52 protein-coding genes and 1 pseudogene (1 of these 53 running past the window's edge) are annotated in these 53,773 nt (G+C 69.1%); 21 read left to right on the top strand and 32 right to left on the bottom strand.

What is annotated here, in order from left to right; all coding sequences use genetic code 11:
- The first annotated feature begins 101 nt into the window (after positions 1-101).
- Both E0H50_RS38445 and E0H50_RS38440 read left to right on the top strand, forming a co-directional pair.
- Positions 102-869, top strand: coding sequence for a DeoR/GlpR family DNA-binding transcription regulator (locus E0H50_RS38445; RefSeq protein ID WP_131296077.1), 768 nt, complete (start codon positions 102-104; stop codon positions 867-869).
- A complete protein-coding gene (locus E0H50_RS38440; protein ID WP_131296076.1) occupies positions 866-2,194 on the top strand; it encodes a 6-phospho-beta-glucosidase in 1,329 nt (442 codons plus the stop codon). Before E0H50_RS38445 ends, E0H50_RS38440 begins: the two co-directional genes overlap by 4 nt.
- 67 nt (positions 2,195-2,261) lie before the next feature.
- Here E0H50_RS38440 and E0H50_RS44335 read toward each other — a convergent pair whose 3' ends face one another.
- From E0H50_RS44335 to E0H50_RS38430, 3 genes are all read right to left on the bottom strand, one after another.
- Positions 2,262-2,396 (bottom strand): hypothetical protein, encoded by a 135-nt coding sequence (locus tag E0H50_RS44335; protein ID WP_272948555.1) that lies wholly within the window; start codon positions 2,394-2,396, stop codon positions 2,262-2,264.
- 397 nt (positions 2,397-2,793) lie between these two features.
- Entirely contained in the window at positions 2,794-3,996 is a 1,203-nt protein-coding gene (locus E0H50_RS38435; RefSeq protein WP_131296075.1) for an acyl-CoA dehydrogenase family protein, read from the bottom strand.
- Positions 3,996-5,300, bottom strand: coding sequence for an acyl-CoA dehydrogenase family protein (locus E0H50_RS38430; protein ID WP_131296074.1), 1,305 nt, complete (start codon positions 5,298-5,300; stop codon positions 3,996-3,998). The genes E0H50_RS38435 and E0H50_RS38430 overlap by 1 nt, the downstream gene beginning before the upstream one ends.
- A gap of 183 nt (positions 5,301-5,483) precedes the next feature.
- On the opposite strand from E0H50_RS38430, the gene E0H50_RS38425 reads away from it, so the two are divergent.
- The 5 genes and pseudogenes from E0H50_RS38425 (at position 5,484) to E0H50_RS44415 (ending at position 9,308) form a co-directional block, all read left to right on the top strand.
- A complete protein-coding gene (locus tag E0H50_RS38425) occupies positions 5,484-6,461 on the top strand; it encodes a LacI family DNA-binding transcriptional regulator (RefSeq protein ID WP_131296073.1) in 978 nt (325 codons plus the stop codon).
- 61 nt (positions 6,462-6,522) lie between these two features.
- Entirely contained in the window at positions 6,523-7,530 is a 1,008-nt protein-coding gene (locus E0H50_RS38420; RefSeq protein WP_131296072.1) for an alcohol dehydrogenase catalytic domain-containing protein, read from the top strand.
- Positions 7,527-8,492: a Gfo/Idh/MocA family protein gene (locus tag E0H50_RS38415; protein ID WP_131296071.1), complete on the top strand. Its 966-nt coding sequence runs from the start codon at positions 7,527-7,529 to the stop codon at positions 8,490-8,492. The genes E0H50_RS38420 and E0H50_RS38415 overlap by 4 nt, the downstream gene beginning before the upstream one ends.
- A gap of 19 nt (positions 8,493-8,511) precedes the next feature.
- Positions 8,512-8,784: pseudogene (locus E0H50_RS44420) on the top strand (SAM-dependent methyltransferase); the annotation flags it as partial.
- Positions 8,691-9,308, top strand: coding sequence for a class I SAM-dependent methyltransferase (locus tag E0H50_RS44415; protein WP_131296070.1), 618 nt, complete (start codon positions 8,691-8,693; stop codon positions 9,306-9,308). The pseudogene E0H50_RS44420 and the gene E0H50_RS44415, both read left to right, overlap by 94 nt.
- Here the strand turns inward: E0H50_RS44415 and E0H50_RS38405 are convergent.
- The 8 genes from E0H50_RS38405 to E0H50_RS38370 form a co-directional block, all read right to left on the bottom strand.
- Positions 9,298-10,542, bottom strand: a complete 1,245-nt coding sequence (locus tag E0H50_RS38405) for an RNA polymerase sigma factor (protein WP_131296069.1) — start codon at positions 10,540-10,542, stop codon at positions 9,298-9,300. The genes E0H50_RS44415 and E0H50_RS38405 overlap by 11 nt on opposite strands.
- 124 nt (positions 10,543-10,666) lie before the next feature.
- Entirely contained in the window at positions 10,667-11,074 is a 408-nt protein-coding gene (locus E0H50_RS38400; protein ID WP_131296068.1) for a TIGR03668 family PPOX class F420-dependent oxidoreductase, read from the bottom strand.
- A gap of 613 nt (positions 11,075-11,687) precedes the next feature.
- The gene (locus E0H50_RS38395) at positions 11,688-13,280 is read right to left on the bottom strand and encodes a phytoene desaturase family protein (RefSeq protein ID WP_131296067.1); all 1,593 of its coding nucleotides are present in this window, start codon (positions 13,278-13,280) and stop codon (positions 11,688-11,690) included.
- A gap of 9 nt (positions 13,281-13,289) precedes the next feature.
- Positions 13,290-14,117 carry an HpcH/HpaI aldolase/citrate lyase family protein gene (locus E0H50_RS38390; RefSeq protein ID WP_131296066.1) on the bottom strand — a complete coding sequence of 276 codons (828 nt, stop codon included), beginning with the start codon at positions 14,115-14,117 and terminating at the stop codon, positions 13,290-13,292.
- A gap of 112 nt (positions 14,118-14,229) precedes the next feature.
- Entirely contained in the window at positions 14,230-15,417 is a 1,188-nt protein-coding gene (locus E0H50_RS38385) for a CaiB/BaiF CoA transferase family protein (protein WP_131296065.1), read from the bottom strand.
- A complete protein-coding gene (locus E0H50_RS38380) occupies positions 15,414-17,402 on the bottom strand; it encodes an SUMF1/EgtB/PvdO family nonheme iron enzyme (RefSeq protein ID WP_131296064.1) in 1,989 nt (662 codons plus the stop codon). The genes E0H50_RS38385 and E0H50_RS38380 overlap by 4 nt, the downstream gene beginning before the upstream one ends.
- Positions 17,399-18,280 (bottom strand): ribokinase, encoded by an 882-nt coding sequence (locus E0H50_RS38375; RefSeq protein ID WP_238151637.1) that lies wholly within the window; start codon positions 18,278-18,280, stop codon positions 17,399-17,401. The genes E0H50_RS38380 and E0H50_RS38375 overlap by 4 nt, the downstream gene beginning before the upstream one ends.
- Before the next feature lie 10 nt (positions 18,281-18,290).
- Complete coding sequence (locus E0H50_RS38370; RefSeq protein WP_131296062.1) at positions 18,291-19,589, bottom strand: ADP-ribosylglycohydrolase family protein; 1,299 nt, start codon at positions 19,587-19,589, stop codon at positions 18,291-18,293.
- Positions 19,590-19,669: 80 nt separating this feature from the next.
- On the opposite strand from E0H50_RS38370, the gene E0H50_RS38365 reads away from it, so the two are divergent.
- Together E0H50_RS38365 and E0H50_RS38360 are read left to right on the top strand one after the other, a co-directional pair.
- Positions 19,670-21,235 (top strand): alkaline phosphatase D family protein, encoded by a 1,566-nt coding sequence (locus E0H50_RS38365; RefSeq protein ID WP_131296061.1) that lies wholly within the window; start codon positions 19,670-19,672, stop codon positions 21,233-21,235.
- Between the two features lie 12 nt (positions 21,236-21,247).
- The gene (locus E0H50_RS38360) at positions 21,248-22,066 is read left to right on the top strand and encodes a discoidin domain-containing protein (protein WP_131296060.1); all 819 of its coding nucleotides are present in this window, start codon (positions 21,248-21,250) and stop codon (positions 22,064-22,066) included.
- A 3-nt stretch (positions 22,067-22,069) separates the two neighbouring features.
- Here E0H50_RS38360 and E0H50_RS38355 read toward each other — a convergent pair whose 3' ends face one another.
- From E0H50_RS38355 to E0H50_RS38315, 9 genes are all read right to left on the bottom strand, one after another.
- Complete coding sequence (locus tag E0H50_RS38355; RefSeq protein WP_131296059.1) at positions 22,070-23,203, bottom strand: ADP-ribosylglycohydrolase family protein; 1,134 nt, start codon at positions 23,201-23,203, stop codon at positions 22,070-22,072.
- Positions 23,203-24,480 (bottom strand): ABC transporter substrate-binding protein, encoded by a 1,278-nt coding sequence (locus tag E0H50_RS38350; RefSeq protein ID WP_131296058.1) that lies wholly within the window; start codon positions 24,478-24,480, stop codon positions 23,203-23,205. The genes E0H50_RS38355 and E0H50_RS38350 overlap by 1 nt, the downstream gene beginning before the upstream one ends.
- An 8-nt stretch (positions 24,481-24,488) precedes the next feature.
- The gene (locus E0H50_RS38345; RefSeq protein WP_131296057.1) at positions 24,489-25,322 is read right to left on the bottom strand and encodes a carbohydrate ABC transporter permease; all 834 of its coding nucleotides are present in this window, start codon (positions 25,320-25,322) and stop codon (positions 24,489-24,491) included.
- On the bottom strand, positions 25,319-26,239 hold the full coding sequence (locus E0H50_RS38340) for a carbohydrate ABC transporter permease (protein ID WP_131296056.1): 921 nt from the start codon (positions 26,237-26,239) through the stop codon (positions 25,319-25,321). The genes E0H50_RS38345 and E0H50_RS38340 overlap by 4 nt, the downstream gene beginning before the upstream one ends.
- Positions 26,236-27,276, bottom strand: a complete 1,041-nt coding sequence (locus E0H50_RS38335) for a LacI family DNA-binding transcriptional regulator (RefSeq protein WP_131296055.1) — start codon at positions 27,274-27,276, stop codon at positions 26,236-26,238. The genes E0H50_RS38340 and E0H50_RS38335 overlap by 4 nt, the downstream gene beginning before the upstream one ends.
- A 133-nt stretch (positions 27,277-27,409) precedes the next feature.
- A complete protein-coding gene (locus tag E0H50_RS38330; protein WP_131296054.1) occupies positions 27,410-28,303 on the bottom strand; it encodes a zinc metalloprotease in 894 nt (297 codons plus the stop codon).
- A gap of 70 nt (positions 28,304-28,373) precedes the next feature.
- Positions 28,374-29,324 carry a potassium channel family protein gene (locus E0H50_RS38325; protein ID WP_131296053.1) on the bottom strand — a complete coding sequence of 317 codons (951 nt, stop codon included), beginning with the start codon at positions 29,322-29,324 and terminating at the stop codon, positions 28,374-28,376.
- Complete coding sequence (locus tag E0H50_RS38320; RefSeq protein WP_131296052.1) at positions 29,296-30,408, bottom strand: GNAT family N-acetyltransferase; 1,113 nt, start codon at positions 30,406-30,408, stop codon at positions 29,296-29,298. Before E0H50_RS38320 ends, E0H50_RS38325 begins: the two co-directional genes overlap by 29 nt.
- A gap of 82 nt (positions 30,409-30,490) precedes the next feature.
- Positions 30,491-30,880 (bottom strand): hypothetical protein, encoded by a 390-nt coding sequence (locus tag E0H50_RS38315; protein ID WP_238151636.1) that lies wholly within the window; start codon positions 30,878-30,880, stop codon positions 30,491-30,493.
- Positions 30,881-30,965: 85 nt separating this feature from the next.
- On the opposite strand from E0H50_RS38315, the gene E0H50_RS38310 reads away from it, so the two are divergent.
- From E0H50_RS38310 to E0H50_RS38290, 5 genes are all read left to right on the top strand, one after another.
- On the top strand, positions 30,966-31,571 hold the full coding sequence (locus E0H50_RS38310; protein ID WP_131296051.1) for a hypothetical protein: 606 nt from the start codon (positions 30,966-30,968) through the stop codon (positions 31,569-31,571).
- A gap of 348 nt (positions 31,572-31,919) precedes the next feature.
- Positions 31,920-32,636, top strand: coding sequence for an ABC transporter ATP-binding protein (locus E0H50_RS38305; protein ID WP_238151635.1), 717 nt, complete (start codon positions 31,920-31,922; stop codon positions 32,634-32,636).
- Complete coding sequence (locus E0H50_RS38300; RefSeq protein WP_131296049.1) at positions 32,633-35,290, top strand: ABC transporter permease; 2,658 nt, start codon at positions 32,633-32,635, stop codon at positions 35,288-35,290. Before E0H50_RS38305 ends, E0H50_RS38300 begins: the two co-directional genes overlap by 4 nt.
- A 46-nt stretch (positions 35,291-35,336) precedes the next feature.
- Complete coding sequence (locus E0H50_RS38295) at positions 35,337-36,059, top strand: hypothetical protein (RefSeq protein WP_131296048.1); 723 nt, start codon at positions 35,337-35,339, stop codon at positions 36,057-36,059.
- A gap of 118 nt (positions 36,060-36,177) precedes the next feature.
- The gene (locus E0H50_RS38290; protein WP_131296047.1) at positions 36,178-37,956 is read left to right on the top strand and encodes a glycerophosphodiester phosphodiesterase family protein; all 1,779 of its coding nucleotides are present in this window, start codon (positions 36,178-36,180) and stop codon (positions 37,954-37,956) included.
- 1,124 nt (positions 37,957-39,080) lie between these two features.
- On the opposite strand, the gene E0H50_RS38285 is transcribed toward E0H50_RS38290, so the two are convergent.
- Entirely contained in the window at positions 39,081-40,136 is a 1,056-nt protein-coding gene (locus E0H50_RS38285) for a carboxylate-amine ligase (RefSeq protein WP_131296046.1), read from the bottom strand.
- 41 nt (positions 40,137-40,177) lie between these two features.
- Between E0H50_RS38285 and E0H50_RS38280 the strand changes: the two genes are divergently transcribed.
- Both E0H50_RS38280 and E0H50_RS38275 read left to right on the top strand, forming a co-directional pair.
- Complete coding sequence (locus E0H50_RS38280) at positions 40,178-40,915, top strand: HipA family kinase (protein ID WP_131296045.1); 738 nt, start codon at positions 40,178-40,180, stop codon at positions 40,913-40,915.
- Positions 40,912-41,286 (top strand): DUF3037 domain-containing protein, encoded by a 375-nt coding sequence (locus E0H50_RS38275; protein ID WP_131296044.1) that lies wholly within the window; start codon positions 40,912-40,914, stop codon positions 41,284-41,286. Before E0H50_RS38280 ends, E0H50_RS38275 begins: the two co-directional genes overlap by 4 nt.
- Here E0H50_RS38275 and pgm read toward each other — a convergent pair.
- From pgm to E0H50_RS38245, 6 genes are read right to left on the bottom strand one after another with little or no spacing between them, the layout of a single operon-like run.
- On the bottom strand, positions 41,283-42,905 hold the full coding sequence (pgm, locus tag E0H50_RS38270) for a phosphoglucomutase (alpha-D-glucose-1,6-bisphosphate-dependent) (RefSeq protein ID WP_131296043.1): 1,623 nt from the start codon (positions 42,903-42,905) through the stop codon (positions 41,283-41,285). The two genes, E0H50_RS38275 and pgm, sit on opposite strands and share 4 nt — an antisense overlap.
- A 23-nt stretch (positions 42,906-42,928) precedes the next feature.
- Positions 42,929-44,398, bottom strand: a complete 1,470-nt coding sequence (locus E0H50_RS38265; RefSeq protein WP_131296083.1) for a fused MFS/spermidine synthase — start codon at positions 44,396-44,398, stop codon at positions 42,929-42,931.
- A 27-nt stretch (positions 44,399-44,425) separates the two neighbouring features.
- Entirely contained in the window at positions 44,426-44,782 is a 357-nt protein-coding gene (locus E0H50_RS38260) for an MmcQ/YjbR family DNA-binding protein (RefSeq protein WP_131296042.1), read from the bottom strand.
- 4 nt (positions 44,783-44,786) lie between these two features.
- Positions 44,787-45,416, bottom strand: coding sequence for a LuxR C-terminal-related transcriptional regulator (locus E0H50_RS38255; protein WP_475009287.1), 630 nt, complete (start codon positions 45,414-45,416; stop codon positions 44,787-44,789).
- 10 nt (positions 45,417-45,426) lie between these two features.
- Positions 45,427-46,596 (bottom strand): sensor histidine kinase, encoded by a 1,170-nt coding sequence (locus E0H50_RS38250; RefSeq protein WP_131296040.1) that lies wholly within the window; start codon positions 46,594-46,596, stop codon positions 45,427-45,429.
- A 25-nt stretch (positions 46,597-46,621) separates the two neighbouring features.
- Positions 46,622-47,179 carry a hypothetical protein gene (locus E0H50_RS38245; protein WP_131296039.1) on the bottom strand — a complete coding sequence of 186 codons (558 nt, stop codon included), beginning with the start codon at positions 47,177-47,179 and terminating at the stop codon, positions 46,622-46,624.
- Positions 47,180-47,407: 228 nt separating this feature from the next.
- On the opposite strand from E0H50_RS38245, the gene E0H50_RS38240 reads away from it, so the two are divergent.
- A complete protein-coding gene (locus tag E0H50_RS38240; protein WP_238151634.1) occupies positions 47,408-47,941 on the top strand; it encodes a hypothetical protein in 534 nt (177 codons plus the stop codon).
- Between the two features lie 273 nt (positions 47,942-48,214).
- On the top strand, positions 48,215-48,703 hold the full coding sequence (locus E0H50_RS38230; protein ID WP_131296037.1) for a hypothetical protein: 489 nt from the start codon (positions 48,215-48,217) through the stop codon (positions 48,701-48,703).
- 103 nt (positions 48,704-48,806) lie between these two features.
- Here E0H50_RS38230 and E0H50_RS38225 read toward each other — a convergent pair whose 3' ends face one another.
- Positions 48,807-49,358 (bottom strand): YceI family protein, encoded by a 552-nt coding sequence (locus E0H50_RS38225; RefSeq protein WP_131296036.1) that lies wholly within the window; start codon positions 49,356-49,358, stop codon positions 48,807-48,809.
- Positions 49,359-49,511: 153 nt separating this feature from the next.
- Between E0H50_RS38225 and E0H50_RS38220 the strand changes: the two genes are divergently transcribed.
- On the top strand, positions 49,512-50,000 hold the full coding sequence (locus E0H50_RS38220) for an FBP domain-containing protein (RefSeq protein WP_131296035.1): 489 nt from the start codon (positions 49,512-49,514) through the stop codon (positions 49,998-50,000).
- Positions 50,001-50,061: 61 nt separating this feature from the next.
- Positions 50,062-50,316, top strand: coding sequence for a hypothetical protein (locus E0H50_RS38215; protein ID WP_131296034.1), 255 nt, complete (start codon positions 50,062-50,064; stop codon positions 50,314-50,316).
- Between the two features lie 3 nt (positions 50,317-50,319).
- On the opposite strand, the gene E0H50_RS38210 is transcribed toward E0H50_RS38215, so the two are convergent.
- Together E0H50_RS38210 and E0H50_RS38205 are read right to left on the bottom strand one after the other, a co-directional pair.
- Positions 50,320-51,099, bottom strand: coding sequence for an MBL fold metallo-hydrolase (locus E0H50_RS38210; protein ID WP_131296033.1), 780 nt, complete (start codon positions 51,097-51,099; stop codon positions 50,320-50,322).
- Positions 51,096-51,890 (bottom strand): alpha/beta hydrolase, encoded by a 795-nt coding sequence (locus E0H50_RS38205; RefSeq protein WP_131296032.1) that lies wholly within the window; start codon positions 51,888-51,890, stop codon positions 51,096-51,098. The genes E0H50_RS38210 and E0H50_RS38205 overlap by 4 nt, the downstream gene beginning before the upstream one ends.
- 142 nt (positions 51,891-52,032) lie before the next feature.
- Between E0H50_RS38205 and E0H50_RS38200 the strand changes: the two genes are divergently transcribed.
- Complete coding sequence (locus tag E0H50_RS38200; RefSeq protein ID WP_131296031.1) at positions 52,033-52,974, top strand: helix-turn-helix domain-containing protein; 942 nt, start codon at positions 52,033-52,035, stop codon at positions 52,972-52,974.
- Here the strand turns inward: E0H50_RS38200 and E0H50_RS38195 are convergent.
- Together E0H50_RS38195 and E0H50_RS38190 are read right to left on the bottom strand one after the other, a co-directional pair.
- Complete coding sequence (locus tag E0H50_RS38195) at positions 52,971-53,492, bottom strand: orotate phosphoribosyltransferase (protein WP_131296030.1); 522 nt, start codon at positions 53,490-53,492, stop codon at positions 52,971-52,973. The two genes, E0H50_RS38200 and E0H50_RS38195, sit on opposite strands and share 4 nt — an antisense overlap.
- Before the next feature lie 10 nt (positions 53,493-53,502).
- Positions 53,503-53,773 carry the final stretch of an exonuclease domain-containing protein gene (locus E0H50_RS38190; protein ID WP_131296029.1) on the bottom strand. 962 nt of this gene lie beyond the right edge of the window, so only the last 271 of its 1,233 coding nucleotides appear in the window; its start codon lies beyond the right edge, outside the window; the stop codon is at positions 53,503-53,505.

The raw sequence follows: 53,773 nt of genomic DNA, 5'->3' as shown, positions 1-53,773 counted from the left end.
TGTCTCAAGCGACGACTCACACGAATCGTCTTCAACCACCTGACCACCGATCAAGCCACCACGACCACCCTCGCCCACGCGGCTTGACATAGGAGAAACGCGTGCGACATCAGCGGCAACTCGAGATCGTGCAGCGACTACGCGTCGACGGCGCGACGTCGGTCGATGAGCTGGCCCGTCAGCTCGGTGTCAGCTCGGCGACCATCCGGCGCGATCTGCAGCATCTCGACGAAGCCGGTCAGATCACCCGGGTGCACGGCGGCGCGATGATTCCGGCCGGCGACAGTGAGGACGCCGACCGCGATCGGCCGTTCGCGTCGGTCGCCGCCGACGCGACCCCGGAGAAGCGCGAGATCGCCCGGCTCGCCGCGACCCTCGTGCAGGACGGCGACGTCGTACTGCTCGATGTCGGCACTACGACGCAGTTGCTCGCGAAGGAGCTCCGGCGTCGGCAGGTGACCGTGATGACGAGCAGCCTCGCGGTGCTCGACGTACTGCGGGACGACCCGACGGTCGAGCTGATTCTGCTCGGCGGCTGGGTACGCCGGGCCTACGACTCGTTGGTCGGCGTTCTCACCGAAGACGCGCTCCGCCAGATCCACGCAGACATTGCCTTCCTGGGCACGAGCGGCGTACAGCGAGACGGCGTGGTGCTGGACACCACGGTCGTCGAGGTACCGGTGAAACGCGCCATGATCGAGGCCGCCGACAAGGCGGTCCTGCTCGCCGACCGCCACAAGTTCCCTGGCTCCGGCAAGCTCAAGGTCTGCACTGCCGCCGACCTCGGTGTCCTGGTCACCAACTCCGGCGCCGACCCGGAAACACTCCAGACCTGCAACGACAACGGCGTGGAGGTACTGCTCACATGAAGCTGGCGATCCTGGGCGGCGGGGGCTTCCGGGTACCGCTCGTGTACGGCGCGGTGATGAGCGACCGGAACATCGACCGGGTGTGCTTGTACGACGTCGTACCCGAACGGCTCGAAGCCGTAGGCCAGGTGCTCAGGCAACTCGCCGCGGAGCAGGAAGAGGCGCCCGCGATCCAGGTGACCACGGAGCTCGATGTGGCGCTGGACGGCGCCGACTTCGTGTTCTCGGCGATCCGGGTGGGCGGTCTCGAAGGGCGCACCGCGGACGAGCGGGTGGCGCTCGACCTCGGGCTGCTCGGGCAGGAGACCACGGGACCCGGCGGACTCGCGTACGGCCTGCGAACGGTGCCGACCGCGATCCACGTCGCCGAGCGGGTTGCCGCGATCTGCCCGCAGGCCTGGGTCATCAACTTCACCAACCCCGCCGGGATGATCACCGAGGCGATGCAGCAGGTGCTCGGCCGCCGGGTGATCGGCATCTGCGACTCCCCGATCGGACTCGGCCGCCGGGCGGCACGGGCCCTCGGGTACGACCCGGACCGGACCTCACTCGAGTACGCCGGCCTCAATCACCTCGGCTGGCTCAACGGACTCGGTCACGACGGCCGCGACGTACTGCCCGAACTGATCGACGACGACGTACGGCTCTCCACCATCGAGGAAGGCCGGCTCTTCGGTGCCGAGTGGATTCAGACGCTGGGGTGCATCCCGAACGAGTACTTGTATTACTACTACTTCACCCGCGACGCCGTTGCGTCGATCCGCGGCGGCGCCGAGACCCGGGGCGAGTTCTTGCTCGACCAGCAACGCGCCTTTTACGAAGCGGTCGCGGCCGATCCGGACACAGCCCTGAGCAGGTGGCGGGCGGTGCGCGCCGAGCGCGACTCGACGTACATGAAGGAGAGCCGGGACACCGCGGAGGCCCGGGACGCCGCGGACGTCGAAGGCGGCGGATATGAAGGCGTCGCGGTCGCCATCATGGCCGCGATCGCCCGGAACGAACGCAGCACGATGATCCTCAACGTGCGCAACGGTTCCGCGATCCCCGGCCTTCCCGCCGACGCCGTGGTCGAGATCCCCTGCACGGTCGATGCCGACGGCCCGCACCCGATCGCGACCACTCCCCTCGCCGGGCACCAGCTAGGCCTCGTCCAGCAGGTCAAAGCCGTCGAACAGCTCACCATCCAAGCCGCCCGCGACCACTCTCCCCGCCTCGCCCTGCAAGCCCTCGCCCTCCACCCCCTGGTCGACTCCGTCACCACCGCCAGAACCCTGCTCACCAACTACCGCGACCGCCACCCAGATCTGTCCCAACTCCTCCGCTGACGTCGCCTGTAGGTGCGCACCTCGATGATCACGACGGAAAAGTAGCAACCGCCTCCGACACTTGAGGTCAGCCGGCTGAGGCGTCCGGAAGGTGGGAGAGTTTCTCGGGGTTGCTGACCACGTAGATGTCCTGCACCTGCTCGCTGTCCGCGGAGACGTCCACGACCATCACGGCGTACGGCGAGTTGTCCGCGAAGATCACTGCGGACGGATCCCCGTGACGTCTCGGTACTGGTTGGTGAGACCTTCGGCCGGTTCGGCGGTACTGGCGACAAGCACCCGGGCGACGCTGTCGCGGCCGTGGATCGGACGAAGACCGCCGGCGGTGGACTTTCCGCCGCCGTCGGGCCAAGTGGCGGTAGAACATGGTGGAAGAAGTCGACAAGTACGACCAACTGGTCGATCGGACACCGCACAACGTCGACCCGGTCATTGACGACTCGTCGCCCGTGTTGGTGGTGCGTCTACCCAGAGTCGGCGAGTTTGTCTCGGAGCCGGGTTCCCGGCCGTCCGCCGGCCCGAAGCTCGGCCCTCCCGATCCGGGCCCCGGACTGCTCTGGTCCGAGACCCAGGAACAGCGGAAGACCCTACAAACAAAGCTATTTCAGCTCAGCAGAGGTCTTTCCAAGGAGGCGGCGCGCCACGATCAGTTGCTGGATCTGTTGGGTGCCTTCGAAGATGTCCAGGATTTTGCTGTCTCGGGACCACTTCTCCAGGAGGTGGTGTTCGGTGTAGCCGAGGGGGCCGGTTAGTTCTACGCAGCGGAGGGTTATCTCGTTGGCGGTGCGGCCGGCTTTGGCTTTGGCCATGGAGGCTTGGAGGGAGTTGGGTTGGCCGTTGTCGGCCATCCAGGCGGCCTGGAGGGTGAGGAGGTAGGCGGCTTCCCAGTCGGACTCCATGGACAGGTACGTCGCGGCCGCGGCGTTCTGCAGGTGAGCGGGGCGGTCGTAGTCGATCTGTACGCCGGCTTCGGACAGTAGCTCGCGGGTGAGTTCCAGGGCCGCACGGGCGCAGCCGACGGCCATCGCGGCGACCAGGGGGCGGGTGTTGTCGAAGGTCTGCATGACACCGGCGAAACCCTTGTCGATGTCCGCGGAACCCAGCAGGTTCTCCACCGGGACGCGGCAGTTCTCGAAGCGGATCGTCGCGGTGTCGGAGGCGCGGATGCCGAGCTTGTGCTCCAGGCGTTCGACGGTCATGCCGGGCGTGTCCTTCATGACCACGAACGACTTGATCGCGGCCCGGCCGAGCGACTTGTCGAGGGTCGCCCAGACGACGACCGCGTCGCAGCGGCCGCCGGCGGTGACGAAGATCTTCTCACCGTCCAGGACGTAGGCGTCGCCGTCGAGTCGCGCGGTGGTCTGGATGCCGGCCGAGTCCGAGCCGCAGCCCGGTTCGGTGATCGCCATCGCGGCCCACACGCCGTCGAAGCGCCGCAGTTGCTCGTCCGACGCGACGGACGCGATCGCCGAGTTCCCGAGGCCCTGGCGCGGCATCGACAGCAGCAGCCCGACGTCGCCCCAGCACATCTCCATGATCGACAGCACCGACGACAGGTTCGACCCGTTGACGACACCGTCGTCGGCGGCAGCGGTACGCCGTACGCCGGAAGCGCCCGCACCGGAACCGGTGCCCGAGGCACCTAATCCGTCGACCATCGCGGCGAGCATGTCCAGCTCGACCGGGTACTCGTGTTCGGCCAGGTCGTACCGGCGGGAGTTCGGCCGCAGCATCTCGGCCGCCACCTGGTGCGCCTGGTTGACGAAGGCCCTGAACTTGCGAGGAGTCTCGAGGTTGATCATCAGACCAGCACCGCACCTTCCATCACGCCGATCGCCCGCAGATCGCGGTACCACCGCTCCACCGGATGCTCCTTCACGAACCCGTGCCCGCCGAGCAGCTGTACGCCGTCGGTCCCGATCTGCATGCCCTTCTCCGCACACAACCGCCGCGCCAGCGCCGCCTCCCGCGCGAACGGGAGCCCCTGCGACGCCCGCGATCCGGCCCGGTACGTCACCAGCTTCATGCCCTCGAGCTCGATCCCGATGTTCGCGACCATGAACGCCACCGACTGCCGATGGCTGATCGGTTCGCCGAAGGCCGTGCGTTCGTTGACGTACGGCGTGACGTAGTCGAGCACCGCCCGCGCCGTACCCAGCGACAGCGCGCACCACCCGAGCCGCGACAACCGCACGCACTCGGCGTAGTCCTCGACCGAACCCAGCGGGACCGCCGGAACGTCCACCAGGATCACGCGCGCGAGCGAAGCGGCCCGCAGCCCCATCGACGGCTCGGCCTCGATCGTCACGCCCGGGTGGTCCGGCTCGACCACGAACAGCCGCGGCCCGGCGTCGGTCTGCGCACCGATCACGAACAGCTCCGCCTCGGCCGCCCGCGGCACCAACGACTTCACGCCGTTCAGCAGACCGCCGGTGAACCGTGTCTGCAGCTCGAACGGATCGAACAACGGCCGTGGTTCCAGCAGTGCTAGCGCAGCGGCCGGCACCGAAGAGCCGGTGAAGGCCGGGAGGTACGTCGCCTGCTGCGTCTCGTCGCCCCACAGTGAGATCGCCGTACTCACCGCGGACGGCGCCAAGCACGCGACAGCCTGCCCCAGGTCACCGTGCGCGAGCGCCTCGGCGACCAGCACGCCGGTCATCGCGGACCGCTCGGTGACGATGCCGCCGAGCTCCTCCGGGACCTCGATCAGACTCAGCCCGAGCTCGGCCGACGACTCCAGCACCTTCGGGTCCGTGACGCACGCGGTGTCCGCGGCGGCGGCAGCGGGACGCAGTACGTCGGCGGCGAACGAGCGGACGACGTCGACCATCATCTGCTGGTCCTCGGTCGGCGTCAGGTCGAACCGCCCGGTCCCCTTTGCCGCGGGCAGCCGGGACGGCGAGGCCAGCTTCGACGCGGCCGAGAAGCGCCGGGAGAGCGCTCCTGCCGTCCGGAATCCGGTCTTGGTCGCCTCGAAGACGGCCCGCTCAGCCGGCTTCCGCAGCCCGAGCCGGTCGATCGCCCGCCACTGGGCCAGCCGGTTCAGCAGGGCGACCCCGACGCCGATCGCGTCCCGCCGCCCGCGCGTCCGCTCCTGAATGCTCATGCCGTCACTGTAAACCGAAGTTACAACTCAGGTCACGCTTTGTCCGGTATAACCTGACGAACCCCAGGGCGTGTCTCCCGGTCCCACGCCGTAGCGAGCAGGTGCTCGGCGAGGTGCCCGCTGAGTGCCGCGCAGTAGGCGTGGGACCGGGAGACGCGCCCTCAGCTCAGAAGGAGTGCAGTGGTGGCGGTCAGCATGTCCGACGTGGCCCGGCACGCGGGTGTCTCGCAGCGGACCGTCTCGAATGTGGTGAACAACTACGTTCATGTCTCCCCCGCGACTCGGGCCCGCGTTCAGGCGAGCCTCGACGCCTTGGGGTACCGGCCGAACACGGCGGCTCGCCGGCTGCGGACCGGGCGTACGGGGACTGTGACGCTGGCTGTTCCGACCTTTCGGGAGCGGTACTTCGCTGATCTCGCTGAGGCGGTTGTTTCCGCTGCGAGGGAGCGGTCTACGACGGTGTTGGTCGAGACCACCGGGGGGCGGCATGAGACCGAACTCGAGCTGCTTCGGGGTGGGGGTGAGATTCTCACCGATGGGTTGATCATGAGTGCGGTGTCGCTCGGGCGCACGGATCGGCGCAGTACGCATCCGGTGGTGCTGATCGGTGACCGCGAGCCGGGAAGTGCGATCGACCATGTCGGCATCAAGAATCGTGAGGCAGCACAGGCTGCTGTCAGCCATCTCCTCGATACCGGGCGCCGTCGGATCGTCCTGCTCGGGGCGGGGCACGGGCCCAGGCGGTCGTATCAGTTGCGTAGGCAGGGGTACCAGGCGGCGTTGAAGAAGTACGGGATCGCGCCGCTGGTCGTCGAGTGCGACTGGACCACTGCGGCGGCCGCCGAAGCCGTCACCGCACTGCTCACCGAGAAAGCAGTCCCGGACGGGATCTTTGCGATGAATGATTCCGCTGCGCTGGGGGCGTTGCGGGCTTTGGGGCGGGCCGGGATCGATGTCCCGGGGCAGGTTTCGGTGGTCGGGTTCGACGACATTGTCGAGGCGGGGTTGTCGACGCCGTCGCTCAGTACGGTCGCTCCGTTGCTCGACGACATCGCGAGTATGGCGCTCGACCTGCTCGCGGAGCAGCTCGACGAGGACCACGTCCCGCAGCACCGGATGGCCGGCTACGAGCTCCGGGTCCGGGAGAGCACCAGCCGCTAGCCCCAACACTCACCCTTAACCCCTTGTGGGCAGGATTTGCTACGTAGTAAATTCCGGCAGCATGACGCGTACCGCCCTCGCCCCCAGGTTCACCGGAACCGGCTGCATCGAGTTCGCGGACCACGAGTACCCGGACCCCGGACCCGGCCAGCTCCTCCTAGCCGTCCAGGCCAACGCCCTCTGCGGCACCGACCGCCACCAGTACTACGACGGCTCGTCCGTCGTCCCCGGACACGAAGCCGCCGGCACCGTCCTGCAGACCGGCGACGGCACCAGCACACCCGTCGGCACGCGCGGCGCCGTGTTCCTGATGGACTTCTGCGGCGAATGCCGAAGCTGCAGGTACGACGCGACCAACCAGTGCTCCGCCAAGCGCGCCGACATGGGCTTCACCCACGACGGCGGCTACGGTCCGTACGAACTGGTGCACGAGTCCAACTTCTTCCCGATCACCGACGACATCGAGATCGGCAACGCCACGATGCTGCTCGACGTGATGGGTACGAGCAGCCACGCCCTCGGCCGCGCGGCGCTCGTCCGGCAGGACGTCGAAAGCGTCTACATCGCCGGCGCCGGCCCGATCGGGCTCGGCCTGACGGTGATGAGCAAGCTCAAGTACGGCGCCGACGTACCGGTCTACATCTCCGACTTCTCCCGCTGGCGGCTCGATTTCGCCGAATCGTTCGGCGCGATCCCGCTCCTCGCCGACGACCTCACCCGGGCCGGCAGCCCCGATCTCGCCTTCGACTCGTCCGGTAAGGAATCCGCCCGCCGCGCGGCGCTCGACATCCTCAGCCGGCGCGGTGCCCTGATCTGCGTCGGCCACGGCGAATCGGTCACGCTCGACGTGTCCCGCGACCTGATCGGCCCCGAACACGCCGTACTCGGCAGCGAGTACTTCCGGTACGACGAGATGCCCGGCAACCTCGCACTCCTCCAGGAACACCAGGAGCTCATCGGACGGGTCATCAGCCACCGCTTCCCGGTCGCCGACATCGCCGAGGCGTTCCGCCTGTTCATGGCTGGTGAAACGGGCAAGGTCGTCGTCACGCAGGACGGTGCCGCGTGAGGGTCGCGGTCGTCGGCGCCGGCGGCTGGGGCGAGCACCACGCGCGCATCTTCTCCCGGCGCGAGGACACCGAACTGGTGGCGGTCTGCGGCCGTACCCCGGCCCGGACCCGGGCGCGGGCCGAGAGGTACGGCGCGACGCCGTACACCGATCTCGACGAGATGCTTCGCGTCGAGCGCCCGGAGCTCGTCACAGTGTGCCTGCCGAACGAGGACCACTACGACGTGACGCTGAAGCTCGTGCGGACCGGCGTACCGCTCCTGGTCGAGAAGCCGCTCGTCTTCGACCTCACCGAGGCCGACACACTGCTGGACGAGGCCGGCGACCGCTTCTTCGCGATCAACTTCAACCACCGGTACGCCGAACCCGTGCAGCGCGCGAAGGCCCTCATCGACGCCGGCGAACTGGGCGACCTGATCTTCGCGACCTGGCGCTTCGGCGGCGAGGCGAACCACGGCAGGTCCCCGCACGCCAACCTGATCGAGACGCAGTGCCACGGCTTCGACATGCTCGAACACCTCGTCGGCCCGATCTCCGCGGTCTCCGCGCACCTGACCGACAAGACGTACGGCGCGTTCAGCACGCTCGCGCTCGCGGTCGACTTCGAGAACCGCGCCGTCGGCACGATGCTCGGCACCTACGACTCGTCGTACGCGTACCCCGACACGCAACGGATCGAGATCAACGGCACGAAGGGCCGCCTCGTCATCCACGACACCGTCCGGGCGCTGACGTTCTCCAAGGCAGGCGACCCGGTCGAGCAGCGCTGGCACTCGACGTACTTCGACGACGAGGCCCGCAACTTCGCCGGCACCTTCGACCGCCACGTCGACGCGCTGCTCACCGCACTCCGCGCCGGCGACCAGCCACCCGTCCACGCCCGTGCCGGCCGCCGAGCCCTCGCACTCGCCCACGCCACCATCGAGTCCCACGAGACCGGTCGCCGGGTCAGCATCACCTGACGAAAGTACGATCCAGTTCATGGACCGGACCAACGCACTCGTCGAGCGGATCTTCCGGAACGCCGGAGCGGCGCTCGAGCTCTACTCCATCTACCTCGGCGAGCGTCTGGGGCTGTACCAGTCGCTCGCCCAGCAGGGCCCGGCGACGTCGGTCGAGCTGGCCGAACGCACCGGCACCAACGAGCGCTACATCCGCGAGTGGCTGGAGCACCACGCCGCCAGCGGACTGGTCGACGTCGACGACGTGACCGCGGCTCCCCCCGAACGGCGCTACACCCTGCCGCCCGAGCACGTACCGGTGCTGGCCGATCCGGACCATGTCGACTACCACGGCTACAAGGGAGTCGAGCTCGCCCGGGCAGCCCGGATGCTGCCCGACTTGGTCGAGGCGTACCGGACCGGCGGTGCACCACCGCCGCTGCCCTGGGGACCGGAGGGACGCGCGGACCCCAACCGGGCAAGCTATCTGAACCTCCTGGGCGAGGAGTGGTTGCCGGCCATCCCCGAGATCGACGGGCGGCTGCGCGCCGATCCACCGGGCTGGGCGATCGGGTCACGTTCTCGGTCGCGGACGCGACCACGCAGAACGGGCAGTTCGACCTGGTCACGATCCTGGAGGCACTGCACGACATGCCGCGGCCGGTCGACGCGCTCCGCACTGCACGGCAGATGCTGGCGCCCGGCGGAACGGTCCTGATCGCGGACGAGCTCGTCGAGGAGGAGTTCATCGCGCCCGCCACCGACGCGGGCCTCACCGAGGTGCAGGTACACCCGTTCCGGACGACGTACTGGCGTTTCTACCGGCTCATCCCGTGACCGCGTCGGCCTTCGCCTGCAGATAACGCTGTTCCGGGAGGCTCGTCGTACGTCGGGCCGCGGCCAGGTAATGCTCGTGGGCCTTGACCGGATCCCCCGCGCGCTCGTACAGATGCGCGCGCACCGCGTCCAGCCGATGCGTCTCGGAGATGTTCTTGTCGTCCTCAAGTGTCGCGAGCAGGTCGAGACCCGCCTGCGGGCCCTCGACCTGGGAGAGCGCGATCGCACAGTTGAGCGTCACCATCGGGTTCGGCGCGAGCTTCTCGAGCAGCAGGTACAGCGCGAGGATCTGCCGCCAGTCGGTCTCGTCCGCGCTCGGCGCTTCCGCGTGTACGGCGGCGATCGCGGCCTGCAACTGGTACGACCCGACCGCGCCCTGCTGCAACGTGTGCAGGATCAGGTCGGCACCCTCGGTGATCTGCGCGCGGTCCCACAACGACCGGTCCTGCTCGTCGATCGGCACCAGGCCGCCGTCCGCGGTCGTCCGCGCGGCCCGACGTGAGTCGGTCAGCAACATCAACGCCAGCAGGCCCGCGACCTCACCGTCGTCGGGCAGCGCAGCTCGCAGCATCCGCGCCAGCCGGATCGCCTCGGCCGTCAGCTCGACCCGCTGCAGCTCCTCGCCCGAGCTGGCCGTGTAGCCCTCGTTGAAAATGAGGTACAGCACCTGCAGTACGACGCGCAACCGCTCCGCCTGCTCCGAGGCGGGCGGCATCTCGAACCGGCTGCCTGCCGCCTTGATGCTCTTCTTCGCCCGGCTGATCCGCGGCGCCATCGTTGCCTCCGGCACCATGAACGCGCGCGCGATCTCCGCGGTGGTCAGACCGCCGACGGCCCGCAAGGTCAACGCGACCTGCGAGGCCGGCGTCACGGCCGGGTGGCAGCACAGGAACAGCAAGGTCAAGGTGTCGTCGGTGTCCGGTGCCTCGTCCACGTCCGCGGCAGGCGAAACCAGCTCCTCCGGCCCGGCCATCGCCGCGACGTTGTCCTCACGCCGCCGCCGCGCGTTCTCGCTCCGGAAGGCGTCGGTGAGTCGCCGCGTCGCGACCGTGATCAGCCAGCCCCGCGGGTTCGCCGGTACGCCGTCCACCGGCCACTGCGTCGCCGCCGCCAGCAACGCCTCCTGTACGGCGTCCTCACACAGGTCGAACTGCCCGTGCCGCCGAGCCAGAAACCCCAGCACCTGCGGCGCGAGCTCCCGTAACAGCCCCTCCACACTCACGCGCTCGTCCATCCCCCGTACCCTACGCGTCAACCTGCAGCACGACAGTACGTATACGTCCACTACGGCGGATCGACCGACGCGCTTGAGCGTGACCGCGGCCTGGCCGGGCCGACACCTCCTGTCGAGCTGCCGGTCAGCTGAACGACCAACCCGACCACGTTTCGACCGTGATCGCGATCACCGGCCCTTGGGGCGGGTCGGCCTCGTACTGCGGGTACTTCGCCGTCAGCAGGTCGACCGCCGCCGCGTGCTCGGGCACCACCCGCGCGGACCCGTCGACCCGGACCCACCACAGATGCGTCCAGTTCTCGTCGTACTCGTCCACCAGTACGGCGACCCGCTCGTGCGCGGCGATGTTCCGCAACCGCTTGAGCGCGGTCGTCGACTTCGGCTTCTGGTCGACGGCGATGAACAGGTCGTCCGCGTGGACGGCGTACGTCACCGGGACGATGTGCGGGCGCAGATCCACCCCCACCGTCGCCAACCGCCCAACCCGAGCCGCCGCCACCCGCCCGCGACAAGCCCCCTCGTCCAACCGCACCCCCCGACCCTAACCCCCGCCCCCGCCCCCGCCCTCGCCCTCGCCGCATTTGCCTGGCTGACCCACCAATTTGACTGGCTGACCCACGAGATGCGGGGTTCCTGACCCATAACCAGGCTCAGGAACCCCGGACGTGGTGGGTTGGCCAGGCAAATGGGTGGGTCAGCCAGCCAAATGCGGGAGCGGACGGCCAGGGCAGTCGGCGAGGAGGGCGCGCTGCGGCGGTGGGTTGCGGCGGTGGGTTGCAGCGGTGGGTTGCGGCGGTGGGTTGCAGCGGTGGGTTGCAGCGGTGGGTTGCAGCGGTGGGTTGCAGCGGTGGGTTGCAGCGGTGGGTTGCAGCGGTGGGTTGCAGCGGTGGGTTGCAGCGGTGGGTTGCAGCGGTGGGTTGCAGCGGTGGGTTGCAGCGGTGGGTTGCAGCGGTGGGTTGCAGCGGTGGGTTGCAGCGGTGGGTTGCAGCGGTGGGTTGCAGCGGTGGGTTGCAGCGGTGGGTTGCGGCGGTGGGTTGCGGCGGTGGGTTGCGGCGGTGGGTTGCGGCGGTGGGTTGCGGCGGTGGGTTGCAGCGGTGGGTTGCAGCGGTGGGTTGCAGCGGTGGGTTGCAGCGGAGTGGGGTGGTTCACCGCTGTAGGTGGCGGAGGGTGGCTGTTGGGAGTTTGCGGGTCAGGGGGCCGAGGAGGGAGGTGTCGCGGAGGGCGGTGCGGGCGGCCAGGTGGCCGCAGGCTCCGTGGACGCCGCCGCCGGGGTGGATGGCGGAGCTGCCCAGGTACAGGCCGTCGACGAAGGTGCGAGCGCTGCCCAGGCCGATCGTCGGGCGGAAGACGAGCTGCTGGTGGAGTTGCATCGTCCCGCCGCCGAGCGCGCCGAGACCGAGCGCCGCGTTCCCGGACTCCAACGCCGACGGACGCTGCAGGTCGCGGTCGATGACGAGATCGCCGAAGCCGGGTGCGAACCGTTCGATCGCGCGGTCCATCCGGCCGGCCAGCTTCTCCGCCGCGGCGTCGTCGGCCATCCCGCGCGGCAGGTGCGCGTACGCCCAGACCGCCTCGGTGCCGTCCGGGGAGCGGGTCGGATCCGCCTTCGTGGTCTGCCCGATCAGGAGGAACGGCTGCGACGGCACCCGCGCCGTGTCGAGATCCGCGGACAGGTGCACGAGATCGTCCGCGGTGCCGCCGAGGTGGACGACGCCCGCGGACCGTGCCTCCGACGACGTCCACGGGATCGGGCCGTTCAGCCGGAAGTTCAGCTTGACCGTCGGGTAGTCCCATTCGAACCGGTCGTCCAGGTCCCGCCGCAACCCGCCCGGGATGAGGGCCTGCGGCAACAACTCGCCGTACAACGCCGGGGCGGAGGTGTCCGCGACGACGGCGCGCTCGACGGTCACGGTCTCGCCGGCGGCGGTGTGTACGGCGGTCACTCGGCCCGCGGACACTTCGAGACCGGTCACCGGCGTACCAGGGACGAGCAGTGCGCCCGCGCGCTCGGCCCGTCGGACCATCGCGCCGGAGAAAGCCGAGGAGCCGCCGGCGGCGACCGGGAAGCCGACGTCCTGGGCGAGCATCGCGAGCAGCCAGCCCATCGTCCCGCTGACACTGCCGGACAACGGCGCGTCCGCGTGCAGCGAGTTCCCGGCGATGATCGCCGGCCCGTGCCGCCCGTCGAACAGCTCCTGGCCCATCCGGTGCATCGGCATCGCCATGAACCGCGCGAACCGCAGCAGTTCCCCCGCCGAACCGAGCTTCCGGGCCAGTTTCAGGCCCGGAACGATCGGCGGCCAGGTGGTGAGCAGCGCGTTCAGCAACGGCTCCCGGATCGACACGTACTGCTGATACAGGCGCAACCACGCGTCACCGTCGCCCGGGTGCTCGGCGCCGAGCGACTTCGCGGTGTCCTCGGGATCCGGGTGGATCGCGGCAGACGCGCCGTCGGCGTCGAGCAGATGGACGAGCGGGAGCGGCGCATGCGCCCATTTCAGGCCGAACTTCTCGAGTTCGAGCGCCCGGAGCACCGGTGACGCGACCCCGAGCGGGTAGTTCGAACTGAAACGATCGCTGATCCAGCCGGCGTCCTCGGTCGACCGGACGGCGCCGCCGAACGTGTCGGCGGCTTCCAGCACCAGCACGTCCCAGCCCGCGTCGGCAAGTGTGATCGCGCTCACCAGCCCGTTCGGCCCCGAACCGATCACCACGGCATCAACACTGCGCGGCAGCATGCTTCGAGCCTAACGTGACCGGGCTTGGATCTCTTGGATGAGGGTCTGCACTTCGCGGGCGCGGCCGATCATGGCGGGGTCGACCATGCGGCCGTCGGGGAGCACGATCACGCCGCCGTTCGCGACGTCCGCCTTCTCGACGGCTGCCAGCAGTTCCTCCGCCGCGGTGACCTGGGCGGGGGTCGGTGTGAACGCCTCGACGATGGTCGCCAGTTGCCGGGGATGGATCGCCGTACGCCCGACGAAGCCGAGCGCCCGGCCTTCCTGCGACGTACGCCGCAGACCGTCGACGTCCTGCACGTTCGGGTGGACCGACATCATCGGCGCGCCCAGGCCCGCGGCCCGGGACGCCGACACCAGCCTGCCCCGCGCCCAGGCGAGACCCTCCGGGCCGTCGACCCCGAGCGCACTGGACAGGTCCGCCTCGCCGAGCGCGACCGCGACCACGCGCGGGTCGGCGGTGGCGATCTCGAACGCCCGCTCGAGGCCCAGCGGCGACTCGATCAGCGCGGTGATCCTTGCCGACGGCACCTTGTCGAGCACCGCCCGCACATCGGCCGCACTCTCGACCTTCGGCAACCGGATCCGCACCGCTGGTACGGCGGAGATCGCCGCCAGATCGTCCGCGATCCACGGTGTGCCGAGCGCGTTCACCCGGACCTCCACCGGCCCCTGCGCGTGCACCGCGATCCAGGCCACCGCCCAGCCGCGCGCGTCCGCCTTGTCGGCGACCGGTACCGCGTCCTCGAGATCGAACACCACCAGATCGGGGCCCGCAGCAACAGCCTTCGCGAACCGATCAGGCCGGTTCGCCGGCACGTACAACGCAGTCAGCACCCCACCACCCCCTCTCGACCTTTCGCTGGTATACGTCCGAGATGCGGGGTTTGCACCCGGGATCTCGGTCGCAAACCCGGCGTCTTGGACGCCCACCCACCAAATGCGCGCCTCACACCACTCCTGCCGCGCGGAGCGCCGCCAGCTGATCCGGCGTGACGCCGATCGCGGCGAGCACCTCGTCGGTGTCCGCGCCGTGCGGCCGGCCCGCCCACTTGATCGCTCCCGGCGACTCGGACAGCCGGAACAGCACGTTCTGCATCTGCACCGGTCCGCCGAGCTCGTCGTCGTCCACGCTGACGATCGTCCCGAGCGCGGCGTACTGCGGATCGGTCATGATCCCGCGGATGTCGTGCACCGGCCCGACCGCGGCCTCGGCCTTCTCGAACTCCGCCATCACGAGCTCCAGCGGTCGCGCCGCGATCCACGACCCGACCGCCTCGTCCAGCTCGTCGGCGTGCTCGGCCCGCTCGCGCCCGGTCACGAACCACGGCTGCGCGACCAGATCGGCCCGGCCCACCAACGTCACCACCCGCTCGGCAATGCTCTGCGACGATGTCGACACAGCGACCCAGCGGCCATCGAGAGTCCGGTAGACGTTGCGCGGGGCGTTGTTCGACGACCGGTTCCCGAGCCGCGGCTGCACGTACCCGGTCTGCTGGTACGCCGTGATCCCGCCGCCCAGCATCATCAGGATCGGTTCGATGATCGCCATGTCGATCACCTGCCCGGCCCCGGACCGATCCCGCTCGCGCAACGCCACCAGAACGGCGTACGCCGTGGCCAGCGCGGTGATCCCGTCCGCGAGTCCGAACGGCGGCAACGTCGGCGGACCGTCCGGCTCACCCGTGACCGCCGCGAACCCGCTCATCGCCTCGGCCAGCGACCCGAACCCGGGACGCCGCGACCACGGCCCGACCTGCCCGAACGCGGTCACCCGCGCGATCACCAGCCGCGGGTTCGCTTCGAGCAGCACGTCCGGACCGAGCCCCCAGCGCTCCAACGTGCCGGGCCGGAAGTTCTCGACCAGCACATCATGCGACTGAACCAGTGAGAGGAACACGTCCCGGCCACGGGACAGGTCCAGCGTCGCGAGCCGCTTGTTCCGGCCGAGGGTCTTGAACCAGAGCCCGACGCCGTCCTTCGAGGCGCCGTGCGTGCGCGCGGCGTCCGGGCGGGACGGGTGCTCGATCTTCGTGACGTCGGCGCCGAAGTCGCCGAGGAAGGTCGCCGCCAGCGGTCCCGCGAACAGCGTCGCCGCCTCCAGCACCTTCACCCCGTCGAGCGGAGCAGGCCTCATCCGGCGCACCTGAAGCCGATGTTCTCCGACCGGTCGAGACCGCCGCCGGTCAGCACCAGCTTGAAGCTGACCTCCGGGTCCTGCGGCCCGCCGTCGGCGTACCAGTCGGAGCCCTCGGCCACGTAGTGCGAACCGCCCTTGAGGATGCAGAACCGGCTGCGGCCGTCGCGGTACTCGCTCTCGGTCAGGTTCCACACCAGGGGCTCGCGCCTGACGAACCCGTCGACGGACGCGGCGATCTGCCACTCGTCCTCGGTGGGCAGCCGGCCACCACGCCACGCGGCGTAGGCCCGCGCGTCCTGCAGTTCGACGTACGTCACCGGCTGGTCCTCGGTCCCGGGCACCGGAGCGCCGTCGACCCAGTGCTTCAGGAACCTGTTCGCGACGAGCGGCCGGTAACCGGTCGCCCGCACGAAGGCCAGGTACTCGGCGTTGGTCACCTCGGCGACAGCCACCGAGACACCGGGCAGCGAGACCTCACGCTCGACCGTCTGGATGTCGTGCAACCGAGGCGGCAGCGGCTTCCACTCCTCGACGTACGGCGCGGTGTCGTACAGCCCGGTCTCGCGCCGCCGGTGCCGGACCGTCAGCGTCCGCTCCCCCGCCGGTACGTCGACCGTCGGACCGAGCTCGGCGTCGCCGGAGACGACCGGCACGGGCACCAGCTCGGCCGGACGCATCGGGAACGCCGACTCGCTGACATGCGCCCGCGGCATCGTGCCCAGCCGGCGGGCAGTCGCCCGGCAGGAGGCGCCGGCGGTCGCGCCGACCCGGACGATCCCGGCGACGCCGCGCCCCGGCACGGTCAGGTGGACGCCGTCGTCGTCCGCGGTGATCGGCACGCCCGAGGTCACGTCGTACCAGTCGCCGACCTGGTCCTCCGACCGCAGCACGATGCCGTCGAAGTCCTCGTCGTGGCGGTTGATCAGCGTCCAGAACGTAATGTCGGCCAGATCGAACCGGGACCCGAAGACGCCGTGGTCGCGGGCCTTCTCCGGGATCTCCGGCGTCAGCTGGATCCAGTCGCCACCGATCAGCACCGGCGCGAACGCCCGCTGCGCGGCGACCATCCGGCGCAGTGTCGCGCGGTCGCGGGCGTTCCAGCCGACCCACGCCGAGAACACCGACTCCCAGACCAGCATGCCGACGCCGTTCACCCACGCCGACTGCAGCTCGTCGCTGTGATCACGGTTCCAGCGGCGGGTGTGGTGCATCATGTGCCGGCGCTCGAACAGGTGCGCCCGCAGGACGCCGGGCGCGTGCGTGTCGGCGAACCACTGCGCCCAGGACAGCGCATGGTCGCCGATCCTTGCCATCGGCAACCGCGACTCGCCTTCCAGCGCGATCGCCGGGTTCGCCTGCCGGATCGCGCGGGTGAACTTCGGGTCGCCCTCCTTGAGGGTGTCCAGGAACACGCCGTCGACCGCGTAGTCCGTGACCAGCTCAGCGAACTCGTCGGAGTCCGAGCGGTCCGCACGGCGGCTGCCGACGTCCCACGGGTTGTAGTCGAAGAACACCTTCAGGCCGAGCCGGTGCAGGTCGTCGATCAACGCCCGCAGGCCAGGCACGTCGCGGTAGAAGTCGAACTGGTTGCGGTCGTCGATCCCGATCACCGGGTACGCGTGCCAGAGCACGATCGCGTCGTACCCGCCGAACTCGGCGATCCCGTGCTCGACGAACTTCTCCGGCGTGAACTTCCCGGTCCGCACGTCGTAGAGCAGGTCGTCCCAGAGCCAGACGAGCGCCACCGAGTACGCCGTCTGGGTCCACTCGCGACCGGGCTGTTCGTAGTGCGATCCGTCGTACCGGGTCCGTTCGAAGGCGCCGAAGCGCCATTCGGCCAGTTTCGCGCGCCACCGCGGCAGGTCGGCCGGGTCCTCCGGCGCGCCGAGAATCTTGGCGTCGTCCAGGAAGGACAAGTCGGTCCCGAGCCCCAGATCGACCCGGGCGGGTAGATCGATGGGCCGCGGTTCGAGCGGATTCACAGGTACACCTCCGCATAACGCGCGTCGATTGCATCCCCGTGCGGCACTGAGGGAATCGCCCCCGCGGCCTGAACACTCAATGAAGCAGCAACGTTAGCGCGTCGGACCGCGTTCGTCAGGTCGCTTCCGGTGATCGAGTCGTTAGCTGATGCGGCAGTTAACGTTGCAGCCAGCACTCCGCAGAACGTGTCCCCCGCTGCCGTGGTGTCGACGACCTCCACGGGTACGCCGGGAACCGCGATCTCGCCAGAGCCATCCAGGTCCCGGGTCAGGATCACCGCGCCCGCCCCGCCGAGTGTGACGACCGCGGCCGGCACCTTCTTCAGCAGCGCGGAACGGTCCGGACCGGCGATCGCCTCGGCCTCGGTCTCGTTCACCACCAGCAGATCGACCTCCGCGAGCAGGTCGTCGGACAGCTCGGCCGCCGGCGCCGCGTTCAGGATGAAGTACTTCGACGCCGCGGCCGCCGCCTGGACGGTCGCGAACGGGATCTCCAATTGTGAAAGCACGATTTTCGCTTGTCCGATTGCGGCCAGGGCCGCCGGCGACAGCGTGAGCTCACCGTTCGCTCCGGGAGCGACGACGATCGAGTTCTCACCGCTCTCCTCGACCGTGATGATCGCCGTACCGGTCGGGGCCTCGCTGGTCGTCGCCAGCGACAGGTCGACACCCTCGAGGGCGCCCCGCAGCAGCGCGCCGCCTTCGTCGTCGCCGAGCGCGACCACCATCGCCGTCCCAGCACCGGCACGCGCCGACGCGACCGCCTGGTTCGCTCCCTTGCCGCCCGGGCCGCGGGTCATGGCGCCGGCCAGGACCGTCTCACCCGGGCGCGGGATGCGCTGGACCGGCAGCACCAGGTCCACGTTCGCGCTTCCCACGACAACAACCTCATACGCCACCCCGGGCCACCTCCACAGTCCGCCGCGCCAGCTCGTCGATCGCGATCTGGTTCATCCCCGGGAGGCTTGTGGCCACCCGATTGTCCAGTGGTGCAGACCACTCTGCCGGAACCCCCCGCGTCGCGCCAAAAACCGCGCCCACCGTGGCACCGGCCGAGTCGGTGTCCCAGCCGCCCATCACCGCCCGGCCGATCGCCGTGGTGAAGTCCGGAGCGGTCAGCGCGTAGGCGGTGAGTGCCGTGTTGTTCACCGCGTGCACCCAATGCAGGTCGCCGTACTCCGCATGCAGGGCATCGAGCGCGTCGTCCAGCTCGGCGTCGGCGAGGGACAGACCGAAACGGACCGCGCGGGCGATCGCGCCCTGACCGTTGATCACGTCCAGGCCGGCGACCGCGGCCTTGACCGGGTCGTCGAGGACCAGAGCGGCGGCCGACATACCGGCGACCCAGAGCGCACCGTCGACACCGGCGCCGGTGTGGCTGAGCCGGGCGTCGACGAGCGCGAGCCGCGCCGCCGCGGTCCGGTCACCAGGGTGTGCCCAGCCGTAGGCGTCGGTCCGGATCTGGGCGCCGATCCATTCCCGGAAGGGGTTCCCGACGACGGCCGCGCGGGCCGGCTCGACGCCTTCCAGAAGGTTGCGGTAGGCAACACGTTCGGCGGTGAACACGCGGCCGGCCGGCAGGTCGCCGAGCCAGCTCTGCGCCACGTCGTCCGTGGTCAGCGCCGGCCCGAACCGCTCCATCATCAGCAGCGCCAGAATGGCGAAGTTGATGTCGTCGTCCTCGGGCATCCCGTCGATGACCTCGCGCAGGCTGTTCACCTTCGAACGCCGGTTCCACGGCCAGCGCTGCTGCACCTCGTCCGGTACGCCCACGGCCGTGATGTACCGCGTCAACGGCCACTGCCCGGAGCTCGCCAGGATCTCCCGGATCCCCTCGCGCGGGATCTTCTCCACCGGCTTGCCGAGCAGGTTCCCGGCCATCCGCCCAAGCCACGCGTTCAGCGTCCGGGCCTCGAGATCGACCGGTGCACCCAGCGACGGCAACTCCGGAATCGCCGGTTCACGCCACTCCCCTGTCCTGGCGTCGAGCACGTCGAGCAGCTCGCGAGCAAGGGCACGCAGCGCGGGCGTCGCCGGCTCGTCGGAGGCACCGGACACCGGCGCGTCCGTCGTACCGCCGGCGGCCAGCCAGCGGGCCTGGACGTCGGTGACGTCCACCCCTTCCGACCGTGCCTGGACCAGTTGGTGCGGGAGGAGGTCCTCCGGCTGCACCCAGGTCATTCTCATCGGGCTGCTTCCTTCCCTTGTTGCACCAGGCGAAACGCGCACCTGGATCGTTCTCTCAACAGCAGTTGATACTCCGTGGCATGGTCACCCGCCGCAGCTTTCTGACCGCCACGGGCGCTGCCGCCGCCCTCGCCCTGACCGGCAACCTCCCTGATCTCGTCGATGCAGTAGGGATATCGCATCGCACCGACAAAAGGCCGCTGTTCACCCTCGGCGTCGCCTCGGGCGATCCGCTGCCGGACGCTGTGGTGATCTGGACCCGGCTCGCACCCGGTCCGCTCGAACCGTTCGGCGGGATGGACGACCGCACGGTGAAGGTCGAGTGGGAGGTCGCCGAGGACGAGATGTTCCGCAGAGTGGTACGTCGCGGCACGGCGCACGCCCGTCCGGAGTACGCCCACACGGTGCACGTCGACGTACGAGGGCTGCGTCCGTGGCGGCACTACTTCTACCGTTTCCGCGCCGCCGGTCAGATCAGTCCGATCGGCCGTACGCGGACCGCGCCCGCGCCGTCCGACGAGCCGGCCGTGACGCTGGCGGTCGCGTCCTGCCAGGCCTTCTACGACGGGTTCTACACGGCGTACCAGGACGTCGTACGACGCGAACACGATGTCGTGCTGTTCCTCGGCGACTACATCTACGAGGTCGGCGTCGGACCGACGGCGGGCGTCCGGAACCAGGCTGTCCCGGTCGACTTCGCCGGCGAGATCTCCACGCTCGACGAGTACCGGGCCCGGTACGCGCTGCACAAGACCGACCCGGACCTGCTGGCCGCGCACGCGGCGGCGCCGTGGATCGTCACGCTCGACGACCACGAGGTCGAAGGCAACTGGGCGGGGTACGTGTCCGAGGACGGCCTGCCGCACGACGACTTCCTGGTCCGCCGGGCCAACGGGTTCCGCGCGTACTGGGAACACATGCCGCTGCGTCTCGACCAGTCCCCCGACGGCCCGTCGATCCGCTTGCACCGGCATCTCCGCTACGGCCGAACCGCCGACCTGAGCGTCCTGGACACGCGGCAGTTCCGCGACGACCAGACCTCGACCGGTGGGTGGCTGCCGCCGGATGAGGTGTCCACCGACCCGGCCCGCACGATCACCGGCGACGCGCAGGAACGCTGGCTCCTGGACACGCTCGGCCGGTCGACCAGCCGCTGGAACGTCGTCGCCCAACAGGTCGCGATGGCCCAGCTCGACCGCAAGACCGGCCCGGAGCTCGAGCTCCCGATGGACACCTGGAACGGGTACGCCGCATCCCGCGACCGCGTGCTGTCCGGCGTCCGCGACCAGGGCGTGCGGAACTTCGTCGTACTGACCGGAGACCTGCACCGTAGTGTCGCCTCCGACCTGCGGGTGAACTTCGCGGACCCGTCCACTCCGGCGATCGGGAGCGAGTTCGTCACTACGTCGATCTCGTCCGGCAAGGACGGTGTCGACGCCGACGCGACCGGACGCGCGCTGCTCGCGGAGAACCCGCACGTCAAGTACCAGAACGTCCAGCGCGGCTACCTCAGCTGTCGCCTCGACCGCAGCGCGTGGACGTCCGAGTTCCGCATCGTCGACCGCGTCGTCACGCCCGGTGGCACGGCGTCCACCCGCGCCACCCTGGTCGTCGAGGACGGCCACCCCGGAACCCACCTCGCCTGAACGGACCCGACCATGCTCCGACGCTTGGCCCTCGCCGCCGTCCCGCTGACCCTTCTCGTCCCCGCCGTTGCAGTTGCTACCGGCAACCATGTCGAGATCAGCGCCACACCGCAACCGGTCGAGGTCGTCCCACTGCCGTGCTTCCCGGCCGGCAAGGTGATGCTCGGCATGACCAACACCGGCCGCAAACCGACCATCGCCGACATGCGCGTGTCCGGCGACTCCGCCCTCACACTGTCCCGACACCAGTTCTCCAGCTACCTGCCCGTCGACCAACTGGTGAAGGCCCCGCTCGAGATCACCGTCCCGCGCGGCACCGCACCCGCGACCCACACCGTCGACCTGACCGTCGGCAAGGAACGCCTCGAGGTGCCGGTCGTCATCAAGCCCGTCCCGGCCCGCGACAACCTGCTGCTCGGCGAGCAGGCCGTGGCGTCGTCCACCAACGGCAACATGCGGCTGTGCGGCGGCGTCGACGGCAACGCCGACTCGGCACAGTGGGGCGCCAGCGGCTGGCACGACAACACCAAGGGCGTCTTCCCCGACACGTACGGCGTCGACTTCGTCCAAACCACAACGATCGGCCGCGTCGTACTGCAGACCCTCGACTCGACCACCTATCCCGCCGCGGTGATGGGCATCCGCGACTTCGACGCCCAGGTCCGCACCGGCAGCACGTGGACGACCGTCGGTGCGATCCGCGGCAACGTCCAAGGTCGCGTAACCGTCACCTTCGCACCGCTTGCTGTCGATGCCCTCCGCTTGGTCATCCGCGACTCCAACGACCACGGCTACTCGCGGATCGTAGAGTTGGAGGGGTATAGCAGTTGACATTCAGACCAGCGCGTCCAACGCGGCCGCCCGCCGGGCCCACCGCTCGGCGTCGGCGGCCCGGATGTCCTGCGCGACCGACGCCATCACCCGGCCGGGCTGCACCAGGTCGGTCTTGCTCGCCTCGGCGATCCGGTCGGCCCACTCCGCCGGTACGCCGCCGCGTCCGCTCAACGCACCGGTGATCGCGCCGGCCATCGACGCGATCGAGTCGGCGTCGCGGCCGTAGTTCGTGCCGCCCAGAACTGCCCGGCGTACATCTCCCTCGGAGACGAGCACGAAGCCGAGCGCGACCGGGAGCTCCTCGATGGCCTTGGTACGGCTCGGGCGGCGGGCGTCCATCGACAGCTCGCGGTAGTTCGGACCAACGGTGTCGTAGGGCTCGATCGCCTTGCGCAGCACGGGAATCGCCTGTTCCCAATCGGTCACGCCGTCGGCTGCTTCGGCGACTGCCTCGACGGCCCTCCGAGTGCCGTCCTTGGCCAGTCGCAGTCCCGCTTCGACCGCCGACGAGGCCGTTGCCCCCGGCACCATCGCCGCCGCGACGGCGGCCGCGAACACCGCGGCCGCCTCCCGCCCGTAGCTCGACTGGTGCGCACCGGCGACGTCCAGCGCCTCGGCGTACGCGCCCTCGGGATCGCCCGCGTTGGCGATCCCGACCGGCGCCATGTACATCGCCGCGCCGCAGTTCACGATGTTGCCGACGCCGGCCTCCCGCGGATCGACGTGCCCGTAGTGCAGGCGGGCGACCAGCCACTTCTCGGCCAGGAACACCCGCTGCAGCAGCAACGCGTCCGCCTCGAGCTCGGGGACCCAGCGGGTCCCCTCGATCATCTTCGGCACCAGCGACTCGGCGACCGCGTAGGCGTCCAGGTGCGACCGGCGCTCGTCGTACACCTCGACCAGCGCGTGCGTCATCAAGGTGTCGTCGGTGATGTGCCCGTCGCCCTTGTGGTACGGCGCGATCGGGCGCGCCGTCCGCCAGTCGTCGTACCACGGGCCGACGATGCCGGTCACCCAGCCGCCGTGCCGCTCCCGGATCGCCTCCGGGGTCCAGCCCTCGACGGCCCCACCGATCGCGTCACCGACCGCGGAGCCGACGAGAGCGCCGACCGCCTTCTCTTCCAACTGGGTCATCAGTTGTTGACCTGGCCCCATCCGTCACTCAGTTTCTTGCCCAGCGCCGCGGTGTCCAGCTTGTTCGCCAGGTACTGCTGGAACGCCGGCGTCGCGATCTGGTCCTTCCACTGCGGGTAGTTCTCCACGCTCTGGAACGGCGCCTTGGTGAGCTCGGCGCCGCTGGCCAGGATCTGCTGCCAGCCGTTCTTGCCGCCGGTCGCCTTCTGGACCGCGTCCCGGGCCGCCTGCGTGGTCGGGATCAGCCAGTCGCCCTGACCGACCGCGGCCAGGTTCTCGGCCTTCATGAAGTAGTCGATGAACTTCGCCGACTGCTCGATGTGCTTGCCCTCGGCCGGTACCGACAGCGTCTGCGGGTTCGCGGCCTGCTTGGTGGTCGTGCCCTTCAGCGGCGGCAGCACCTCCCACTGGAGCGTCTTCGGCGCCTCCTCCAGGATCTGCTGCGCGACGTAGTTGCCCGCCACAACCATGCCGTACTTGCCCGCGTAGAACCCGGGCAGTACGTCGGAACCGCTCTGCGTCAGCGACGTCGGGTCGATCGACTTGTCGTCGTACGCCATCGCGTGGATCCGCTTCGGCACCTCGAGCTCGGGATCGCCGATGGTCGCCTTCGCGTCCTTGCCGGAGCCGTCGAAGAACTTCGCGTCGAAGTTCACACCGAGGTTCAGCATCGTCGCGGTCGGGCTCTTCAGGCCCCAGCCGAGACCGTACTTGCCGCCCGTGGTCAGCTTCTTCGCGTCCGCGGCCAGGTCGTCCCAGCTCAGCGAGTCACCGGTCGCCGTGATCCCGGCCGTCTTGAGCGCCGCCGAGTTCGCGAACACGACGTACGACTGCAGCAGGGTCGGGGCGGCGTAAACCTTGCCGTCCTTGGAGACCGTGTCCCAGACACCCTGGCTCACGGCGTCCTTGGTTTCCTGGCTCAGGTACGGCGAGAGGTCCGCGAGGTAGCCCTGGTTGATGAAACCGGTGATGTCCGCGGACTCGTCGTGGATGATGTCCGGCGCGGTCCCGCCCTGGAACTGGGTCACGAGCTGGTCGTGCACCGAGTCCCAGCTGCCCTGGACGTACTCGACCTGGATGTTCGGGTTGGCGGCGTTCCAGTCCGCGACGATCTTCTTGGTCGCGGCGACGGTCGTCTTCTGGAACGCGAGGCTCTGGAACTTCAGCGTCACCTTCTCGTTCGACGACCCCGAACCACTGTCGTCGCTGTTGCCCCCGCACGCGGCGAGCGTCACCAGCGCTCCCGCCGCGAGCAACGCGGTCACTACCTTCTTCATTACTTCTCCTAACCTTTGACTGCGCCGCTGAGCAGGCCGGACGTCAACCGGCGCTGCAGGAAGGCGAAGAACACGAGACTGGGGACTGTGGCCAGCACGGAGGCGGCGGCGAGCGGGCCGAACTGCACCTGGCCCTCGGCACCGACGAAGCGGGCGAGGACCAGCGGAAGGGTCTTGAGCTCCGGGTCCTGGAGCAGGACCAGGGCGAAGAAGAACTCGTTCCACGCCGAGATGAAGGTGAACATCGCGGTCGCGATCAGCCCCGGCCGGAGCAGCGGCATCACGATCGAGACGATCGTGCGGATCCGCCCGGCGCCGTCGACGGAGGCCGCTTCCTCCAGTTCGCGCGGCACCGCGGCGACGTACCCCTGCAGCATCCACAGGGCGAACGGGAGCGACCAGACCATGTAGACGATCACGACGCCGGGGATCGTGTTCGTCAGGTGCAGCGGACGCAGGATCATGAACAGCGGGATCACGATCAGGATCACCGGGAACACCTGGCTGACCAGGATCCAGCCGTTCGTCAGCGGCCGCAGCCGGCTCCGGAAACGGGCCAGCGCGTACGACACCGGGAGCGCCACGATCAGCACCAGGATCGTGCTGTAGATCGAGATCTGCAGACTGTTGCCGAGACCGCGGACCAGGCCCTGCTCGTTCAGCGCGTCGCTGTAGTTGGACACGTCGAAGTGCTTCGGCAGCAGGCTCGGCGTGATACTCGCGAACTCCTGCGGCGACTTCAGCGAGCTCGAGATCAGCCACAGCAGCGGGAAGCCGAGAAAGACCAGGTACACGACGACAGCGACGTACTGGAGGGCGCGGACGCCGGGCTTCGTCCTCATGCTTCACTCCGCAGGCGGTTGCGCAGGTAGAAGAAGAGGAACGCGATGATGATGACCACCATCACGTCACCCATCGCCGCGGCCATCCCGAAGTTGCCGTAGCGGAACGCCTCGTTGTAGGCGAACAGCATCGGCAGCATCGTCTTGCCGCCCGGGCCGCCGGCGGTCAGGACGTAGACCAGACCGAACGAGTTGAAGTTCCAGATCATGTCCAGGCTGGTGATCGCGACGATCACGGTGCGCAGCTGCGGGAGCGTGATGTTCCAGAACTGGCTCCAGGTGCTCGCGCCGTCGACCGCGGCCGCCTCGTAGAGCGTGCGGTCGATCCCCTGCAGGCCGGCCAGCAGGGTGATCGTCGTCATCGGCATACCGACCCAGATCCCCACCACGATCACGGCCGGGAGCGCCGTACCGAAGTCGCCGAGGAAGTTGATCGGGTGGTCGGTGAGGTGCAGTTTCTGCAGGACCTCGTTGACCGGGCCGTTGGTCGGGTGCAGCAGCAGGCGCCACATGATCGCGACCACGACCGGCGGCATCGCCCACGGAATCAGGGCGAGCGTGCGGGCGACGCCGCGGAACTTGAGGTTCGTGTTCAGCAGCAACGCGAGGCCGAGCGCGGCGACGAACTGCAGGATCGTGACCGACAGGGTCCAGATCACGCCGATCCGGAACGAGTCCCAGAACAGGTTGTTCTGCAGGAGCTTGCCGAAGTTGTCGAAGCCGACGAAGTTGGTCTCGACGCGCAGCCCGGCGCGGGCGTCGGTGAAACCGAGCGCGATCCCGCGGATCAGCGGGTAGACGCTCAGGATCAGCACCGGCAGCAGCGCGGGCAGGAAGAGCAGGATCGCCTCGCGATTCGCCTTCGGCCGCCCGCCCTTCTTCTTCGCCGGCGCCGGCGCCGTGAGGGTAGCCGTCACGGGGTGGACCTCCTGATACTCAGCGACGGCTGTACGACGATCCGCCGCGGGGCCCGTTCGTTGTCCTCGATCCTTGCCAGCAGCAACTCAGCCGCCCGGCGGCCACGTTCGGCCGACCCCAGGTTCACACTCGTCAACGGCGGAAAACTCTGCTCGGCCAGCTCACTGTCGTCCATCCCCACCACCGCCACATCCGCCGGCACCTCGAGCCCCGCAGCCGCCAACTCGTGCATCACCCCAACGGCAAGCAGATCGTTCGCCGCAATCACCGCATCCGGACGGCCCCTTACGTCCGAAGAAGTGGCGACACGTACTCGCACTTCTTCGGACGTCAGCGAGTTGAGCAGCGCGGGGGCAGCGGCTCGGCCGGCTGCGAACGTGAAGTCGTCGGCCTCGGCGACGGCGGCCGGCCGCAGATCGTGCGCTCGCAGCGCCTCCGCGAAACCCTTGGCCCGCGCGGCACCGGGCACAGTGTCGGCGGGGCCGTTCAGGAAGGCGATGCGTCGGCGGCCTTTCGCGACCAGGTGGTCGACGGCCAGCAGCATCCCCTTCGGCGAATTCGCCCGTACGGTGTCGACGCCCGCCTTCGCCGGGACGTTACCGGCGACCACCACCGGCACCTCGCACTCGCGGATCGACTTCACCAGGTCCTCGTCGACGCGGAGCGGGCTGATCAGCAAGCCGTCGGCGTACCCGCGCGCCATCCCCCGAACCAGCGCGACCTCGTCGACCACGTCCGGCCCAGTGGTCGTCACGACCAGCCGGTACCCGGCCGCGGACACGACTTCCTCGACCGCCCGCATCATCGTCACGTACACCGGGTTACCGACGTCCGCGACCGCCAGCGTCAGCTGGAACGTCCGCCCGACCTTCAGCGACCGCGCCCGCGCGTCCGGCACGTAGCCGAGCTCGTCGACCGCCCGCTGGACCCGCTCGACCATCTCCTCGGTGGCCGGCAGCCCGTTCAGCACGCGCGACACCGACGCCACCGAGACCCCGGCCGCCCGGGCCACCCCAGCGATCGTCGGACGACTCACGCCGACCTCCTGTAATCGTTCTTGTAATCGTTTACAAGCCCGACATTAAACCGCCGCACAAACACCGTCAACACCAACTACCCTCCGACCCCGCCCCGCAACCGGACCGTGACCCGCCCCGACCGGGCCGGGGTTAGGCGCGGTAGTGGAGCCAGGCGTCGGCCATGCGTTGGGACTGGCCGGGGGTGAACTGGGTGTAGCAGGAGTCGTACGAGTAGTCCATGTAGTTGTGGATCGGGTCGAGGCCGGGCGCCGTGCAGGTGTCCTTGCCGGCCGGGCATCCGGACGTCGCCGTCTTCTCCTTCGGGGTGTCGTCGACGAAGTCACCCTTCGCGTTGCAGCCGCCGAAGAACGTGTGTTCGAGGTTCAGCCAGTGCCCGACCTCGTGGGTGGACGTCTCGCCCTGGTCGTAGCGGCCGGCGTACGTGGTCGACGTACCCAGGAACGACTCCCAGTCGATGACGGCGCCGTCGAGGTACGCCTGACCGGGCTTCGTCACGATCTCCGGCAGGTACGCCCAGCCGAGATAGTCGCCGGCGGTCGTCGAGTACAGGTTCAGGTCGCCCGGTCCCCCGGTGTGCAGGGCCTGCTTCATGCTGTGCTCGCCGGTACCGCCCGGATTCGCGTAGAACCAGGTCGCATTGTCGGTCCGCGTCACACCGGCCAACTTGAAGCGGAACCCGGTGTTCGCACCACCTTCGCCGCCCGCGTAGGTGTTGTTCAGTACGGCGATCTGCGCGACGATCTGGCTCGTCGTCAACGCGCCGATCGCGCCGTCGGTGACCACGTGGAAGTACACCGGCACGGTCACGCCGAAACCGGGCTTCGCCTTGTTCTTCGCCGACGCCGGCAGATCCTTCGCGACCTGTCCGAGGTCCGGTTCGCGCGGCCCACCCCGCGACTGGACGACGCTGTCCTCGGAGACACAGGCGTCAGCCGCACTCGACGCCTGGCTCTGCGTCCCGCTCAGTCCGGCACCCACCAACGCCGCCACCGCGGCCATCCGCGCTGCCCTGTTCAACTTCATGACCGCCCCCTGCCAGAACCAGTCCCCCAGGCATTCCGACTCTAAGCACGACGGCCGTACGACGGAAGGGCTACTCGTCGTCCTCGTCGGCGCCGGGGCGTTCGGCCCAGGGGGTTTCTTTGGCCGGGCGGACGACGATGAGTTTGTCGCCGGCGGCCAGGACCGAGACGTTCGAGTCGTAGTAGCGGTGCACCTTGCCGTCGCGGACCACCGACACGACCCGGTCCGGTACGGCGGACGGTGGCTTGCCGACCTCGCGGCCGAGGACCGGGCGCTCGGCGACCTCGAGCCCCTCGCCGTACGTGAGGAGGTCCTCCATCACCTCGCCGAGGTTCGGGCTGACCGCGGACAGGCCGAGCAGCCGGCCGACCGCCTCCGACGAGGTGACGACGGCGTCCGCGCCGCTCTGCCGAAGCAGCGGCACGTTGTCCTCCTCGCGAACCGCGACCACGACATGCGCGTTCGCGTTCAGCTGCCGCACCGCCAGCGTCACCAGGACCGCCGAGTCGTCCCGGTCGGTCGTCACGATCACCTCGCGCGCGGTCATCACCTCGGCGCGCCGCAGCACCGTCCGGTTCGTCGCGTCGCCGTGGAACGCGGCCATCTGGTCGTTGCCCGCGTCACCGATCGCCTGGGCCCGCGGGTCGATCACGACGATGCTGTCCCGCTTCACCCCGTTGCTGATCAGGGTCTGCACGGCAGCGCGGCCCTTGGTGCCGTAGCCGACGACGATGGTGTGGTCCTTCATCCGTTTCCTCCAGCGCGTGTCGCGCATGATCCGGCGACCCTCGTTGGCCAGCACTTCCAGTGTCGTACCGACCAGAACCACCAGGAACGAGATCCGCAGCGGAGTGACGATGAAGGCGTTCACCAGCCGGGCGGTGGGTGTCACCGGCGTGATGTCGCCGTACCCGGTCGTGGTGAGCGTGACAGTCGCGTAGTAGATGCTGTCGATCAGGTCGACGCTGCCGTCGTAACTGTCCTTGTACCCGTCACGGTCGACCACCACGATCAGCACCATCAACGTCAGCAGCCCCAGCGCGATCAGAAATCGGCTGAAGAGCTGAAAGAGCGGCGAGCGCGTGCTCGCGGGCAGGTTGACCAGCAGACCGTGTGGGTTCCGACCGGTGGGAAGGGGTGGCACGCGTATGACGATATTGCACAGGCAGCCGATCCACCGCATGTGACAGGCTCCGGTCGGACAGTGCGACACTCACCATCAGACTGTCGCCGTCCCGAACCACCCTGGACCGCATCCGCAAACGCTCCAAGGTCCGGAGCATCGCGTGGTTCTCCGGCTGCACCATGCAGACCACCCGGTCCGCCCCGAGCGCGCGGGCCTCCTGCACGACCTGACGCAGCAGCCGCAGCCCGAGTCCCTGTCCCTGCCAGCCGTCCTCGACCAGTACGGCGACCTCCATCGTCGTACTGCCCAGCTCCTCCCACGGCGCCGCCGTGGCCATCCCGATCACGGCATCGTCGACACAGGCAACGATCGACACGCCCCCGGCCGGAGCGGACAGGTGCCGTGCGGTGCGGGAGGTGAGCTTCGGCATCGGCACGTGGTACCGCCGGGTGCGGCTCTCGTACGAGCACCGCTCGTGCATCGCGACGACGGCGCCGGCGTCCTCGACGGTCGCGGTCCGCAGCTCGGGTACGCCGCCGTTCCCGGGCCGCGGACCCTCCGGCGTGTCGAGCCGCTCGGCCAGCCGGCCGGCGATCTCGACCAGCACGTCCGCACGGGCCCATTCGGCCGGCGTGTACTCGTCGAACCCCTGCAACGTGCCCAGCTCGTCGTCGACCGACACCGGGTCGTCGATCAGCCGCAGTACGGCGCGCAGGTACCGCGTCGGCGCGTCATGGAGTACGTCGGCCTGGCACGGGCGGACCGTCGTACGGACACACCCGGCCTCCGCGACCAGCGCGGTCAGGTCGTCGGCGGTCCAGCCGACACCGGTCGAGACGACCAGCTCGTCGACCGCGCCCGTCTCGGAGGTGAAGACCTCCAGGTGAAGGATGTTGATGTCGTCCGCACCACACCGTGCAGCGAGTTCGGCCAGCGCACCGGGCCGGTCGGCGAGTTCGGTCCTGATCTTCCAGAGCATGCGGACGCCCTCCCTCGTGGAAACGTCTCTCCACTCTGCGTGCCGCCTGTTGCCCGGCCGGGTCCGGAATGTTACGCCCGCGTCAACGTTTCCGGCGGACCTTGGGCATCCGCTGTCGGCGCGCCGCCAGGACGACGGCCGGCTCGCGCTTGTCGAGGTCCGCGTGCCGCAGCAGCTCGGGATAGCTGCTCTGCGGTACGGCGGGGTACGTCGTCACGATCGCGTCGCCGGAGAACACGAAGAAGATCGCCTGACCGTCCTTGATCACCTTCAGCAGGGACCCCTCGCGCACGGTCAGCGCGTGCTCGACGGCCTTCCGCCGCGCGACCCGCTTCGCCCAGGCGGCCTGCACCGCCTGCTGCGCGGGCTCTCGGCCGTGCCGGACCGCCTCCACGACGAGCGGCCCGTACCGCACGCCGTACTTGACCAGATTCTTGGCCAACTTGCCGTTCGGTTTCCCCGCGGTCGCCATACGTCGAGCGTACTGACTGCACCGGGTCGACTGACTGCACCGCGTCGGCATGCGGTGGCGCGGTCGGTCAGGCACCATGGAGGCCGTGAGTACCCCGAACCCGCGCCGGCCGATCCTGCCCGGTAACAAGCTGTTCGAGTCGCTGCCCGGTGCCGCCGATCCGGCCACCGTGACCGAGGCCGCGCACCGGACCGCCGAACTGCTGGTCCGCGGGGTGCGCAAGTCCGAGGACACCGACGTGCATGCGCGGGTGGTGAAGCTCGCCGACGAGTACGGTCTCGACGAGCTCGCCGAACTGTGGTCCGACTCCCCCGCGGACTCGCTGCCGGGGGCGCTCTGGCGGCTGTACGTCCTCCGGTCCTGGGTGCACTCGAACGCCGAGGCCGTGTCCCGCGAGTTCGCCGGCGGCCGCAAGTACGCCGAGGTGCACGCGGTCGTCGCCGGAGTCGCCGAGCCACCCGGACCGGCCGAGGTGCGGGACATGGTCGACGCCGTACTCCGGGGTGTCGCGACCGGTGATTTCGCGACCACCCTGGAGCGCGCGGCCGCGTTCGCGCGGATCGTCGCAACCGGCCGGGCCCACCTCGCCGACGACGGCCACGACCAGGTGCTGTCCGCGTCGAAACTGGTCGAGACCGCCGACCAGTTGCAGACCGCGGCCCGCGCCGAACGCGCCGGAAACCTCTGGTAGTTGCGCCCGGCGCCAACCGGTGTTATGGCGTCTCGCGGCCTGGAAACCCCACAGGACAAGGGGTTTGAGCACCCGCTACACTGTTCGAGGTGTCGGGCCGGTGCAAGCCCCGGGTCCCAAATTAAGCCGCTACGAGCGGCCACGCGCCGTGAGGCGCTTCCCGGTCCGGCACCATCTTCTCCCCACGCGCGCCACGCAGGCGCTGCGGCTCAGGGTAGGGACCGGGGTAAACCCTCTATCGGTTCAGCGCGAAGGCGAGCAGACTCGGGGGGAGTTGTTGACCGGTCGACTGGGGGGCCGCTGATCAGCCGGGGAGGGCGATCGGCCATGGTGGGGACAGTTTCAGTGGTGCACGCGCAGGGTGTGGTGCGCGTGTACGGCGAAGGTGACACAGCGGTCCGTGCGTTGCACGGGGTGGACGTGGAGATCGAGGCCGGCCAACTGACGGCGGTGATGGGGCCGTCGGGGTCGGGGAAGTCGACGCTGATGCACATCCTGGCCGGGCTGGACCGGCCGACGTCGGGCTCGGTGATGATCGACGGTATCGAGATCACGACGCTGGGCGACGACGCGCTCACGAAGCTCCGCCGTCAGCACATCGGCTTCATCTTCCAGTTCTTCAACCTGCTGCCGATGCTCAGCGCGCGGGACAACATCGTGCTGCCGCTGACGATCGCCGGGGAGAAGCCGGATTCCGGGTTCTTCGACGATCTCGTCCGGCGCGTCGGCCTCGCCGACCGCCTGACGCACCGGCCGGCCGAACTGTCCGGCGGCCAGCAGCAGCGCGTCGCGATCGCCCGGGCGCTGGTGTCACGGCCGACCGTGGTGTTCGCTGACGAGCCGACCGGCAACCTCGACTCCCGGACCAGCGGCGAGATCCTGACGCTGATGCGGTCGTCGGTCGAGGAGTACGGGCAGACGACGGTGATGGTGACGCACGACGCCAAGGCGGCCGCGATGGCCGACCGGGTGCTGTACCTGGCCGACGGCGAGATCGTGAAGGAGACCGGGCGGTCCAGCCAGCACGAGATCCTGCAGATCATCGACACGATGGACCTGCAGTGATCAGGTTCGCGCTGCAGGGACTGCTCGCTCGCAAGCTCCGGACGGCGTTGACCGCGATCGGCATCGTCCTCGGCGTCTCGCTGATCTCCGGCACCTACGTCCTGACCGACTCGATCTCCAGTGCGTTCGACTCGATCTTCAGCCAGAACTACAAGAACACCGACGCCGCGATCACCGGGAAGTCCGCGTTCGACCTGTCCGAGGACGGGACCCAGACGGCGCCGCCGTTCGCGGCCGACCTGCTGCAGAAGGTCCGCGAGCTTCCGGAGGTGGGCGCCGCCGGCGGAGCCGTGAGCGGTGAGGCGCAACTGATCGGCAAGGACGGCAAGGCGATCGTTTTCGGCGGCGCGCCGAACCTCGGTTTCAGCGTCGATCCGTCGCTGCCACAGTTCAATTCGCTCACGCTGGTCAAGGGCGCCTGGCCCGCAGCCGACGAGGTGGTCATCGACACGAAGACCGCCGCCGAGAAGGGCTTCCAGGCCGGCGACACGATCGGCGTCCAGGCCCGCGGCGCGGTGGAAACGACGCGGATCTCCGGACTGGTGAGCTTCGGGGCGGTCTCGTCCATCGGCGGTGCGACCCTGGCCGGCTTCGACCTCGGTACGGCGCAACGGCTGTTCGACAAGACCGGGAAGCTGGACCAGATCCTGATCGCCGCCAAGCAGGGTGTCGACCGGCCGCAGTTGCTCGCGGCGGTCCAGAAGATCCTGCCGCCCGCGACCCAGGTCCGCAGTGCGGAGGACCAGGCCGCCGAGGACGCCGCCGGGACGAGTGCGTTCCTGAGCTTCCTGCAGACGTTCCTGCTGGTGTTCGGCGGGATCGCGTTGTTCGTCGGCTCGTTCGTGATCGCGAACTCGTTGTCGATCACGATCGCCCAGCGCACCCGCGAGTTCGCGACGTTGCGGACCCTCGGCGCCGCGCGCAAGCAGATCCTCGGCACGGTCGTGCTCGAGGCGCTGGTGACCGGCATCGTCTCGGCCGTCGCCGGGCTGTTCCTCGGGCTCGCGATCGCGACCGGGCTGTTCAAGCTGTTCGACGCGATCGGATTCACCCTGCCGAACAACGGCCTGGAGTTCCGGACGCGGACCGTCGTCGTCGCGCTCCTCGTCGGCGTGGTCGTGACCGTGCTGGCGAGTCTGCGGCCCGCCATGCGCGCCACGCGCGTACCGCCGATCGCCGCCGTCCGCGAAGGCGCGGTGTTGCCGCCCGGACGGTTCCACAGGTATCGGTCGGCCGGTGCCGTGGTGGTGGCCGTGGTGGGCGTCGGAACGATCCTGGCCGGGCTGTTCGTCGACGGTCTGGCGACCAGAACGCTGCTGATCCTGCTCGGCCTCGGCGTCCTGCTGTTGTTCATCGGCATCGCGGCGTTCTCCGCGCGGCTCGTCCGGCCGATGGCCGCCGTGTCGGATCCGGTCGCGCGCTGGTCCGTCGTCGTACTGACCGCGATCGCGTGGCCGTTCGTTCTGTTCCCGTTGTGGCTGATCCGCCGGATGTTCGGGCGTCGGGCCGAGTTCCCCGGCGTACTCCCGGATCGCCCCGCGGTGGCGCTCGGCGGGCAGAACAGCCGCCGCGACCCTCGCCGTACGGCGTCGACCGCCGCGGCGCTGATGATCGGGCTGGCGCTGGTCACGCTCGTCGCCACCCTCGGCGCCGGGATCATCAAGCCGTTCGAGGACGCGGTCGACAAGATCTCCAGCTCCGACTACGCGATCACCGCGCAGAACAACTTCAGCCCGTTGCCGCCGACGGTCGCCGCGGCGGCCGCGAAGGTGCCGTCGGTGACCGAGCTGACGAGTGTCCGCGCCGGGCAGGCGCGGGCCTTCGACAAGACGATCTCGGTCACCGCGATCGATGAGACAGCGCCCAAGCTGCTCCGGTTCGACTGGCGGTCCGGCTCGCAGGCGTCGCTGTCCGAGCTGGGCGCGGACGGCGCGATCGTCGACTCCGGGTACGCGGACGAGCACTCGCTCACCCTGGGCTCGACCTTCCGGCTGCAGACGGTGACCGGGAAGCTGCTGCAACTCACGGTGCGCGGCGTCTTCAAGCCGCCGGCGGGCGGGTCGCCGTTCGGCAACGTGACGATCTCGACCGGCACCTTCGACTCCACGACCACCCAGCCGCAGAACCTCTACAGCTTCCTGAACATCGAAGGTGGCGTGACGGCGGCCAACACCGACGCGCTGAACGCCGCCCTGGCGTCGTTCCCGAACGCCAAGGCCGTGACCATCGAGCAGTTCAAGGACAACCAGACCGACGGCATCAAGAGCTTGCTGAACGTGCTCTACGTGCTGCTGGCACTGTCGGTCCTGGTGAGCCTGTTCGGCATTGTGAACACCCTGGTCCTGACCGTCTTCGAGCGGACCCGCGAGCTCGGCATGCTGCGCGCGATCGGCCTGACCCGCGGGCAGGTGAAACGGATGATCCGGCAGGAATCGGTGATGACGGCGTTGATCGGCGCGGTGATCGGGATCGTCCTCGGCCTGGTACTGGCGTCGCTACTGGCCGCACGGCTGGACGAGATCAGCTTCACCGTCCCGGCCGGCCAACTGATCGCCTTCGCCGTCGTCTCGGTCGTCGTCGGCATCATCGCCGCCATCTGGCCGGCCCGCCGCGCCGCGAAACTGGATCCACTCCAGGCACTGCAGTATGAGTAGTTGTACCGACGATCCCTAACCCCTGGCGCTGCTAGCTTCACTGACTGTGAAGCGAATCGCCGCCCTAGCGCTCGTCGCGGTCCTGGCCGGATGTTCGACGGTTGACTCGAAGGACATCCGGACCAGCGGGATCACCGCCAACTACGTCGTCACGCTGCCCGAAACCGCGGACGCCGCGCGCGTGAGCGCGTCGTACCGGGTCGGCACGCTCACCTTCGTCGAGCTCGGCGACGGCGAGTCGGTCACGTCGTCCGGTGGCGGTAAGGACGTCACGCTCAAGCATCACCGCTCCGCGGGAGTCACCGACTACGACGGGCAGCTGGACGGTGTGGTCGACGCGGGGACCGAGATCACGTTCAATCTCACCCGCGGGAAGGACGACGACTCTGCTCCGCGATCGACGGTCAAGCTCCCCGATCGCGTACGACTGACCGCTCCCCTGGCCGGTACGACGTACTCCCGCCGCGCCGCGATCCCGATCCGCTTCGGCCCCCAGCCCTCCGACGAGCCGTCGATTCTCACCTGGGCCGGCGACTGCATCCAATCCGGCACCCTCGAGCTGGAGCCGGCCCGCACGTCGGCCACCATCCCCGCCGGCTCGATCCGCCCAACCACGACAACACCAACCCCCGGCATCAAGCCACCCACAACCTGCCCCATAGACATAACCCTCACCCACCGCACCGAAGGCACCCTCGACAAAGCCTTCAAAGACGGCCACATCACCGCGGAGAGCCAGTCGGTACGTCGGATCACCTCCGCCCCGTAGCTGTCTGGTAACCGGTGGGCCGCTTGTCGGCTACCTTCGCGAGGACGTGGGTATTCCTGTGGGAGACAGCCTCAGGAGCGTTCCGCCCATTGACCCCTCCGGAAGGACACACCCCCTCATGCGCCGCCTTCCCCGCGCGCTTCTCCCGTGCGCGCTGATCGCCGGACTGCTGCTTCCGGCCGTCCCGGCCGCTGCCGCACGTGGTGACTTCGACATCCAGGCCCATCGCGGTGGGCTCGGTCTGACCGTGGAGAGCACGATCGCGTCGTTCTCGCACGGTCTCGAGCTCGGCGTCAGCACGCTGGAGCTCGACGTCCAGATCACCCAGGACGGGTACGCCGTGGTGACCCACGACCGCAAGGTCACGGGCAGCAAGTGCCGCGACACCGCGCCGTACACGCCGGGCGACCCGGAATACCCGTACGTCGGCAAGTTCATCAACACGTTGTCGCTGAAGCAGGTGAAGCAGCTCGACTGCGGCTCGCAGACGCTGCCGAACTTCCCCGGCCAGCAGCCCGACCCGGGTGCCCGGATGCCTGAGCTGCGGGACGTGTTCGCGCTCGTGCACCGTTTCCACGCGTACGGCGTGAAGCTGAACATCGAGACCAAGGTCGAGGCCGGTGCGCCGTCGGAGACCGCGCCGCGCGAGCAGTTCGTCCAGGTGGTCGCCCAGGAGATCCGCCGGGCGAACATCGCCCGGCAGGTGACGATCCAGAGCTTCGACTGGGGTTCGCTGATGCGGATGCGCCAGGTGATGCCGCGGCTGCCGCTGGTCGCGCTGACGAACTACGACTTCCTGCAGGTCGGCCAGCCGGGCAAGTCGCCGTGGCTGGGCGGTCTCGACATCGACGACTTCGGCGGTGACCTGGTCAAGGCGACCAAGTCGTTCGGTGCGGCCGCGATCTCGCCGGTGCACGGTTTCCCGCAGGACGGGAAGGTCACCGACCCGACGTACAGGCCGTACGTCACCGCGGACATGGTGAAGTCGGCGCACGCGGCCGGGATGAAGGTGATCCCGTGGACCGTGGACGACCCGGCGACGATGCAGTCGCTGATCGACAAGGGCGTCGACGGGATCATCAGCGACTACCCGGACCGGGTGCGGGACGTCGCACGCACCAACCACTTCAAGCTGCCGAAGTCGTACGACGCACCGGCCGTCCGGGCGCTGCCGTCGGCGCACGCGCACAACGACTACGACCACCGTCGGCCACTGCAGGACGCACTGGACCGTGGGTTCAACAGTGTCGAGGCGGACGTGTGGCTGATCGACGGTGAGCTCCGTGTCGCTCACGACCTGGAGGACGCGAAGCCCGGCCGCACGCTGGAGAGCCTGTACCTGAAGCCGCTGGCGGACCGGGTCCGCGAGAACCACGGTCAGGTGTACAAGCGCGGTGGCGGGTTCCAGTTGCTGATCGACATCAAGAGCGACGGACCGTCGACGTACGCCGCAGTCGACAAGGCGCTGGCGAAGTACCGCGGGATCAGCACGATCTTCGTCGATGGACGGGTGCTGAAGGGTGCTGTCACCTCGGTGATCAGCGGCAACCGCCCGCTGGACGACATGAAGGCGCAGAAGCTCCGCTACGCCGGGTACGACGGCCGCCTCGCCGACCTGCAGTCGGGGATGCCGGCGTCCCTGATGCCGCTCGTCAGCGACAACTGGACGAACGTCTTCACCTGGCAGGGCGTCGGCCCCATGCCCGAGGCCGAGAAGACCAAGCTGCACGACCTTGTGGTCACCGCGCACCACGCCGGCTACAAGGTCCGCTTCTGGGCGACTCCCGACGTACCGGGCGCCGCCCGCGAGGCCCTGTGGCGTGAACTCGTCGCCGCGAACGTCGACTACATCAACACCGACGACTTGCACGGCCTTGAGGACTTCCTCAGAAGCTAACGGGCTCTCCTGAGCGCGCTCACGGGTAGCCACAGTCCGCCGGAAACGGCAGCTCGACAGTACGTATACGTCTATTACCCCGCTACCCCGGACCGGGCGGCAGACAGCATCGCCGGCCAGTGGACGTATACGTTCTGTCGACCTTGCACAAACCCGCATCACAACCGCCCAATCCCCAACCCCCGCCGCACCCACGCCCGAAGTCCGTAACACCGGCGGGGCGACCGGGACGACCAGCCCAGCCGGGACGATGATCCCAACCGGGGCCGACCACCCCAGCCGGGGCGAGCGAGGCGATCAGGGACGCCCACGAGTCGGCGCGATCCCGGAAAAGGGCAGGCGTTCCGCGCACCCGGCGTCCGAGCAGCGCCGCCACGAGAACCGGGTTATCCGGCTCTCTTGTTCGATGTGTGGGTGAATTGTGGGGCCGTGGGACAGGTTCTGGTGGGCTCACACCTGGTATTCGTTGTCCGCAGCACCCAGAAGGTGTCTGTTCCCCCGGCCGACACCCCGACAAGTGGCTGACCGCGCTCTCGGGCAGCCACAGTCAGTCAAGTCCGCGGGAAACTGCAGCTCATACCGGCAGGACGACTCGTCTGTCGGCGGCGCTCTCATTCTGGTCGAGCCGCAGCCCGGCAGCGCCCACGCCCAATGCCCGGGGCCAGTACCGCCGGCGGGGCGACCGCGACGATCGACCCCAGCCGCGCAACCACCCCGGTGAGGCGACCAGTCCGGTGAGGCGACCGATCCGGTGGGCGACCAGTCCGGGTGGGGTGATTGGTGCGGTGGGTGATTGGGGACTCTGGCTGGTCGTTTCCGGTGGGTAGTAGTCCCCAAACCTGGCCACCTCGGCCACCCCGGTCATACCGGCCCGTAGATCCAACGCAGGACCCGTCGTCTGCTTGACAGGTACCGACAGGCCCACGGGGCGAGGGCGACCGAGCGGACGCCCTGCGGCGGACGCCCTGCGGGGCCGGCGGCGGGGCTGGCGGCGGGACCGGCGGTGGGGCGTGAGGATGGGTGCTGGTGGCTGGGGACAGGTAATACCGGGTTCCGTCCCACGACTAGCTGCTGCACGAGGCCGGAGCGGGCTGGACACGCGCACCCACACGTCGGACAGCCGGTTAAGGCTTGATCTCCGTGAGGGCGACCACGTCGTCGCCCTCACGGAATGCCTTCCGCTGTTTGATCGCACCGTTGCCGTCGCGCAGCGCCCGTTCGACGCCGTCGCACACCAGCTCGACCGCGTCCAGCATCTGCAGCGCAGGCTCGACGTACCGCACCAGCTGCCCGATCACGTCGGCGATCGGCATCGCCTCCGCGCTCAGGACGTCAAGGCCTCGCGCGGTGAGCCCGTCCCGGGCGGCCAGCCAGTACGCGGCCCGCAGTACCTCAGGCTCCAGCGTCGGGCCCTTCGCCCCGTCCTCCAGCGCGGTGAGTACGACGGCGCGCACGAGGGTCGCGATCAGCACCGACTCGTCCACCGTGAGCGGGATGTCACTGACGCGCACCTCCACCGTCGGCAGGTGCGACGACGGCCGGATGTCCCAGTACACCATCTGCTCGTCGATCAACGTGCCGGCGGCCAGATGCATGGCGACCAGCGCGTCGTAGTGCTCGGCCGACTCCAGGTACGGCGGCGGACCGGCGCTCGGCCAGCGCGTCGTCATCAACCAACGCCAGCTGGCGAACCCGGAGTCCTGGCCAAGGTAGATCGGCGAGTTGGCACTGAGAGCGAGCAGGACAGGCAGCCACGGGCGCAGGTAGTTGCTGGCCTTGATGGCGGCCTCCCTGTCCGGCACCCCCACGTGGACGTGACAGCCGCAGACGCCTTGCTCTCGCGCCAGTAGACCCCACTCACGGACCAGCTGCTGGTACCGCGGCTTCCTGGTGATCGACTGCGCGGCCCGTCCGTGTGGAGGCACTGCGATCGCCAGGAGCCGGGCGCCTTCGTCTGCCGCGGCGGCGGCCAGTTGGGAGCGCATCCGGAGCAGGTGGCCGCGGAGCTCGTCGGCCGTCGTACAGACCGGCGAGTTGATCTCCACCATCGCCCTGGTCAGCTCCAGCGCGACGTCCAGTTCTCCCACGTCCGCGACCACAGCCGTGCTCCGTGGCAGCGGGTCACCGGTCGCTGACACCAGGAGTAGCTCTTCCTCCACTCCGAAGGACGGAAGCTTCATCCTGAACCGGTACCCGCTCGCTAACGGCTAGAGTCTCCCGGGTGAGTTTGCCTGTTGTCATTGCCACGCGGTACGTGTTGCCGCTGCGTGAGGGAGGGTCGTTGCCGGGTGTTGTCGAGGGCAACGACCTCGGCACGTACGTGATCAAGTTCCACGGCGCCGGTCAGGGTCCGAAGGCGCTGGTCGCCGAGGTGATCGTCGGTGAGTTGTTCCGCCGGCTCGGCCTGCGGGTGCCGGAGCTGAAGCTGATCGAACTCGACCCGGCGATCGGGAAGTCCGAGCCGGACTTCGAGATCCAGGAACTGCTGATCCGCAGCGCCGGGCTGAACCTCGCCGTCGACTTCCTGCCGGGTTCCTTCGGGTACGACGGATCGGCCGGCAACCCCGGTGACGACGCGATGGCCCGGATCCTCTGGCTGGACGCGTTCGTCGCGAACGTCGACCGGTCGTGGCGGAACACGAACATGCTGGTCTGGCACAAGAACCTGTGGCTGATCGACCACGGCGCCGCGCTGTACTTCCACCACTCGTGGATGCCGGCGGAGAAGTTCGCCGCGCTGCCGTACGACGCCTCGGACCACGTGTTCTCGGTCGCGGCACCCGGTGTGGCGAAGGTGGATGCAGAGCTCGCTGCCGCGATCACACCGGAACTTCTCGAAGAGGTCATCGCGCTCGTGCCGTCCCAGTGGATCGAGGAAGGTGATCGGGACCGCTACCTCGGTCACCTGGTCGCGCGGTTGGCAAACCGGTCCGCGTGGGTTCCGGGAGGTGCTTCGTGAAGCCCTTCGACTACGTGATCCTGCGAGCCGCGCCGCGGATTCAGCGGGGTGAGTTCATCAACGTCGGTGCGGTGCTCTACTGCCGGGCGCTGGACTACCTGGGTGCCGCATGGGACGTTCAGCCCGAACGACTGCGAGCCCTGGATCCAGCCGTGGACGTTGACGTCGTCTGCGCGTCTTTGGAGCAGGTCCGGGCCATTTGTGCTGGTGAGACAGCTGGCGGTCCGGCGGCGGGCACCACGATCAGCGAGCGGTTCCGGTGGCTGGCCGCGCCCCGGAGTACCGTCGTACACCCGTCGCCGATCCACAGCGGGATCACCGAGGATCCCGCTGCGGACCTGGAACGGTTGCTGGACGCGTTCGTGCGTTAAGCGAGTGCCGCGGACACGACGTCGCGTGCCTGTTCGAAGACCTGCTCCAGGTGCTCGGCGCCCTTGAAGGACTCGCCGTAGATCTTGTAGAGGTCCTCGGTGCCCGACGGGCGCGCAGCGAACCACGCCGACTCGGTGGTGACCTTCAGCCCGCCGATCGCCGCGTCGTTGCCAGGTGCGTGGGTGAGCCGAGCCACGATCGGCTCACCGGCCAGCTCGGTCGCGGTCACCGCATCCGCCGACAGCGCGGCCAGCTTGGCCTTCTGGTCACGGGTCGCCGGTGCGTCGACCCGCGAGTACGCCGACGCGCCGAACCGCTCCACCAGCCTGGCGTGGGCGACCGACGGCGTCTCACCGGTCACTGCGGTGATCTCACTCGCCAGCAACGCCAGCAGGATCCCGTCCTTGTCCGTCGTCCACACAGTGCCGTCGAAACGCAGGAAGCTCGCACCTGCCGACTCCTCTCCCCCGAAGCCGACCGAGCCGTCGACCAGACCAGGGACGAACCATTTGAAGCCGACCGGCACCTCCCACAGCCGACGACCCAGGTCACCCACCACACGGTCGATCAGCGACGACGAGACCAGTGTCTTGCCCACAGCGACGTCCGGACCCCACTGGCGGTTGCTGAACAGGTAAGAGATCGCTACGGCCAGGTAGTGGTTCGGGTTCATCAGTCCGGCGTCCGGCGTGACGATGCCGTGCCGGTCCGCGTCCGCGTCGTTCCCGGTCGCCACGTCGTACTTGTCCCGCTGCGCGACCAGTGAGGCCATCGCGTACGGCGAGGAGCAGTCCATCCGGATCTTGCCGTCGTGGTCGAGCGTCATGAACGACCAGGCCGGGTCGACGCGCGGGTTGACCACGGTCAGGTCGAGGTCGTGCCGTTCGGCGATCGCGGCCCAGTAGTCCACGCTCGCTCCGCCGAGCGGGTCGGCGCCGATCTTCACGCCGGCGTCGCGGATCGCGGCCAGGTTCAGCACCGACGGCAGGTCGTCGACGTAGTGCCCGACGAAGTCGTAGTTCCCTGCCTCCTCACGGGCCTGCTCGAACGTCTTGCGGCGCACCTCCCGGTTGCCGGCCGCGATCAGCTGGTTGGCCCGGTCCGCGATCCAGCTGGTCGCGTCGGAGCCGGCCGGGCCACCGTGCGGCGGGTTGTACTTGATGCCGCCGTCGCGCGGCGGGTTGTGCGACGGCGTGATGACGATGCCGTCCGCGTCGGCGCCCGCGCCACGGTTCAGCCGCAGGATCGCGTGCGACACCGCGGGCGTCGGCGTGAGCCGGTCGGCGCTGTCCACGAGCGTCTGGACTCCGTTACCGGCCAGCACCTCGAGCACGGTCCGCCAGGCCGGCTCCGAGAGCCCGTGGCTGTCCCGGCCGACGAGCAGCGGGCCCGTCGTACCCTGGCCGGCCCGGTACTCGCAGATGGCCTGCGTGATCGCCAGGATGTGTGCCTCGTTGAAGGCACTGTCGAGACTCGAGCCGCGATGGCCCGACGTACCGAAGACCACCTTCTGGGCGGGGTTCTCCACGTCCGGCGTGAGGTCTCCGTACGCCGCCAGCATGGCGTCGACGTCGACGAGGTCCTCGGGCTGTGCTGGCTGGCCTGCGCGTGGGTGCATGACCACATGCAACCACAAGACGGTCAGCCGCTGTGCGGCGTGAGCAGCTGGTCGACGGGCGCGTAGTCGTCGGTCAGCACCGGTGCGTCGCCGACGAAGCCGTCCGGCGGGTCGAGCACACCCATCGACGGTTCCAGCCGGCCCACGATCCCCGGTACGTCGATCGGCTTGTCGGACGCCGCCACGACGAAGTTGCCGCCGCTGTGGCCGGACAGTTCGTCCTTGCGCGCGATCACCGCGACGTACGGGAACTGCGCCTGCGCTGTCTTGATCTCGGCTTTCGCGAACTTGGCCGCGCCGTAGTCGATGACGTTGATCAAGTAGAGCCCGTCCGGTCGCAGCACTCGTCGTACGTCGGACACCAGCTCGCGCGTGGTGAGGTGCCAGGGCACGGAGAGCCCACTGAACGCGTCCATGATGACCAGGTCTCTGCTGTCCGTCTCCTCGTCACGGACGCCGAGCCGGCCGTCCTCCACAGTCACGACCAGGTCCGGTCCGGTCTGGACGCCGAGCTCCCGCTTGTCGAGCTCCACGACCGCTTTGTCGATCTCGTACACCTGGTGCTTACTGCCGGGCCGCGTCGCCGTGAGGTACCGCGGCATGGTCAGGCCGCCACCGCCGACGTGCAGTGCGTTCAGCGGCTGCCCCTCGGCCCAGGTGCCGTTGATAGCGGCCGCGAAGCTCTTGATGTACTCGAACTCCAGGTAGGTCGGGTCCTTCAGGTCGACGTACGAGTGCCGCGCCTGGTCGAGGTACAGCGTCCGCCCGCTCTCCCGGTTCGGGTCCGCGACCACACGAGCACAGTGGTACGCCGTCTCGACCTCACACGGCCGTGGCGCGACGAGGGTCAATGTGGCGCCGACGACCGCGAGAGCGACCGGCTTCACCGCGGCCTGCACTCCACGCAACAGGAACGTCAGCGCGGCTCCGACGACCACCAGTGTGGCGCCCAAGGTCAGAATGATCGTGCTGGTCGGCACGGTCGCCACGAACACGAAGCCCGTCAGCACAGTGCCGACGATGCCGCCGACGGTGGCGTACGCGGACAGGCGGCCGACGACGGTACCGGTCTGCGCGAGCGAGTCCAGCCGTAGCTTCGTCACCATCGGCGTGACCGCCGCCAGGAGCGACGCGGGCGCGAACAGCGTCACGGCGAGCACCAGGAACACCAACTCGTTTCCGCCTCCCCGGAGCGCTTCACCCGTCCAGCGGACCACCGGGAGGATCAGCATCACCAGCGCCCCGCTGAGCAGGAACAGCGGGCCGAGCGTCCGCTGCGGCGGCACCACGTCCGCGAACCGCCCACCCAGCGCCGCACCGGTCGCGATCGCCGCCAGCGCGACTCCGATGACCGCTGTGTTCGTCTCCAGCGTCAGCCCGATGTACGGCGCCACCAGCCGCAGCGAGACGAGCTCCAGCACCATGACGGCGGCCGAACTCCCGAACGCCAGCGCAATCGCCAGCTTCTGACCAACCGGCCCACCTTCACCCATGTGCACCCCGGTAACCCTATATAACCGTCAGACCTCGTCGAGGCGGGCGATCAGGGTCTTGGGGGCTATCTGCCGGTAAGCCGTCTCGACCAGGTCCTCGAAGTGCCCCCAGTCCACGTCGACGTCCAGGTAGACGCCGAGCCAGCCGCGGTGTCCGACGTACGGCGGCCGGTAGAAGTGCTCGGGATCGTCCGCGACGAGCGACTCCTGCACACCGGGCGGCGCCGCCATCCACACACCGAGGCGGTCGTCGTGGTGGTGGTCGGCGTACATCACGAAGGTCTTCTTGTCCCGGACGAACCAGGTGGGCTCACCGTGACTCGGCCGCTCGGTCACCTCGGGTAGGGCGAGACACAGGCTGCGTACGCGTTCGAGAACATCCATCTACTCAGTGTCGCGGACCAGGGATCACGACACCCGCCTCATACGCGTAAACGACTGCCTGTGCACGGTCACGCAGGTCCAGCTTGGTCAGGATGTTGCTGACGTGCGTCTTCACGGTCTGCTCGGCCAGCACCAGTTCGTCGGCGATCTGCCGGTTGGACAGCCCACGTGCGACCAGCCGCAGTACGTCGGTCTCTCGCGGCGTCAGCCGGACCGGTGTGGTCGGTACGACGGGCTGCGCGCGAGCGAAGTCCTCTACCAGTCGCCGGGTGACGGACGGCGCCAGCAGCGCGTCACCGGCCGCGACGACCCGTACTGCTGCGGCCAGCTCGTCCGGGGTGGAGTGCTTCAGCAAGAACCCGCTCGCACCGGCGCGGAGAGCGGCGTACACGTAATCGTCCAGGTCGAACGTCGTCAACATCACGACCCGCGGCGGCCCACCAGGCGTCGAGTCGGCGAGGATGCGCTGCGTCGCGGCGAGCCCGTCGAGCACCGGCATCCGGACGTCCATGAGAATCACGTCCGGCGTCAAGTCGGCGGCCAGCTCGACGGCCCGGGCGCCGTCGCCGGCCTGTCCCACGACCTCGATGTCGGGCTGCGCGTCCAGCAGCGCGCTGAACCCGGCCCGCACCATCTCCTGATCGTCAACCACCAAGACCTTGATCGGCACTCTCCACCTCCTCTGCCACTGGAATGAACGCCCGCACCAGGTAACCGCCTTGAGGGGTCGGGCCAGTGCTCACAGTCCCGTCGACGAGGGCCACACGCTCCCGCATCCCAGTCAGCCCATGACCACTCCCGGGCGCCGGTACGACGGGCCGCGGCGGCTTCTCGTTCTGCACGGTCACCTCCAGCTGGCCCGCAGTACGCCGTACCGCTACCTCCACGGCCGCGTGCAGTGCGTGCCGTACCGCGTTGCTGAGCCCTTCCTGCACAACGCGGTACGCCGTCAGCTCGACAGCAGGGTCCAACCCGGTCGGCACATCACCCACCAGCCGTACATCCGCTCCCGCTCGCCGTGTGCTCTCGACGAGCTCGGCCACCTGGTCCAGACCAGGCTGCGGTCCTGTCTCGGGTTGCTCGACCGGCTCGCGCAGCAGCCGCAGTACGCGACGCATCTCGGTCAGCGAAGCCCGTGCCTCGTTGGCGATGCCCGTGAACTCCTCACGGACAGCGTCCGGTACGTCGGGCAACCGGTGCGGCGCACTGTCCGCGCGAACCACCACCACCGACAGGTGATGGGCCACGACGTCGTGCAGCTCGCGCGCGATCCTGGCCCGCTCCTGCAGCCGCTCGCGTTCTGCACGCTCGGCCTTGCTGATCGTCTCCTGCTCGACAAGTCGACGGTTGGTGTCGGCCCGTGAACGGAGCAGGTCGCCGACCACGACCGCTACGCCCGACAGGACAGTCATGGTGATCAGACCGGGCCAGCTGCCACGGTCCGGTGCCACCCCGAGCGCAACGACCCCCAGCGCCTGAGTCGCCACCCACCAGCCGACCAGCTCCCGTCGGCCGAGTCCACGCGCGCCAGCGATCGCGATGACGAGCGAATGCCCGAACGCCGACGTCGTACCCCACGGCCACGGTTCACTCGGGCCAACTGGCGTGGTCAGCGCAGCCATCACAGCAGTGGTGACGAGCGAGACCGCCACCGCCGCCCGCGGCCGCAGCCACGACAGGCTCAGGGACAGCGCCCGTGCGATCGCCAAAGTCAGCACAGCCGCGACCGGTACGTCGTAGTGCTGTGCGAGATCCATGACGGTCAGCACGAGCAGCGCTGCGACGGCCAGCCCGGCTCCCCAGGGCCGCCTCATCGGTATCTGCACGGTTGGACCTTACTCACAGCTGCTGCAGCCAGGACCAGAAAAACGCCAGGCTGCCGGCCGCCAGCACGATAGTTGCCGGAAGCACCCAGCTGCGCGTTCCCTGCACCAGGAGCCGCTGCAAAGCCGCAACGCCGCGCAGCACGAACAGGAACACGACGATGCACGGTACGGCGATCAAGCCGTGCGCCGCCCACGCGCCGGCTCGCGTCGGCCCACCCCAGGTCCCCGGCTGTACCGGACCGTGCTCGACGAAACCCCAGAACGGCCCGCGGACCACCGCCAGCACGATCAGCAGCATCACGAACCAGCACGTCAGTCCGAGCACCGCACTGAGCAGCCCGTACCCGAACGTCCGCGCAGTGCTCATCGACTGCGCCTCACCTGCGCCGTGACGGCGCCAGCGCCTCGCTGCGGTCCCCTGCTCGCCCAGCATCGCGTCCGCCATCGTCTGCATGCCGATCGGCACCAGCAGAGCGCCGTACACGAGTGAACGGCCCAGGCGCCGCGGCCACTCGACGCTCCGGTCGCGGCCGTCGCTGTGTGCCCTGGGGCGGGTGAGTAGGTCCGTCATGGTCATCTCCTCGGTCTCAAGTCCTGAGATCGAGGCTAGGAATTCCCGGGCGTCCACACCTCCCGCCAGGGAGCCGATTCGGAACCGGTACCCCGGTAGGGGGTCGCCTGTGATCCAGGTCACAGTGACCACGATGCGTGTCGCCGCGTTACACGGTCAGTGCCGAAGACGTGCTACGTCGCCGGCGCGAGCGGTGAGTCCAACAGGAGGTACTCGGACACCATGCGCATGCGGAACCTGGCTGTGACCGCCACGCTGACCCCGGTTTTGCTGCTCCCCGGCTGCGGCAACGAGACCGACAGCAATGTCGCCGCGGCAGCCCCACCGGCGCACAAGGCGGCTCGGACCACGACCACCGACGAGGCGGTCGGCTCCGACGACCCCGTACTGAACGCGTACTACTCGTACCGCGTCGCGCTCGACGTGATGATGCGCAGCGGCGGCGGCAAGACCAAGCAACTCGAGCCGGTGATGACGCCCGCGATGTTCCAGGCGATCAGCGCGCAGGCGAAGTACTTCCGGACCCGCAAGCTGCGCAACACCGGCAACACCAAGGTGCTCTGGGCCAAGCGCACGCTGGCTGCGAACGGCGTCATCGTCAGTGCCTGCTACGACACCTCGGCGGCCCGCACTGTGAACGCCCGTGGTCGCGGCGTCCTCCCGAACACCACCCCGACCCGCTGGCTCGACCAGATGCGCGTCCTCAACCAGCAGTCCCGCTGGATCGTCGACGGCGGCACCACCACCCCGAACGCCTGCTGAACCCCCAGCTTTATGGCAGTGGGATCACGATTGCGCGGCCTCCGGATTCCCCCGCGCCGGCCCGGGCAGACTCACTGACAAGTGCCGGACTGGGCGTGTCTCCCGGTCCCACGCCGTCGCGAGGAGGTGCTCGGTGCGGTGCATCGGCGTGCGGGGGCGAAGGTCTCGATGCGGAGCATCGTGGCCTTCGCACCCGTGCGGCGAGGTGCCGTGCCGAGTGCCCCGCAGTAGGCGTGGGACCGGGAGACACGCCCCGGGTCGAGGGGTCCACCGATGATCGACACGAGTATCGGGCGTTGGCTGCCGTTCCGCAGCCGCCGCCGTACGCCGGAATCGTTCCGGCCGCGAGGTACCAGTTCCAGGATCAGCCGGCTCTCGGCGCGGTACGACGCCGAGGTCGACGCGGCGCTGCAACGCCTGTGGCCGAAGGCGCGGATCTACCACGACCGCGAGTTCACCCGGGACCGCGCCGACTTCCTGCTGGTGGTCCGCGGCCGCGGCGTGATGATCGAGACGAAGGTCAAGAGCGACCCCGGCCTGTTCCGCGGCTCGACCCTCCCGCCACTGCTCGACCGGCTGCAGCGCGACGGCCGGCGTCTCGTCGTACTGGTGAACCAGGGCGACCCCACGCCCGCGCGCGACCTGATCAGCACCAAGCTCGGCGACAAGGGCCGCATCCTGGTCTGGTCCGGCCCGCACCACGACACCGAACTCCGCCAGGCCGTCGAGTCGCTCCTCCAGCAAACCACCCGCCACGCCTGACCCACGCACCCGCCGCCCGGCATCCGCGCCCGGAACCCAGAACAGGCCGCGGGGACTTGGAACAGCGCATGAGCTGTCCCAAGTCCCCGGCGCTTGTTCTCTGTCAGGCGTTCTTGATCGCCGAGACCTCGAGCTCCAGCGTGACCTTCTCGCTGACCAGGACGCCGCCGCCCTCGAGCGCCGCGTTCCAGCTGACGCCGAAGTCCTTGCGGTTGATCACGACCGAGCCCTCGAGGCCGACCCGCTGGTTGCCGAACGGGTCGGTCGCCGCGCCGGTGTACTCGAAGGTGACGTCGACCGACTTGGTGACGCCGCGGATCGACAGGTCACCGGTCACCACGAACTCGGCGTCGCCGGCCGCCTTCACCGCGGTCGACACGAACGTGATCTCCGGGTTCTCGTCCATCGCGAGGAAGTCGTTGCTGCGCAGGTGCTCGTCGCGCTGGCTGTTGCGCGTGTTGATGCTCTTCGCCTGGATCGTCACCTTCCCGGACGAGTTCGCCGGGTTCTCGCCGTCGATGTGGAACGAGCCCTCGAACTCGTCGAACGCGCCCCGAACCTTGGTCACCATCGCATGCCGGGCGCTGAAGCCGATCCGGGTGTGGGAGGCGTCGAGGGTGTAGTCACCGCTGAGGGCGGCGTACTCGCTGGACATCGCGGATTCCTCCAGAAAGGTAGTTGAAGTTTAGATAGTACAGAGTTCACCCTTAACGCTCGGAAGTCCACTCCGCCCCGGCGTGTCCCAAATCCGCTTGCGCCGCGCGCGGCCCGCCTTGTCTCATGTGTGGTCGAGGATCGGAGGACCGTCGTGGAACCGCTCAGCGCCGAGGACATCAGGCGCTCGTTCGTCAATTCGTCCAAGAGCCAGGTCAAGGCGATGGCGCTGCCGGCGAGGTTCGCGGAGCTGGACTGGGAGCCGTTGGACTTCCTCGGCTGGCGCGACGGCAAGGCGCCGAACCGCGGGTACCTCGTCGTACGACGGGAGTCGGGTGTCACCGGGATCGCGGTCAGCACGCAGACGTCGGGCGCCGCGCGCCGGTTCGCCGGACTGTGCGACCTGTGCAACACCGCGCACCACGTCAGCGACGTCGCGCTGTTCGTGGCCCGGCGGGCGGGTTCGGCCGGGCGGGAGGGCAACACGGTCGGCATGTACATCTGCGCCGACCTGGCCTGCTCGCTGTACATCCGCGGCCTGAAGGAACTCGACCTGCCGCAGGGCGAAACAGCCGGTCCGGACGTACGGGCGGAACGTCTCGCGACTCGCCTGGAGAGTTTCGTTCAGCGAGTCCTCGGCTGAGGTCCGGCGCACTAGTCTTGGGGGTGCACAAATCGGCGCGGGGAGCACCAGGGAGAGCGCGATGACCGAGTTCCGGATCACTCACGAGATCCACCAGACGCACCCGGACATTCGCGAGCGGCTCACCGCCACCACGATCGAGGCGATCAACGAGTCCAGCGCCCGTTCCGCCGAGGACGCGGCCCGGGTGCTGCGCCACAAGCTCGGCGAGATCGGCGTCGAGATGAGCGACGACGCCTGCCTGTCCGCGATCGAACGCATCCGCTCCGGCAAACAACTCCGCTTCGAAATCGAGTCCCTCCCCAACGAGGACTAGGGCCTAGACCAGCACCGTTCCCGGCTTTCCGAGGTCGAGCCAGCTGAGTTCCGGCCCCGCAGTCGAGAACGCCGCTTCGACGCCGTCACGCCCCTGACGGAAGTGGCTCCAGCCCTCGTAGTGCACCGGGACGACCGTGCGCGGCTTGAGCAGCGAACACAACTCCACGCCGTCCGCGCCGGTCATCGTGTACCGCAGCGGGCCGCTGACTCCGAACTGCACGCCGCCGAGGTGCAGCAGCACCGTACCCACGTCGAAGCGCGTGCCGACCTGCCGCAGACCGCCGTACAGCACCGAGTCTCCGGTGATCCACAGGACGCCGTGCTCCTGCCCCGGCCACCGCAGAGCGAAGCCGACGACATCACCGGTGATCCGACGGCTGAGCGGCGGCCCGTGCCGGCAGGGCGTCGCAGTGATCTCCAGCGGCGGCAGGCCGCTCCGCCGTAGGGTGTGAACGGCCCACGGCAGCAACCCGACCGCACCGCCTCCGAGCCGCTTGGCACCGCTCGCGGTCGTGACCACCGCCCCGACCGACGGCAGCAGGGCCCGCCCGGCGTCGTCCAGGTTGTCCGCGTGCTGGTCGTGTGTGAGCAGTACGGCGTCGACCGGTGGCAACTCGTCGACCGCGACCGCCGGTCCCACCAGCTTCCGGGACGCCGAGCCCCAGCCGAACGCGTAGCGCCGGCCCGGTGGGTCGAACGTCGGGTCGGTGAGCAGCCGCCAGCCGTCGACCTCGATCAATGTCGTCGGACCGCCGATGTGGGTGATCCGCGCCTCGCTCACGACGCGTGCTGCACAGCCCAGTCGAGGACCTCGTCCGCGATCCGCTCCCACCCCTTCTGCGCGGGCAGGAGATGCGCGTACCCGTCGTACTCACGGATCTCGGTGATCGTGTTCGACTTGTAGTGCTTCGCGTTCGAGCGCTGGACCTCGGGCGGCATGATGTGGTCCTCGGAACCGGAGACGAACAGCAGCGGCGCGCGGGCGTCGTTGCGGTAGTCGACCCAGGTGTCCTGGTGACCGGGCTGGAAGTTCGCCAGCACACTGCCCCACAGGATCCCGCCGTTCGCCGGGATGGCGTACCGCTCGTACAGCGCCCGGGCCTCGTCGTCGTCGAACGTGTTCGTGAACGCGTACTTCCACTCGTCGAAGGACAGCGGGATCGCCTTGTGCCGGTTCGCCGGGCTCTTCAGCACCGGGAACGTCGACTTCACCTGCGACAACGGCACCACCTTGACGCCTTCGGTCGGCGCCGAGTTCATCGCGACCCCGGCGGCGCCGCAGCCGTGGTCGAGCAGGATCTGCGTGAACGCCCCGCCGGCCGAGTGACCGATGATGATCGGCGGCTGATCGAGTTCGCGGATCACCGACTCGAGGTGCTCGATGATGGCCGGTACGGTCACCTTCAGGATCGGCCCGGGGTCGGCGTTCAACGCCTCCACCTCGACCTCGAATCCCGGGTACGCCGGCGCCAGCACGCGGAACCCGCGCGCCTCGTAGTGGCTGATCCAGTGCTCCCAGCTCCGCGGTGTCACCCAGAAACCGTGCACCAGCACGATGGTGTCAGCAGGCATGATCGCGTCCCCTTCCCTCCCACCGGGTTTGCCGAAACCGTAGTGGCCGGTACGTCGTGCTCGGTAGGATCTGTCTGCACGGATCTGGGCTGTGTGTGCACAGTTCGCCCACCAGATCGCCAGGGGTGGTGGAGGGGGCAAGATGGCCGTGCTGCTCAATACCGCTGTGCTGCCGCGGCGGGACCGGGCCGAGGCGTTCTACTCGGCGATGATGTCCGCGAGCGTGCCGTCGCGCGTCGAGCACGAGGACCCGGGTGGCGACGTCCACGCACGGATGGACTTCTGGCAGCTCGGCACCCCGGACCTGTTCCGCAACGAGGGCTCCGGGATCCGTCTCGTCCGGACGCCGAAGCATGTCCGCATCGGCGGCCCGGAGCGCCTGGCCCTCGCGGTGCAGGTGACCGGGTCAGGCGTGTTCAGTCAGGGCGGCCACGATCGGCGGGTCCGGACCGGTGAGCTGATGCTCGTCGACCTCACCGCGCCGTACGACTTCGCCTGGAGCGGGATCGGCGCGTCGCAGGCGTTCCAGATCGACTACGCAGATCTCGGGCTCAGCGTCGAGACGATCCGTGCGGCGGCTTCCCGGCTGCCGAGCAGCCCGGTGTACGACCTCGTCCTGAACCATCTCACCGCGCTGCCGGGGATCCTCGAGTCGCTGCACGACACTCCGTCGGCCGCGATGATCGGCGACGCCACCACGCAGCTCGTCCGCGCATTGCTCACATCCGCCGCGGACGGCGACAGCGAGCCGCCCGCGCTGGCCGACGTACTGTTCTCTCGCATCACTTGGTACATGCGGCGGCATCTGCGGGATCCGGCGCTCGGTCCCGCGCAGATCGCGGCGGCCCACAACGTGTCGGTCCGTTACCTGTACAAGCTGTTCGCCGAGCATCACCGCAGCCTCGAACAGTGGCTGATCACGGAGCGGCTGAAGGGCGCCGCGCGGCAACTCACCGATCCGGCGAGCCGGCACCTCCCGGTCGCGGTCATCGCGGCACGCTGGGGATTCGACGACGCGGCCCACTTCACCCGACGCTTCCGCCGGGCTTACGGTGTCACCCCGCGCGAGTGGCGCAGCAGTTAACCCTCGGAGAGGTCTTCGCTCTTGAGAAGGGCGTGCAGGGTCAGGCCGGCTTCGGTGAGTGGGGCGGGGGTGTCCGGGTTGCGGTTGATGACGCACAGGGCGTCGGTGATGTTGGCGCCGAGCGCGCGGAGCTCGGTGGTGGACAGCACGATCTGGCCGCCCGTGGTGACCACGTCCTCGACGATCGTCACCACTCGGCCGGCAATCTCAGCACCCTCGGCGAGCCGGGCGGTCCCGTACGGCTTTGCCTGCTTGCGGACGAACGCGCATGGCAAACCGGTATGACGCGCGAGCGCGGTCACCACCGGGATCCCGCCCATCTCCAGACCGGCCAGCACCTCGGTGCCCGCGGGCACCAGCGGAACCATCGCCTCTGCGACCGTGTCCAGCAGCACCGGGTCAGCCTCGAACCGGTACTTGTCGAAGTACTCGTTCGTCGTCTGCCCCGACCGCAGGACGAACTCCCCGGTCAGATGAGCAGTCGAGTAGATGCGCCGGCCCAGCTCCACAAGCTCCACGCCGAGCACCTTAACCCGCCTTGCGTTCCTCGGTGGTGGGGAGCATCCGGCGGAAGTCGTCGGCCGAGATGATCGGGATGCCGAACTCGCGGGCCGCGCGGGCCTTGACCGACAGGCTGTCCACGTCGGCGGCGACCACGAACGTGGTGTCCGGGCGGACCGCCTCCTGAGGCACGAACCCGGCCGCGACGGCCCGGTCCCACCACACCTCGCGCGGCTGGACCATGTCGCCGGTGAACACGAGCGTGCTCCCCGGCGGATACCCGCGCGCACCAGGACGA

This window comes from Kribbella sindirgiensis (genome assembly GCF_004331435.1).
GTDB classification, from domain to species: Bacteria; Actinomycetota; Actinomycetes; order Propionibacteriales; family Kribbellaceae; genus Kribbella; species Kribbella sindirgiensis.
Note: the sequence above shows the minus strand (reverse complement) of the source record. Positions and strands in the feature narration are given on the sequence as shown.

Coding starts and splice junctions, on each gene's coding strand:
- E0H50_RS38430 (WP_131296074.1), bottom strand. CDS start 5,300: ATGAGCATTCAGGAGCGGACGCGCGGGCGGCGGGACGCGATCGGCGTC.
- E0H50_RS38285 (WP_131296046.1), bottom strand. CDS start 40,136: ATGAAGCTTCCGTCCTTCGGAGTGGAGGAAGAGCTACTCCTGGTGTCA.
- E0H50_RS38350 (WP_131296058.1), bottom strand. CDS start 24,480: ATGAAGAAGGTAGTGACCGCGTTGCTCGCGGCGGGAGCGCTGGTGACG.
- E0H50_RS38255 (WP_475009287.1), bottom strand. CDS start 45,416: ATGGTGCGGGCCGGGTTCAGCGCGCTGCTGGACGCGCAGCCCGACATC.
- E0H50_RS38370 (WP_131296062.1), bottom strand. CDS start 19,589: ATGAGAATGACCTGGGTGCAGCCGGAGGACCTCCTCCCGCACCAACTG.
- E0H50_RS38435 (WP_131296075.1), bottom strand. CDS start 3,996: ATGATCAACCTCGAGACTCCTCGCAAGTTCAGGGCCTTCGTCAACCAG.
- E0H50_RS38420 (WP_131296072.1), top strand. CDS start 6,523: ATGACGCGTACCGCCCTCGCCCCCAGGTTCACCGGAACCGGCTGCATC.
- E0H50_RS38245 (WP_131296039.1), bottom strand. CDS start 47,179: ATGACGGACCTACTCACCCGCCCCAGGGCACACAGCGACGGCCGCGAC.
- E0H50_RS38205 (WP_131296032.1), bottom strand. CDS start 51,890: ATGCCTGCTGACACCATCGTGCTGGTGCACGGTTTCTGGGTGACACCG.
- E0H50_RS38385 (WP_131296065.1), bottom strand. CDS start 15,417: ATGAGGCCTGCTCCGCTCGACGGGGTGAAGGTGCTGGAGGCGGCGACG.
- E0H50_RS38345 (WP_131296057.1), bottom strand. CDS start 25,322: ATGAGGACGAAGCCCGGCGTCCGCGCCCTCCAGTACGTCGCTGTCGTC.
- E0H50_RS38360 (WP_131296060.1), top strand. CDS start 21,248: ATGCTCCGACGCTTGGCCCTCGCCGCCGTCCCGCTGACCCTTCTCGTC.
- E0H50_RS38365 (WP_131296061.1), top strand. CDS start 19,670: ATGGTCACCCGCCGCAGCTTTCTGACCGCCACGGGCGCTGCCGCCGCC.
- pgm (WP_131296043.1), bottom strand. CDS start 42,905: ATGCACCCACGCGCAGGCCAGCCAGCACAGCCCGAGGACCTCGTCGAC.
- E0H50_RS38355 (WP_131296059.1), bottom strand. CDS start 23,203: ATGACCCAGTTGGAAGAGAAGGCGGTCGGCGCTCTCGTCGGCTCCGCG.
- E0H50_RS38330 (WP_131296054.1), bottom strand. CDS start 28,303: ATGAAGTTGAACAGGGCAGCGCGGATGGCCGCGGTGGCGGCGTTGGTG.
- E0H50_RS38250 (WP_131296040.1), bottom strand. CDS start 46,596: ATGAGGCGGCCCTGGGGAGCCGGGCTGGCCGTCGCAGCGCTGCTCGTG.
- E0H50_RS38230 (WP_131296037.1), top strand. CDS start 48,215: ATGATCGACACGAGTATCGGGCGTTGGCTGCCGTTCCGCAGCCGCCGC.
- E0H50_RS38265 (WP_131296083.1), bottom strand. CDS start 44,398: ATGGGTGAAGGTGGGCCGGTTGGTCAGAAGCTGGCGATTGCGCTGGCG.
- E0H50_RS38240 (WP_238151634.1), top strand. CDS start 47,408: ATGCGGAACCTGGCTGTGACCGCCACGCTGACCCCGGTTTTGCTGCTC.
- E0H50_RS38225 (WP_131296036.1), bottom strand. CDS start 49,358: ATGTCCAGCGAGTACGCCGCCCTCAGCGGTGACTACACCCTCGACGCC.
- E0H50_RS38315 (WP_238151636.1), bottom strand. CDS start 30,880: ATGGCGACCGCGGGGAAACCGAACGGCAAGTTGGCCAAGAATCTGGTC.
- E0H50_RS38405 (WP_131296069.1), bottom strand. CDS start 10,542: ATGGACGAGCGCGTGAGTGTGGAGGGGCTGTTACGGGAGCTCGCGCCG.
- E0H50_RS38395 (WP_131296067.1), bottom strand. CDS start 13,280: ATGCTGCCGCGCAGTGTTGATGCCGTGGTGATCGGTTCGGGGCCGAAC.
- E0H50_RS38215 (WP_131296034.1), top strand. CDS start 50,062: ATGACCGAGTTCCGGATCACTCACGAGATCCACCAGACGCACCCGGAC.
- E0H50_RS38440 (WP_131296076.1), top strand. CDS start 866: ATGAAGCTGGCGATCCTGGGCGGCGGGGGCTTCCGGGTACCGCTCGTG.
- E0H50_RS38200 (WP_131296031.1), top strand. CDS start 52,033: ATGGCCGTGCTGCTCAATACCGCTGTGCTGCCGCGGCGGGACCGGGCC.
- E0H50_RS38325 (WP_131296053.1), bottom strand. CDS start 29,324: ATGGTGCTGATCGTGGTGGTCGACCGTGACGGGTACAAGGACAGTTAC.
- E0H50_RS38260 (WP_131296042.1), bottom strand. CDS start 44,782: ATGGATGTTCTCGAACGCGTACGCAGCCTGTGTCTCGCCCTACCCGAG.
- E0H50_RS38290 (WP_131296047.1), top strand. CDS start 36,178: ATGCGCCGCCTTCCCCGCGCGCTTCTCCCGTGCGCGCTGATCGCCGGA.
- E0H50_RS38320 (WP_131296052.1), bottom strand. CDS start 30,408: ATGCTCTGGAAGATCAGGACCGAACTCGCCGACCGGCCCGGTGCGCTG.